General features: G+C 58.2%; 57 protein-coding genes, 1 tRNA gene and 1 pseudogene (2 of these 59 only partly in view). 34 read left to right on the plus strand and 25 right to left on the minus strand.

Annotation, left to right across the window (positions count from 1 at the left end; genetic code table 11):
• Nucleotides 1-422, plus strand: partial view of a type II secretion system F family protein gene (locus ASD54_RS13260; protein ID WP_062555075.1) — the 3' end only. It extends 559 nt beyond the left edge of the window; only the last 422 of its 981 coding nucleotides appear in the window; the start codon falls outside the window, past its left edge; the stop codon is at nt 420-422.
• 198 nt (nt 423-620) lie between these two features.
• Here the strand turns inward: ASD54_RS13260 and ASD54_RS13265 are convergent, their stop codons facing one another.
• Entirely contained in the window at nt 621-1,481 is an 861-nt protein-coding gene (locus ASD54_RS13265; RefSeq protein ID WP_156379220.1) for a tetratricopeptide repeat protein, read from the minus strand.
• A gap of 127 nt (nt 1,482-1,608) precedes the next feature.
• Here ASD54_RS13265 and ASD54_RS13270 point away from each other — a divergent pair, with 127 nt between their 5' ends.
• The 4 genes from ASD54_RS13270 (at nt 1,609) to ASD54_RS13285 (ending at nt 4,729) form a co-directional block, all read left to right on the plus strand.
• Entirely contained in the window at nt 1,609-2,997 is a 1,389-nt protein-coding gene (locus tag ASD54_RS13270) for a leucyl aminopeptidase family protein (protein ID WP_062555076.1), read from the plus strand.
• 99 nt (nt 2,998-3,096) lie between these two features.
• Complete coding sequence (locus ASD54_RS13275; RefSeq protein ID WP_062555077.1) at nt 3,097-3,447, plus strand: MarR family winged helix-turn-helix transcriptional regulator; 351 nt, start codon at nt 3,097-3,099, stop codon at nt 3,445-3,447.
• A gap of 8 nt (nt 3,448-3,455) precedes the next feature.
• The gene (locus tag ASD54_RS13280; protein WP_062555466.1) at nt 3,456-4,307 is read left to right on the plus strand and encodes an NlpC/P60 family protein; all 852 of its coding nucleotides are present in this window, start codon (nt 3,456-3,458) and stop codon (nt 4,305-4,307) included.
• 86 nt (nt 4,308-4,393) lie between these two features.
• Nucleotides 4,394-4,729 (plus strand): hypothetical protein, encoded by a 336-nt coding sequence (locus ASD54_RS13285; protein ID WP_062555078.1) that lies wholly within the window; start codon nt 4,394-4,396, stop codon nt 4,727-4,729.
• Nucleotides 4,730-4,861: 132 nt separating this feature from the next.
• On the opposite strand, the gene ASD54_RS13290 is transcribed toward ASD54_RS13285, so the two are convergent.
• Nucleotides 4,862-4,948: transfer RNA gene (locus tag ASD54_RS13290), tRNA-Leu, on the minus strand.
• A gap of 118 nt (nt 4,949-5,066) precedes the next feature.
• Nucleotides 5,067-5,384, minus strand: coding sequence for a SelT/SelW/SelH family protein (locus tag ASD54_RS13295; protein WP_062555079.1), 318 nt, complete (start codon nt 5,382-5,384; stop codon nt 5,067-5,069).
• Nucleotides 5,385-5,542: 158 nt separating this feature from the next.
• Here ASD54_RS13295 and ASD54_RS13300 point away from each other — a divergent pair, with 158 nt between their 5' ends.
• Nucleotides 5,543-5,731, plus strand: a complete 189-nt coding sequence (locus ASD54_RS13300) for a DUF1508 domain-containing protein (RefSeq protein ID WP_062555080.1) — start codon at nt 5,543-5,545, stop codon at nt 5,729-5,731.
• Nucleotides 5,732-5,839: 108 nt separating this feature from the next.
• Nucleotides 5,840-6,496 (plus strand): PRC-barrel domain-containing protein, encoded by a 657-nt coding sequence (locus ASD54_RS13305; RefSeq protein ID WP_062555081.1) that lies wholly within the window; start codon nt 5,840-5,842, stop codon nt 6,494-6,496.
• 59 nt (nt 6,497-6,555) lie between these two features.
• Here ASD54_RS13305 and ASD54_RS13310 read toward each other — a convergent pair whose 3' ends face one another.
• From ASD54_RS13310 to ASD54_RS13330, 5 genes and pseudogenes are all read right to left on the minus strand, one after another.
• Nucleotides 6,556-6,762, minus strand: a complete 207-nt coding sequence (locus ASD54_RS13310; protein ID WP_244484754.1) for a CcdB family protein — start codon at nt 6,760-6,762, stop codon at nt 6,556-6,558.
• A gap of 95 nt (nt 6,763-6,857) precedes the next feature.
• A pseudogene (locus ASD54_RS13315) lies at nt 6,858-7,085 on the minus strand (type II toxin-antitoxin system CcdA family antitoxin); the annotation flags it as partial.
• 78 nt (nt 7,086-7,163) lie between these two features.
• Entirely contained in the window at nt 7,164-8,984 is a 1,821-nt protein-coding gene (lepA, locus tag ASD54_RS13320; protein ID WP_062555083.1) for a translation elongation factor 4, read from the minus strand.
• Nucleotides 8,985-9,059: 75 nt separating this feature from the next.
• Complete coding sequence (locus ASD54_RS13325) at nt 9,060-9,941, minus strand: carbon-nitrogen hydrolase family protein (protein ID WP_062555084.1); 882 nt, start codon at nt 9,939-9,941, stop codon at nt 9,060-9,062.
• Entirely contained in the window at nt 9,938-10,531 is a 594-nt protein-coding gene (locus ASD54_RS13330; protein WP_062555085.1) for a GNAT family N-acetyltransferase, read from the minus strand. The genes ASD54_RS13325 and ASD54_RS13330 overlap by 4 nt, the downstream gene beginning before the upstream one ends.
• An 81-nt stretch (nt 10,532-10,612) precedes the next feature.
• Here ASD54_RS13330 and ASD54_RS13335 point away from each other — a divergent pair, with 81 nt between their 5' ends.
• From ASD54_RS13335 to ASD54_RS13345, 3 genes are read left to right on the plus strand one after another with little or no spacing between them, the layout of a single operon-like run.
• Complete coding sequence (locus ASD54_RS13335; RefSeq protein WP_062555086.1) at nt 10,613-11,014, plus strand: ketosteroid isomerase-related protein; 402 nt, start codon at nt 10,613-10,615, stop codon at nt 11,012-11,014.
• A 55-nt stretch (nt 11,015-11,069) separates the two neighbouring features.
• Nucleotides 11,070-11,648, plus strand: a complete 579-nt coding sequence (locus ASD54_RS13340) for a helix-turn-helix transcriptional regulator (protein ID WP_062555087.1) — start codon at nt 11,070-11,072, stop codon at nt 11,646-11,648.
• 14 nt (nt 11,649-11,662) lie between these two features.
• Nucleotides 11,663-12,181, plus strand: a complete 519-nt coding sequence (locus ASD54_RS13345; protein WP_062555088.1) for a GNAT family N-acetyltransferase — start codon at nt 11,663-11,665, stop codon at nt 12,179-12,181.
• Here ASD54_RS13345 and ASD54_RS13350 read toward each other — a convergent pair.
• Nucleotides 12,178-13,239, minus strand: coding sequence for an alpha/beta fold hydrolase (locus ASD54_RS13350; RefSeq protein WP_062555089.1), 1,062 nt, complete (start codon nt 13,237-13,239; stop codon nt 12,178-12,180). The two genes, ASD54_RS13345 and ASD54_RS13350, sit on opposite strands and share 4 nt — an antisense overlap.
• 177 nt (nt 13,240-13,416) lie before the next feature.
• Between ASD54_RS13350 and ASD54_RS26965 the strand changes: the two genes are divergently transcribed.
• The gene (locus tag ASD54_RS26965; RefSeq protein ID WP_165133378.1) at nt 13,417-13,590 is read left to right on the plus strand and encodes a hypothetical protein; all 174 of its coding nucleotides are present in this window, start codon (nt 13,417-13,419) and stop codon (nt 13,588-13,590) included.
• Between the two features lie 65 nt (nt 13,591-13,655).
• On the opposite strand, the gene ASD54_RS13355 is transcribed toward ASD54_RS26965, so the two are convergent.
• Nucleotides 13,656-14,762: a TRAP transporter substrate-binding protein gene (locus ASD54_RS13355; protein ID WP_062555090.1), complete on the minus strand. Its 1,107-nt coding sequence runs from the start codon at nt 14,760-14,762 to the stop codon at nt 13,656-13,658.
• 250 nt (nt 14,763-15,012) lie between these two features.
• Between ASD54_RS13355 and mbfA the strand changes: the two genes are divergently transcribed.
• The gene (gene mbfA, locus ASD54_RS13360) at nt 15,013-15,996 is read left to right on the plus strand and encodes an iron exporter MbfA (protein WP_062555091.1); all 984 of its coding nucleotides are present in this window, start codon (nt 15,013-15,015) and stop codon (nt 15,994-15,996) included.
• Nucleotides 15,997-16,071: 75 nt separating this feature from the next.
• On the opposite strand, the gene ASD54_RS13365 is transcribed toward mbfA, so the two are convergent.
• Both ASD54_RS13365 and ASD54_RS13370 read right to left on the minus strand, forming a co-directional pair.
• A complete protein-coding gene (locus ASD54_RS13365; RefSeq protein ID WP_062555092.1) occupies nt 16,072-16,689 on the minus strand; it encodes a transglutaminase-like cysteine peptidase in 618 nt (205 codons plus the stop codon).
• A 142-nt stretch (nt 16,690-16,831) separates the two neighbouring features.
• Complete coding sequence (locus ASD54_RS13370) at nt 16,832-17,623, minus strand: alpha/beta hydrolase (RefSeq protein ID WP_062555093.1); 792 nt, start codon at nt 17,621-17,623, stop codon at nt 16,832-16,834.
• 183 nt (nt 17,624-17,806) lie between these two features.
• On the opposite strand from ASD54_RS13370, the gene infC reads away from it, so the two are divergent.
• The 5 genes from infC to pheT all read left to right on the plus strand — a co-directional run bounded on the left by infC (nt 17,807) and on the right by pheT (nt 22,869).
• A complete protein-coding gene (gene infC / locus ASD54_RS13375; protein WP_082547206.1) occupies nt 17,807-18,343 on the plus strand; it encodes a translation initiation factor IF-3 in 537 nt (178 codons plus the stop codon).
• Nucleotides 18,344-18,536: 193 nt separating this feature from the next.
• Nucleotides 18,537-18,740, plus strand: a complete 204-nt coding sequence (gene rpmI, locus ASD54_RS13380; protein WP_062555095.1) for a 50S ribosomal protein L35 — start codon at nt 18,537-18,539, stop codon at nt 18,738-18,740.
• A 37-nt stretch (nt 18,741-18,777) separates the two neighbouring features.
• A complete protein-coding gene (rplT, locus tag ASD54_RS13385; RefSeq protein ID WP_062555096.1) occupies nt 18,778-19,182 on the plus strand; it encodes a 50S ribosomal protein L20 in 405 nt (134 codons plus the stop codon).
• 153 nt (nt 19,183-19,335) lie between these two features.
• Nucleotides 19,336-20,421 (plus strand): phenylalanine--tRNA ligase subunit alpha, encoded by a 1,086-nt coding sequence (pheS, locus tag ASD54_RS13390; protein WP_062555097.1) that lies wholly within the window; start codon nt 19,336-19,338, stop codon nt 20,419-20,421.
• A gap of 21 nt (nt 20,422-20,442) precedes the next feature.
• Nucleotides 20,443-22,869, plus strand: coding sequence for a phenylalanine--tRNA ligase subunit beta (pheT, locus tag ASD54_RS13395; protein ID WP_062555098.1), 2,427 nt, complete (start codon nt 20,443-20,445; stop codon nt 22,867-22,869).
• 39 nt (nt 22,870-22,908) lie between these two features.
• Here pheT and ASD54_RS13400 read toward each other — a convergent pair whose 3' ends face one another.
• On the minus strand, nt 22,909-23,676 hold the full coding sequence (locus tag ASD54_RS13400; RefSeq protein WP_062555467.1) for an AraC family transcriptional regulator: 768 nt from the start codon (nt 23,674-23,676) through the stop codon (nt 22,909-22,911).
• A 287-nt stretch (nt 23,677-23,963) separates the two neighbouring features.
• Between ASD54_RS13400 and ASD54_RS13405 the strand changes: the two genes are divergently transcribed.
• Both ASD54_RS13405 and ASD54_RS13410 read left to right on the plus strand, forming a co-directional pair.
• Nucleotides 23,964-24,869, plus strand: a complete 906-nt coding sequence (locus tag ASD54_RS13405; RefSeq protein WP_062555468.1) for a DMT family transporter — start codon at nt 23,964-23,966, stop codon at nt 24,867-24,869.
• Between the two features lie 89 nt (nt 24,870-24,958).
• Nucleotides 24,959-25,831: a hypothetical protein gene (locus ASD54_RS13410; protein ID WP_062555099.1), complete on the plus strand. Its 873-nt coding sequence runs from the start codon at nt 24,959-24,961 to the stop codon at nt 25,829-25,831.
• Between the two features lie 60 nt (nt 25,832-25,891).
• On the opposite strand, the gene ASD54_RS13415 is transcribed toward ASD54_RS13410, so the two are convergent.
• From ASD54_RS13415 to ASD54_RS13430, 4 genes are all read right to left on the minus strand, one after another.
• On the minus strand, nt 25,892-27,619 hold the full coding sequence (locus tag ASD54_RS13415; RefSeq protein ID WP_062555100.1) for a PAS domain-containing methyl-accepting chemotaxis protein: 1,728 nt from the start codon (nt 27,617-27,619) through the stop codon (nt 25,892-25,894).
• A gap of 194 nt (nt 27,620-27,813) precedes the next feature.
• The gene (locus ASD54_RS13420) at nt 27,814-28,809 is read right to left on the minus strand and encodes an aldo/keto reductase (RefSeq protein ID WP_062555101.1); all 996 of its coding nucleotides are present in this window, start codon (nt 28,807-28,809) and stop codon (nt 27,814-27,816) included.
• Between the two features lie 30 nt (nt 28,810-28,839).
• The gene (locus tag ASD54_RS13425; RefSeq protein ID WP_062555102.1) at nt 28,840-29,286 is read right to left on the minus strand and encodes a GNAT family N-acetyltransferase; all 447 of its coding nucleotides are present in this window, start codon (nt 29,284-29,286) and stop codon (nt 28,840-28,842) included.
• Nucleotides 29,286-30,236 carry an aldo/keto reductase gene (locus tag ASD54_RS13430; protein ID WP_062555103.1) on the minus strand — a complete coding sequence of 317 codons (951 nt, stop codon included), beginning with the start codon at nt 30,234-30,236 and terminating at the stop codon, nt 29,286-29,288. The genes ASD54_RS13425 and ASD54_RS13430 overlap by 1 nt, the downstream gene beginning before the upstream one ends.
• A gap of 191 nt (nt 30,237-30,427) precedes the next feature.
• On the opposite strand from ASD54_RS13430, the gene ASD54_RS13435 reads away from it, so the two are divergent.
• A complete protein-coding gene (locus tag ASD54_RS13435; RefSeq protein ID WP_062555104.1) occupies nt 30,428-31,414 on the plus strand; it encodes a Gfo/Idh/MocA family oxidoreductase in 987 nt (328 codons plus the stop codon).
• Here the strand turns inward: ASD54_RS13435 and ASD54_RS13440 are convergent.
• From ASD54_RS13440 to ASD54_RS13455, 4 genes are read right to left on the minus strand one after another with little or no spacing between them, the layout of a single operon-like run.
• Nucleotides 31,411-31,806, minus strand: a complete 396-nt coding sequence (locus ASD54_RS13440; RefSeq protein ID WP_156379221.1) for a hypothetical protein — start codon at nt 31,804-31,806, stop codon at nt 31,411-31,413. The genes ASD54_RS13435 and ASD54_RS13440 overlap by 4 nt on opposite strands.
• Entirely contained in the window at nt 31,799-32,164 is a 366-nt protein-coding gene (locus ASD54_RS13445) for a transporter (RefSeq protein ID WP_062555106.1), read from the minus strand. Before ASD54_RS13445 ends, ASD54_RS13440 begins: the two co-directional genes overlap by 8 nt.
• Before the next feature lie 5 nt (nt 32,165-32,169).
• Nucleotides 32,170-32,868, minus strand: coding sequence for a class I SAM-dependent methyltransferase (locus tag ASD54_RS13450; RefSeq protein WP_062555107.1), 699 nt, complete (start codon nt 32,866-32,868; stop codon nt 32,170-32,172).
• Nucleotides 32,865-33,857 carry a glycosyltransferase gene (locus ASD54_RS13455; RefSeq protein WP_062555108.1) on the minus strand — a complete coding sequence of 331 codons (993 nt, stop codon included), beginning with the start codon at nt 33,855-33,857 and terminating at the stop codon, nt 32,865-32,867. The genes ASD54_RS13450 and ASD54_RS13455 overlap by 4 nt, the downstream gene beginning before the upstream one ends.
• Before the next feature lie 143 nt (nt 33,858-34,000).
• Here ASD54_RS13455 and ASD54_RS13460 point away from each other — a divergent pair, with 143 nt between their 5' ends.
• A complete protein-coding gene (locus ASD54_RS13460; protein WP_062555109.1) occupies nt 34,001-35,851 on the plus strand; it encodes a hypothetical protein in 1,851 nt (616 codons plus the stop codon).
• Between the two features lie 65 nt (nt 35,852-35,916).
• Nucleotides 35,917-37,527 (plus strand): exodeoxyribonuclease VII large subunit, encoded by a 1,611-nt coding sequence (gene xseA / locus ASD54_RS13465; protein ID WP_062555110.1) that lies wholly within the window; start codon nt 35,917-35,919, stop codon nt 37,525-37,527.
• Between the two features lie 43 nt (nt 37,528-37,570).
• On the opposite strand, the gene ASD54_RS13470 is transcribed toward xseA, so the two are convergent.
• From ASD54_RS13470 to ASD54_RS13480, 3 genes are read right to left on the minus strand one after another with little or no spacing between them, the layout of a single operon-like run.
• Nucleotides 37,571-38,824 carry an aminopeptidase gene (locus tag ASD54_RS13470; protein ID WP_062555111.1) on the minus strand — a complete coding sequence of 418 codons (1,254 nt, stop codon included), beginning with the start codon at nt 38,822-38,824 and terminating at the stop codon, nt 37,571-37,573.
• 47 nt (nt 38,825-38,871) lie between these two features.
• Nucleotides 38,872-39,351: a Cys-tRNA(Pro) deacylase gene (gene ybaK, locus ASD54_RS13475; protein WP_062555112.1), complete on the minus strand. Its 480-nt coding sequence runs from the start codon at nt 39,349-39,351 to the stop codon at nt 38,872-38,874.
• A gap of 13 nt (nt 39,352-39,364) precedes the next feature.
• Nucleotides 39,365-39,718, minus strand: coding sequence for an ArsC family reductase (locus ASD54_RS13480; RefSeq protein ID WP_062555113.1), 354 nt, complete (start codon nt 39,716-39,718; stop codon nt 39,365-39,367).
• 167 nt (nt 39,719-39,885) lie between these two features.
• Here ASD54_RS13480 and ASD54_RS26970 point away from each other — a divergent pair, with 167 nt between their 5' ends.
• On the plus strand, nt 39,886-40,050 hold the full coding sequence (locus tag ASD54_RS26970; protein WP_165133345.1) for a hypothetical protein: 165 nt from the start codon (nt 39,886-39,888) through the stop codon (nt 40,048-40,050).
• Between the two features lie 156 nt (nt 40,051-40,206).
• Nucleotides 40,207-41,640: a methyl-accepting chemotaxis protein gene (locus tag ASD54_RS13485; RefSeq protein ID WP_062555114.1), complete on the plus strand. Its 1,434-nt coding sequence runs from the start codon at nt 40,207-40,209 to the stop codon at nt 41,638-41,640.
• A gap of 7 nt (nt 41,641-41,647) precedes the next feature.
• Here the strand turns inward: ASD54_RS13485 and ASD54_RS13490 are convergent, their stop codons facing one another.
• On the minus strand, nt 41,648-42,700 hold the full coding sequence (locus tag ASD54_RS13490; protein ID WP_062555115.1) for a LacI family transcriptional regulator: 1,053 nt from the start codon (nt 42,698-42,700) through the stop codon (nt 41,648-41,650).
• Between the two features lie 400 nt (nt 42,701-43,100).
• Here ASD54_RS13490 and ASD54_RS13495 point away from each other — a divergent pair, with 400 nt between their 5' ends.
• From ASD54_RS13495 to bioD, 10 genes are all read left to right on the plus strand, one after another.
• Nucleotides 43,101-44,336 (plus strand): ABC transporter substrate-binding protein, encoded by a 1,236-nt coding sequence (locus ASD54_RS13495; RefSeq protein ID WP_062555116.1) that lies wholly within the window; start codon nt 43,101-43,103, stop codon nt 44,334-44,336.
• 138 nt (nt 44,337-44,474) lie between these two features.
• Nucleotides 44,475-45,377, plus strand: coding sequence for a sugar ABC transporter permease (locus tag ASD54_RS13500; RefSeq protein WP_062555117.1), 903 nt, complete (start codon nt 44,475-44,477; stop codon nt 45,375-45,377).
• Nucleotides 45,370-46,311, plus strand: a complete 942-nt coding sequence (locus ASD54_RS13505; RefSeq protein WP_062555118.1) for a carbohydrate ABC transporter permease — start codon at nt 45,370-45,372, stop codon at nt 46,309-46,311. Before ASD54_RS13500 ends, ASD54_RS13505 begins: the two co-directional genes overlap by 8 nt.
• Before the next feature lie 5 nt (nt 46,312-46,316).
• On the plus strand, nt 46,317-47,405 hold the full coding sequence (locus tag ASD54_RS13510) for an ABC transporter ATP-binding protein (protein ID WP_062555119.1): 1,089 nt from the start codon (nt 46,317-46,319) through the stop codon (nt 47,403-47,405).
• Between the two features lie 7 nt (nt 47,406-47,412).
• A complete protein-coding gene (locus ASD54_RS13515; RefSeq protein ID WP_062555120.1) occupies nt 47,413-49,842 on the plus strand; it encodes a glycoside hydrolase family 2 protein in 2,430 nt (809 codons plus the stop codon).
• Between the two features lie 54 nt (nt 49,843-49,896).
• On the plus strand, nt 49,897-50,658 hold the full coding sequence (locus tag ASD54_RS13520; RefSeq protein ID WP_062555121.1) for a sugar phosphate isomerase/epimerase: 762 nt from the start codon (nt 49,897-49,899) through the stop codon (nt 50,656-50,658).
• Between the two features lie 24 nt (nt 50,659-50,682).
• The gene (locus ASD54_RS13525; RefSeq protein WP_062555122.1) at nt 50,683-51,816 is read left to right on the plus strand and encodes a Gfo/Idh/MocA family oxidoreductase; all 1,134 of its coding nucleotides are present in this window, start codon (nt 50,683-50,685) and stop codon (nt 51,814-51,816) included.
• Nucleotides 51,817-51,885: 69 nt separating this feature from the next.
• Nucleotides 51,886-53,493 (plus strand): glycoside hydrolase family 43 protein, encoded by a 1,608-nt coding sequence (locus ASD54_RS13530; RefSeq protein ID WP_062555123.1) that lies wholly within the window; start codon nt 51,886-51,888, stop codon nt 53,491-53,493.
• Between the two features lie 137 nt (nt 53,494-53,630).
• On the plus strand, nt 53,631-54,770 hold the full coding sequence (locus ASD54_RS13535; protein ID WP_062555124.1) for an 8-amino-7-oxononanoate synthase: 1,140 nt from the start codon (nt 53,631-53,633) through the stop codon (nt 54,768-54,770).
• Nucleotides 54,767-55,050: the 5' end (the start) of a dethiobiotin synthase gene (bioD, locus tag ASD54_RS13540; RefSeq protein WP_062555125.1), read on the plus strand. It continues 355 nt past the right edge of the window; 284 of the gene's 639 nt are visible here — the first part of the coding sequence; its start codon is at nt 54,767-54,769; its stop codon lies off the right edge, out of view. Before ASD54_RS13535 ends, bioD begins: the two co-directional genes overlap by 4 nt.

A 55,050-nucleotide genomic window follows, 5' to 3' on the forward strand; every position in this document is an offset into this window, starting at 1 on the left:
TCGATCTGATGTTGATATGCGTCGAGTCCGGCATATCCCTTGAAGCTGCCATGCGCCGCGTGGCGGAAGAAATTGCGCAGCAATCAGCACCTCTGGCCGAAGAAATGGTTCTGACCACGGCTGAGCTTTCCTTCCTTCCCGACAGGCGCATTGCACTCGAGAACCTTGCCATCCGCACCCAGCTCGACATCGTCAAGGCGGTAACGACGGCGCTCATCCAGGCCGACCGCTATGGAACGCCGGTGGCTCAGGCTCTTCGCGTTCTGGCGCAGGAAGGTCGCGACGAGCGGATGAACGAGGCTGAAAAGAAGGCTGCAGCACTACCACCGAAGCTCACGGTTCCCATGATCGTGTTCTTCCTGCCGGTTCTGATCGCCGTCATCCTCGGCCCCGCGGGTATTCAGGTGTCTGACCGCTTCTAGAGCAATTCCAGAAAAAGTGCATAGCGGTTTTGCGTCCGGAATTGCGTAAAAACAAATAGATAAATCCTTTTCGTGTTTCGAAGAAAAGCGGAAAGGATCTAAGTAGGCTTGATTGATCCTGGTACAAGTTGAAAGGGCCGCTCCAAAACCGGAGCGGCCCTTTTCATTGGATGCGATGTTCAAGGAAGTGCGGCTTGATCAATTGGTCGCGTTATCCGCTTTCGCGCTCCTGTTGTCCGAAAGCTTGGCCCAGGTATTCTGCTGGGAAAGCATGGAGCGCAGATAGGTGACGTTGGCATTTGCCTGTGTCTGGCTGAGTTCCTGCCGTGCAATCTGCTCCGCTTCGGAAAAGCGGCCCTGCAAGCCCACGACGAGCGAAAGGTTCTGGCGAACCCGGCTATCCGCTGTTGGAAGCTTGGATGCGGAGCGGAGATAGTTTTCCGCCGTCTTCAGATCGCCCGACAGGACATAGGACATGCCGAGATTCGACATGACGCTTGGTTCGCTTGGCTGGCTTTCGAGTGCGAGTTTGTATTTCTGGCGTGCCTCATCAGAGCGCCCCAACTGGTCAAGAACGGCACCCTCTGCGGAATAGAGGCGCCAGTCGGGACGATCGGGCGTCTGCGCACGGCTGATGGTTGCCAAGGCCTGCTCAAGCTGGCCGGCAGCCGCCTGCGCCTTCCCATAGGCGGCCAGAACGTCACGATCGCTTGGATGGGCAATCGCCACCTGCTGCATGACGGCCAGCGCCTGCGTGTTCTTTCCAGTCATGCGAAGAACGTTGGCATAAGCAAGCCCGATGGTCTTGTCCTTGGGAGAACGTTCATAGGCGTTGCCAGCTGTCTGTTCGGCCTGTGCAAGCTCTGCCGCGGTCATCTGTTCGAGCGGCTTGCCGAAGTTCAGGGACTGCGTCTGCGTCGGGATGGAGCCGGTGGTGATTCGATCATTCTTTGGTGTGGATGTCGCGCAGGATGCGAGCGAGATCGGCAGCACCACGCCGCAAAGGGCTTTGATCCAGAAATGGCGTTCGGCTGCAAACGTGAAGAAGGTGCGTGTCATGGCCTGAAATCCAGTCTCTGTGCACCATGAAGCAGCGGATTTTTCCGAACTGAAGATGGCGCTGTATGACCTCAAGCAATAATCTGTTAACCCTAACAGATCGTTAATCGCACTGTTGAAAGACGCCATGCTGCCGTATCAGTTCATCGAAAGACCGTCACCCTTCGTTGCCTCCGATCCAAAGGCGTTGACGGTCTATGCCGTTACGCCCGCCGAACTGGAAACAGGTGTCCTCTCAAAGGTCGACGAGACGTGGGCGCGCGCAGCCGGGTTCAAGGCTGAGGCGGGCAGTTTTCTTCTGCTCCAAGGAGATGGGGCGACACTGAAGGGAGCCGTCTTCGGTCTTGGCAAGAACCCTGAGGAGGCCCCGTTTGCCTGCGGCAAGCTGGCGCGCCTGCTTACCGCCGGTGTTTGGCGATTGGAAGCCCCCTCCCTTGATCCGCAGCAGGCGGCCCTGGGCTTCGGTCTCGGCGGCTACAGTTTCGATACCTACAAGACGGGAAAGACGCCGGAAGCCTTCCTTGCCCTTGCCGAGAGCGTTGATCGGGCGGCGCTTGAACGAACCCTCCAAGCGGTGTTTCTGGCCCGGGATCTCGTCAATACGCCCACCAACGACATGGGGCCAGAGCGGCTTGGCGAAGTCTTCCATGCCATCGGCACGCATTACGGTGCGACCGTGAAGGCCGTCGTCGGCGATGATCTTTTGGCCCAGAACTTTCCGCTCATTCACACGGTTGGTCGGGCGAGTGCCGAGGCGCCGCGACTTTTGGAGATGCGGTGGGGACGAAAAGGCGCAAAGAAGGTCACGCTTGTCGGCAAGGGCGTCTGTTTCGATACAGGCGGCCTCGACATCAAGCCCGCGGCTTCCATGCTGCTTATGAAGAAGGATATGGGGGGCGCGGCAAATGTCCAGGCACTCGCCTGCATGATCATGGGTGCTGAGCTGGATCTCGACCTGCGAGTTCTTGTTCCCGCCGTGGAGAACTCGATCTCTGCCAATGCCTTCCGACCAGGGGATATCTACCGCAGCCGCAAGGGTATTTCGGTCCAGATCGACAATACCGATGCGGAAGGGCGATTGATTCTGGCGGATGCACTCGCCTATGCCGATGAGGAAACTCCGGACCTGATGATCGACATGGCGACCCTGACCGGTGCCGCGCGCGTTGCGCTGGGGCCGGACCTGCCGCCATTCTTCACCGACGACGAGGCCCTTGCATCCGCACTTGGCTCAGCGTCGCTCGAGGAAGCCGATCCGATCTGGCGGCTGCCGTTGTTCAAAGGATACGAAAAGGACATCCGCTCCCGCGCGGCAGACATCACCAATGCGCCTTCGGGCGGCATGGCCGGTGCCATTACGGCGGCCCTGTTTCTCAAACGCTTCGTATCGAACGCTGAAAGCTGGGTGCATTTCGATATCTTTGCCTGGTCGCCGACCGAGAAGCCGCATGGCCCTGTGGGCGGTGAGGCGCAGGCCATTCGCGCCCTGTTCCGGCATATTTCCGCCCTTGGCTGATGGGGTGCATCCCAGTTGCATCCCCAGTTGCATCCCCCGTTGCATCACAGGCGGCATTGAGCGAGAGTGCCGCCTGCAAAAGGGGAATCGGGAGACGGAATGCCCGCGGAGTTAACGGCAACCGAGGCACTGGGCCTCTGGCACCGCGTCGTGCTGGAGCAGGTCCGGCAAGACGGTCAGGATCTTACGTTGCGGCAAATCTCCATTCTTCTCCACATCTATCTGGTTCCGCCGCCCCACACGGTGCGGGCCCTGGCTTCGACCCTTGGCGTCACGAAGCCCGTCATCACGCGCGCCCTGGATAGCCTGGGCGCTCTTCAACTGGTCGAGCGTGAGCGAGATCCGGCAGATCGCCGCAACGTCATCATCAAGCGTACCTTGGCCGGTGCGCTCTATCTTGAAAAACTCGGCGACCTGATCCGCAAGGAAGCGCGCCGCAATGCTCCATGAGGTTCATCATGTCGTCACCCCTCGATCGTCGTCTTTTCGCCTTCCGGCCGGATCTTGCCGATCAACGTCTCGAAGGGCAGGTGACGGCAGACCGCTATGTGGAAGGGGAGGCAGCAACTATCGGCATTCCTGTGACCGACCTGCGCCCAGCGCCTGATCTGTCTCGCGGCATCGATACGCAGCTTTTGTTTGGCGAGCCCGTTCGCGTGTTCGACCGGAGGGACGGCTGGGCCTGGGTTCAGGCTGAGGAGGACGGTTATGTGGGATACCTGCCGGAAAGCGACGTCACGCCGCGGGCAGTTCCCACCCACTGGATCAGCGTTCCCCGAACCTTCGTCTATCCGGAAGCGGAACTGCGCAAAGTACCGCTTCATGCCCTTTCTCTTGGCAGCCGCGTAACCGTGACCGGCGAGGCGGAAACGCGCGGTACCCGCTATTTCCTGCTCGCGACCGGTGGTGCGATCATCGCGAAACATTGCGTTCCGATCGGCGAAGAGGTGCATGCCGATTACGTAGCGATTGCCGCAGAGTTTCTGAACACGCCCTATCTCTGGGGTGGACGCTCAGGTTTCGGGATCGATTGTTCCGGTCTCGTGCAACTCGCCATGATGATGGCCGGGATGAAAGCTCCGCGCGATTCTGACATGTTGGCCGCCTTCGGACGCGAGATCACTCAGGACGCGCTGAAGCGGGGCGATCTCGTGTTCTGGAAGGGGCATGTCGGCATCATGGAAGATGAGGAAACGCTTCTTCATGCCAACGGCCATACGATGACGGTTGCGCGTGAGAACCTGAAGGCTGCCATAGAGCGGATCGGGTGGCTCTACGATCGGCCGACCGGCTTCCGGACACCTTTCTGAAACCTTCACGTGAAGGTCATCAATCGCGCTGTTGGTGTTTGTCCGGAGTCTTTCCTATATAAAGGACGACGACCGGAGTATCGACGATGACGCCGCGTAAACTTGCGATGACACTGCTGGCATTGATGACCATTCTTCCTGCCGCTGCGGGGGCGGAACAGGGCAAGCCGCAACTTCGAAATCCGGTTCCGACATTCAAGGATCTCCCCGGCGTCAAACCGCAGAAAAGCCTTGTGGAGACTTCGGACAGCGGTGATTGCCAGCCTGCGACGCTCTATCGTCGTTTTGATCGCCGCGATGTCTTTCCGGATTTTCCTGTTGCTGCCTGGAGATGCGAGAAGGACGGGGTCACCTATACCGGCACGCAACTGCCCAATCGGCCCTGGGTGCCCGGATTGAACCCTTACGATCTGCCGCATTGACATCGGAAACGACGGGATGATGTCCCGTGCCAAACCGCTGGTTTGGTGAAAAAAAGGCAACAAAAAAAGCCCGGCAAGCCGGGCTTTTTGTTTGATATTCAAGGATCCGAGAGGATCAACCTGAACCGAAATTGGTGCCCAGAAGAGGACTCGAACCTCCACACCCTTGCGAGTACCAGCACCTGAAGCTGGCGCGTCTACCAATTCCGCCATCTGGGCGACGAGGAGCGATGTACTGGTCTGAGCCGCCCCTGTCAACGGCGTTTTTGAACTTTCTGTGTCAGATGCGAAATTAATTTGTGCGACGCATGGCGGCTGTCAAAAATGGCGGCAAAGGTCAACTGGCGGAACCGCTATCCCCATTGTTTTTATTCGTGGTTCGGTCAACGTGACCGAGATCCCGTCCCGGTTCTATGATGTCCCGAACGCGCTGTTTAAGATCCTTCGGACCTGGAAATCCACCATCTCTGACGCGTTCCCAGATGAGCTCGTCATTGACGCGGATGTCGAACACGCCGCCGGTTCCGGGGATCAGCGCCACCTCTGCGATGCTATCACTGAAGGTTTGAAGGAGTTCCTGCGCCATCCAGGCAGATCTGAGCAGCCAGTTGCATTGCGTGCAGTAGCGGATGGCGATTCGGGGCTTCTCGTTCATTGTCTCGGCACAGCCTCCCTGATGATGGTGAATACCTTATGCATCATAGACACGTTCGGCCATAGGCGGGGAAATCGCGCGCGCTCAAGAAGAAGCTTGAAGACCGTCAGGCCAGTTAATACAGTTCGGATGTACTTATAAAACCTGGAGGACGTGGCATGGCAAAGTTCGAACTGTACAAGGACAAGGCTGGCGAATTCCGTTTTCGCTACAAGGCAACCAATGGTGAGACCATGTTCGCCTCGGAAGGCTACAAGGCCAAGGCTTCCGCGATGAAGGCGATCGAGTCGATCCAGAAGAATGCAGCCGAGGCTTCAATCGACGACACGACCGTCGCAACGGCCTGAGACGCTTTCCTCTCGGATTCGTAGGCTCTCCTGTCGGCTTGTCATTCTGTGATGGAACAAGCCGGCATCCCTTCTGTTGTGCTTTCTTGAAGCATACAGGAGGCACCCATGACCAATCACACGAAAACCTGTTTCGCAGCCCTCGCAGTCGCGGTTGCATTGCCACTGTCCGCGATGGCGCAAGCGCAGACGACCGCGCCAATCACCCCTGAGCAAGGGCAGGCAACGAACCAGAACAATGCGCATGGCGGCATGGCCGATGCGCCCCGCAGCACTCAAGCAACCACGGAAGGCCCCTTCATCACAGTTCCTGGACAGGGCGCCTGGCGGGTCAGCGATCTTGAAGGTAAGTCGGTTTACACCACAGGTGGCGAAAGCATTGGCGAGATCGGCGATGTGCTCGTTAGCCAGGATGGAAGCATTAACGCGGTAATCGTCGGTGTTGGCGGCTTTCTTGGCATCAACCAGAAGGACGTTGCAGTCGATATGAGCGCATTACAGCTTGGCCCTGGCATGACGCAGGATCAGGCCAATAAGGCTGCTGACCAGACACCGGCCGTGTCGGGTGAAACAACCGCCTCTACCAACACCCCTGCAGCGCCTGCGACTGGCAACAGCCAGATGGCGGCCGGCGCGAACACCAAGGCTGCACCCGATACAGCCAAGATTGGCGAAGATGGTCTTCCACAGAGGATAGTCTTGAACGTCACGCGCGAGCAGCTTGAACAGGCTCCCGCCTTTCAGGGTATGACACCGGCGCGGTAATCAAACCATAATGGCTGGGATTGTGACCCCGTGGCTTCGGCCATGGGGTCATTTGATGTTTAAAAGCCCTGAAATAGAGAATCGGTCGCCGCAGTAATATCGTCTGATCGGTGAGACAAATCGATGAGGCGCTCACCCAGATCCTTCAGCGGAACGGCACCAATGAACTGGGTCATCAGGACGTAAACGTCTCCGCCAATCTCAAAGCGCGGGTTAAGCCTTGGTATCAGTCGAGCAACATCTGCATGGTGGACGAGCGGTGCCATAACGCGGGTGTTTAAACCGTCGAAGATGTTCGCCTGAAGATCAAGCGCCAGAGCACCGTCAGTTCCCAACCGATGAACCCAGAACCGAGCCCCCAAAACAGCCGATATTTGGCCAGCGGCAGTCCATGCCTTTCAAGGTAATCGTTCGATGCGGCAATGGCCTCGGCATTTTCAATGCGCCAAAGCCGCTCCTTCTCAGCGCGAATTGCGCGCGTGATGCCGTCTTCGGCGGCGCGGGTCACATCAAGCTTAAGATCGTTCGCTTCTGCTAAAAGGCGACGATCGATCGGAACATCATCCCGTCTTCCCGACGTCTGAACCATGACACCCTACCCCTTGATGCGCAGACCACGCAGATCCGCACGCCTGAGTATGACGAAGATCAGAAGCCGTGAAAAGCCTCACTCGTCATTCATCTTCAAGGCTGCGATGAAGGCTTCCTGCGGAATCTCCACCTTGCCGAACTGACGCATGCGCTTCTTGCCTTCCTTCTGCTTTTCCAGAAGTTTGCGCTTACGGGTGGCGTCGCCGCCGTAGCACTTGGCCGTTACGTCCTTGCGTAGTGCGCGAACCGTTTCGCGGGCAATAACCTTGCCGCCCAATGCGGCCTGGATCGGGATCTGGAACATGTGCGGCGGAATGAGTTCCTTCAGCTTCTCGCACATGCCGCGACCGCGCCGATCCGCTGCCGAGCGGTGAACCAGCATGGAGAGCGCATCAACCGGATCGCCGTTGACGAGGATCGACATCTTGACGAGATCGCCCGCACGATAATCAGTGATCTGGTAGTCGAACGAAGCATAGCCCTTCGAGATCGACTTCAGGCGATCGTAGAAATCGAACACGACTTCGTTCAAAGGCAGCTCATAGGTCACCATGGCGCGCGTGCCGACATAGGTCAGTTCGGTCTGGATGCCGCGGCGATCCTGGCAGAGCTTCAGAACGGAACCGAGATATTCGTCCGGCGTCAGAATGGTCGCCTTGATCCAGGGCTCGCGGATCTCGTCGATCTTGACCACATCCGGCATATCCGCCGGATTGTGCAGTTCCTTCTCGGAGCCGTCCGTCAGCGTCATCTGGTAGACGACCGAAGGCGCGGTCGCGACGAGATCGAGGTTGAACTCGCGCTCCAGGCGCTCCTGAATGATTTCGAGGTGAAGCAGACCCAGGAAGCCGCAACGGAAGCCGAAGCCAAGAGCGGCAGAGCTTTCCATTTCAAAGGAGAAGGATGCGTCGTTCAGGCGCAGCTTGCCCATGGCAGCGCGCAGGTCTTCGAAGTCCGCGGCATCGACCGGGAAGAGACCGCAGAACACGACCGGCTGGGCAGGCTTGAAGCCCGGCAGCGCCTTTTCGGTCGGGCGCTTGTCGTCGGTAATCGTATCGCCAACACGCGTATCGGCCACTTCCTTGATGGAGGCGGTGATGAAACCGATCTCGCCGGGGCCGAGGCTATCCACATTGACCATCTTCGGGGTCAGAACGCCCACGCGCTCGACGCCGTATTTTGCGCCGGTGCCCATCATGCGGATCTGCTGGCCCTTGGTCAGCACACCATCGATGATGCGCACGAGGACCATGACGCCGAGATAGGTATCGTACCAGCTATCGACCAGCAGCGCCTTCAGGGGAGCCTTCTCGCCGCCTTCGCTCTTTGGCGCTGGCAGCTTGTTGACGATGGCCTCCAGGACATCGGGAATACCAAGGCCGGTCTTGGCGGAAATCAGCACTGCATCGGATGCGTCGATGCCGATGACTTCCTCGATCTGATCCTTGATGCGATCCGGCTCGGCGGCTGGCAGGTCGATCTTGTTGAGAACGGTCACCAGTTCATGATTGTTGTCAATCGCCTGATAGACGTTGGCGAGAGTCTGGGCTTCCACGCCCTGGGAGGCGTCGACGACCAGAAGCGAACCTTCGCAGGCCGATAGCGAACGCGAGACTTCGTAGGCGAAGTCCACGTGGCCGGGCGTGTCGATCAGGTTGAGAACATAGGTCTCGCCGTTGTTCGCCTTGTAGTGAAGGCGGACAGTCTGCGCCTTGATCGTAATGCCGCGCTCGCGCTCGATATCCATGGAATCAAGCACCTGTTCCGACATCTCACGTTCGGCAAGGCCGCCCGTGGATTGGATCAGGCGGTCGGCCAGCGTCGATTTGCCATGGTCGATATGGGCGACAATGGAAAAATTGCGGATGTGGTCAAGGGGCGTGCGATCGGTGCTCATGGCTGGCGCATATAGCAGCGAGCCGTATCATCGCAAAGCGGGAATTTGACTCAAAAGCCAGAAAACAAGGCGTTTTTACTGGCCATGCTCTGAGAATTGCTCGGCCCAGTCGCGCCGCGTCGCCACCTGACCTTCCGTCCTGAGCCGCGCAACCTGCGTCAGATCGATCTGCGTGATGAGCCAGTGGCTTTCCTCAACATCGTCGCTTTGGCTTTCGGCAAAGATTCCAGAGGGCGGCATGCCATAATCTGACGGAACATAGAGCGCGGCTCGCCCCTTGTTTTCATCGAGTGCCGGAGACCATGGTGCATCACCCGCCGTAGGGGCTGAGAGCACGGCATACTGATTTTCCAGCGCACGCGCCTGCGCACCGATTCGAACACGAAAGCTTCCAGCCAGCGTATCCGTGCAGGAGGGGGCAAGTACAAGCTCAACGCCAAGTTCCGCCAGCTTGCGGCCCAACATAGGGAATTCGTTATCGTAGCAGATCAGGATGCCGAGGCGACCAAGAGACGTATCGAAAGCTCTCAGACCTTCAACGCTCCTTGCAATATTCCATTTCTCGCGCTCGAAGCGTGTCATGATCTGCTTGTCCTGATGGCCGAGCAAGCCTTCAGGGCCGAAGAGCGGGGCGCGATTGCGATAGTGTCCATCCGCATCACGAACCGGCATGGTTCCCGGTTGGAAGACAATTCGATGCTTGCGGGCCAGATCTTCACATAGCTGCATCCAGCCGGGAGCGAGGGTCTGGATGCCCGCAATCGACCGATGCAGATCGCTGCGTTTGGTCTCCGGCAATAGCCCGGTCAGCACGAGGCCTGCATATTCCGGCAGAAGAAGCAGTTGCGCGCCTTGCGAGACAGCTTCTTCGACAAGCGCAGTGAGATGGGCGACGTAGGCATCCCAGCTTTCGATGAGATCGATTTTATACTGGCAGGCGGCAAGCGTGATGGTCATGCGGGCAAACTCTTGATCCAGAAGGAAAGGTGCTTCAGGCTTTCTCGGTCTTCGTCCAGATCGCGCCATGAGAATGTCGTGCGAAGCTCCGGGTGATGCGTATAGCCGCGCTTTTGCCAGAAGCGGTTGAGGGGAACATAATCCTTCGGGCGGCGCGGGTGATCTGCCGGTCGTTCCACGGCGCAGAAGGTGCAATGCGGAAGCCCGAGCGTTCTGGCCTGTCTTTCCCGTCCTTCGAAGAAGGCAAGGCCGATGCCCTGTCCACGATAGGCGGGCAGCAATACGCTTTCGCCGAAGTACAGGAAATCCCGCGGATCACGACCGCTCGCGAGAAATGGAGCCTTCACCTCATCCGTCTCTGTAGCCATCGGTGTTGCGGTTGCCGCGCCAACGACGACGTCATCATCGAAAGCAAGCACGAAAACGGATCCTTCAGAGCGGGCATAGGTCGCAAGATAGGCCTGCTCATAAGTCGCGTCCCCGTCATAGAGATAGGGAAATTCCCGGAAGACAGTGATGCGCAACCGGGCGAGGTCGTCAAAGAAGGGGGTGGCGTCGCTGCCGGAAAAGGATTTGACGATGGGAGCCATAGACTATGTTCTGTTCCTGATCGGCGCGTTATAGCCTTGCGCCAAGATCATTTGAAGCTGCCAGAAAAAGGGAATTTCCGCATGAGCGCCAGCGACATCATCCGCGCCTATTACGATGCCTTCAACGCGCAGGATATGGACGCCTTCCTGAGCCTTCTGACAGATGACGTAGTGCACGACATTAACCAGGGTGAGCGGCAGGAAGGGAAGGCGGCCTTTGCGACTTTCATGGAGCACATGAACCGCTGCTACAAGGAAACGCTCACGGACATGGTGATCATGGCGAGCGAGACAGGAATCCGTGCGGCAGCAGAATTCATTGTGAATGGGCAGTACCTTGCAACCGATGAAGGGCTGCCGGAGGCCAAGGGTCAGACCTACAAATTGCCAGCAGGTGCCTTTTTTGAACTGCGCGACGGTAAAGTGTCCCGCGTCACCAACTACTACAATCTCAACGACTGGATCGCGCAGGTCGCAAAATAAAAATTCGCATATAAGACCTCTTGATTCTATTATAGTGGAATTGTAGCGTTGCTCCATGAGTGACGCACAGCAACAATTCGAAGAAGCCACGGGAAGCCGACTGAAAATCCTGCGGCAACGTGAAGGCCTGACGCTGGACGAACTGGCAAAAGCTTCCGGCGTCAGCCGAGCCATGATCTCACGCATCGAGCGAGGGGAGGTCAGCCCCACCGCCTCGCTTCTGGCGCGGCTATGCGAATCGCTTGGTTTGAGCCTGTCTCATTTCTTTGCGCCGGATAGTCCGGCGTCTGACCCCTTTGTCCGCCACGAAAATCAAAGACTGTGGCGCGACCCTGTCACCGGCTACCTGCGGCGTTCGGTTTCTCCACCGGGAACCGCATCGGCTGTCGATATCGTCGAGGTCGAGTTTCCGGCCGGCGCACGGGTGTCGTTTCCGCCACGCGAGGAAAGCCGTGAGATGACCCAACATGTGTGGCTGTTCGAGGGGCGTCTGAACATGGTGCTGCCGGACCAGACCTATGAGATGCAGTCCGGCGATTGCCTCTACATGCATATCGGCGACGCCTTCGAATTTCACAACCCTTCCGATAAACCCGTCCGTTACGCTGTCATTCTGGACCGCGGAAGGCGCTGACAAAGGTATTCGACATGACGACAATCCATGTACTGGCGGCCGAGAACATGACGCCTTATATCGACGATCTCTGTGAGGTGCTTGCCGATTGCGTTAACGGTGGGGCGTCGCTCGGCTTCATGCAGCCTTTTGCGCCTGAAGATGCGCGTTCCTATTGGCTGGATGTGCATAAGTCTGTCGCGGCTGGCCATACCGTGATCGCGGTGGCGGAGCATGAGGGCAGGGTCGTCGGGTCGGTTCAGGTGGGGCTTGCTCAGAAGCCCAACCAGCCGCATCGCGGCGATCTCATGAAGCTTCTCGTCCATCGGTCGGCCCGCGGGCTTGGTCTTTCCCGCAAGCTGATGGAGACGGTCGAGAAGGAGGCTGCGCGCCTCGGCCGCACGATCCTGGTACTGGATACGGCGACTGGCAGCGAAGCGGAGGCAATCTACCCCCGCTTCGGCTGGGAGCGTGTCGGCGTCATTCCAGATTACGCGCTCTGGCCGCAAGGCGGTTTTTGCGATTCGACCTTCTTCTACAAGCGCATCGGTTAGTTCATTGCTTTTCCGAACGCGTCGACAATCAGTTTCGCTGCATCCATGTGGACCTCGGCGCGCTCGCGCAAGCCTTTGCCAGCGCAAATCGGATCAACGTCACCGGCCTCGGAGAGGAAATCCTGCGCCCCCGCCTTGCACACCGGCAGGAAGCTGAAGTGGTTGGAGCCGGCAATCTGATGATAGGCCGCGCGCGCAATCTGGGCGACGAGTTTCGCCGCATCCACCGCTGCGGGTAACGTATCACTGCTGCCCAGATTGATGATTGTTGTGTTGGTCGTGATCTGCTTCAGGCTCTCCGGCTTGAAGGCCTGCGCTAGACCGGGATCGACAATGACGGCGGAGGTTACGCGCGGATCGATGTTCGATTGCTCGAACCGCTTGTCGAACTCCCGCAGTTTGACGACCGGTGAGGCAACGCGCTTGCCATCGACGAAACCGAAGCCGCCCGCAAACCACTGGCAATCCATCATCATGCTATAGCGATCGCAGTAGTCGGCATAGGCATTGAGATCGGCCCGCGCGCCAATGATTTCCAGCGCCGTGCTGCCGCCAAGGGAGAAGCCAAGCACGCCGATTTTCGACGCCTGGACGGACGGCGCCCATTTCGCATCGCCGGCCATCCAGGTGATGATGTTGGAGAGATCCTGGGTTCGCTCCCAGATCCGTGGTGTGGCGATGGGCGTGGAATCACCGCTGGTCGTGCCGGGGTGATCCGGTCCGGCTACGATAAAGCCTTTCTCAGCCAGACGTGCGGCAATCCATGTCATGCCTTGGGCGCGGGAGCCGGAACCGTGTGACAGCAGGATGAGCGGGTATTTGCCGGGGTTGATGGCAGCATCCGGCTTTGCGGGCGCGCCGGTGAAGATGCGGTTGTCGCCGACCAGGATCTCCGGCGCCTTGGCATCCGATGGATACCAGACATCGACGGACAAAGGTTTGCCACGCTGGGGTGAGGGTATGGAGATGGTGGTCCAGCCAATGCTGGTTTCGGCTGAGGCTGCGAACGGGATGACGCTGCTGGCAATAAGTGCGGCAAGCGAGAGAAGATGTTTCATGGGGGGGGGTGCCTTTCGGTTTCGAGACGAACCGAAATTCCCGAACTGCCTGATCAAATGCGACCTTGAACCTGTTCAAGGTCGCCCAAGATCACGTTCTTGTCCGGGCGGGAAGGTGGAACATCTCGCAACGGCGATCGTTTTTCTCTCGCAACCCATCGAACAATGGAGACGAAAATGTCGAAAAGCGATGTGAAAGCAATGCAGGAACGCGCAAAAGCGCAGGTCGCCAATACAAGTGCCGGTGGGCATTTGGGCGGAACCTACTACGGACAGGAGCCGGACGGTAAAACTGTCACGACCAAGCTCCACTCGGGCGGCAAGGCCCGTTCGAATGATGGATCCAACTGATCCTTGATCGAATTCCTCTCTGAAGAACGCGGCGACGCCTCGCCGCGTTCTTTTTCATGTGAAGATTACAGCGTGCCTTTGCGCTGCTGCATCATCATGAAGGTATCAAAGCTGTAGTCTGCGATCTGCATCCAGAGATAGCCATCCTTTTTGAAGGCCTGCTGGCTGTCGTAGATCTTCTTGAAATTCTCATTCTTGGCCGAGATTTCGGCATAGGTTTCCTGTGCGGCCTTGTAGCATACATCCATGATGTCCTGGCTGAAGGGCTTCAGGACGGCGCCCTGAGCCACCAGTTCGCGCAGTGCCTTGGCATTCAGCGCGTCGTAACGCTCCAGCATCAGCGCGTTCACGCGTGCGCAAGCATCCGTCAGAATACGCTGATAGCTCTTCGGCAGCGCATTGAACTTCTCGCGGTTGAAGAATGCATGAACCGTCGGGCCGCCTTCCCAGAAGGCCGGGTAGTAGTAGTACTTCGCAACCTTGTAGAAGCCGAGCTTGTGATCGTCATAAGGACCGACGAATTCCGTCGCGTCGATTGTGCCCTTTTCCAGAGCGGCATAGACATCGCCACCAGCGATTTGCTGCGGGGTGACGCCGACCTTTGTCAGAACCTGACCGGCCAGACCTGCGATGCGCATCTTCAGACCTTTCAGGTCGTCGACGGTCTTGATTTCCTTGCGGAACCAGCCGCCCATCTGCGCGCCCGTATTGCCAGCAGGCAGGGCATAAAGATTATGACCGGCTAGAAACTGGTTGAGCAGATCGTTACCGCCGCCCACTGTGAACCATGAATTCGTCAGCCGCGCATTGAGGCCGAAGGGAATGGCCGTGCCCAGTGCGAATGTCGGGTCCTTGCCGACGTAATAATAGGCGCAGGTATGCGCCATCTCGACCGTTCCGGAAGAAACTGCATCGGCTGCCTGAAGCGGTGGAACGATTTCACCCGCCGCATAGGTCTGGATCTTGAACTTGCCGCCCGTTGCTTCGGATACGCTCTTGGCGATTTCCGTCGCGCTTTCAAACAGAACGTCCAGGCTCTTCGGGAAGGAGGACGTCAGGCGCCAAGTGATTTCCGGATTTTCCTGGGCGATTGCCGGGGCTGCCAGGGCGGTTGCGGCGGCGGCGCCAATGCCGGCAGTACCAGCTTGGCGAAAGAATGCTCTGCGGTTCATGAAATCAATGCCTTCACATCAGTAATGCAGGTGAGTCTCGCTCACATCGAGCTCTGCTAAAACATTTTGTTGCTGATGTCGCAAGTTGGAAATGACAGAAGTTACGCGTGTACCGTGCGTTCGCGACAGTTCCTTTCGCTCTCTCTGCAGGCACTGGTCGCAATGCCGCAGACCATACGTCGCACCGCAGCATCTTGCTTTCTTCTCACAGAAGACTAAGATTAGAATAATTCTAAAGAGGGTGGCTACCATGTTTGACTTGTTCCGGGGCTCGGGCCGGCGTCCGTTCGAAAGCCTGAGCGAAGACGAGATTCTTGCCCTGGCAATTTCGTCCGAAGAAGAGGACTCTCGCATCTATCTGTCCTACGCGCGGGCTCTGCAGGAACAGGCGCCGGCTTCGGCAAAAGTCTTCCGGGATATGGCCGAGGTCGAGCAAACCCACCGCAACATGTTGATCAACCAGTTCCGACAGAGGTTCGGCGAAGAGATCCCGCTGATCCGGCGTGAGCACGTGCGGGGTTTCTATCAGCGCAAGCCTGATTGGCTGGTCAAGAATCTTTCGCTGGAGACGATCCGCGCGCAGGCCGAACTCATGGAGCAGCAGGCCTATAGTTTTTACGTGGAAGCGCAGAAGCGTGTGACCGATGCCTCCACCCGGCAATTGCTGGGCGATCTCGCTCTTGCGGAACAGGGGCACAGCGATATTGCGCACATGCTGGGCGAGAAACATACGCCTGATGAAGTGCGCGATGAGGAAGCCGCGGGCGAACGCCGGCAGTTCATTCTGACCTATGTCCAGCCTGGTCTCGCGGGGCTGATGGACGGCTCCGTCTCGACGCTGGCGCCGATTTTTGCTGCAGCCTTTGCCACGCAGGATACCTGGCAAACCTTCCTTGTTGGTCTTTCGGCCTCGGTCGGTGCCGGTATCTCCATGGGTTTCACGGAAGCCTCGCATGATGATGGAAAGCTTTCCGGCAGAGGCTCACCGCTCAAGCGCGGCCTTGCCTGCGGCATCATGACCACCATTGGTGGCCTGGGTCATGCGCTTCCCTACCTGATCCCGCATTTCTGGACGGCCACCATCGTCGCCGCCATCGTGGTGTTCATCGAACTTTGGGCCATTGCCTTCATCCAGAACAAATATATGGAAACGCCGTTCATGCGTGCCGTCTTCCAGGTTGTCTTTGGCGGTTCGCTGGTTCTCGCTGCCGGTATCCTTATCGGTAATTCGTAAGGACAGACGGGTCGGACGCTTCAACGAAAAAGGCCGAGCAAACGCCCGGCCTTTAAACGCTCAATGCGTGAATTCTCAGCGCAATGCGCCGACGACCACTTCGCGGCCATCCTCGATCGATACCCAGCGTCCCGTGTTGAAGGACGCCTGGCGCTTGAGGAACGTGTAGGGCGTGTCGCTCCAGAGCTTGACCTCGTCGGAAAGATTGTCGAGCACGAAGTCACCTTCTGAAGTGCGGACGGTCAGGACCGCATGACCTTCGCCATCAGGCTTGCGGACGACGGTGATCAGGAGGTCCGCGAGCGAGAAGCCCTTGTCCTTCAGTTCCTTGCGCTTCTGGAGCGCGTAATCTTCACAATCGCCAGCCGTCACCGGATAGGCCCAATATTCTTCGCGGCCATAGACTTCCATGTCCGTGCGGGCTTCAATGCGATGGTTCACTGAGAAATTGATCTGCTGGATCATTTCCCAGCCATACTCCGTAACCTTTGGCGCGGGAGTCGATGCAAAACGCTGATCGCACTCGGCAGGCAGGCGCTGGCAGAATTCATAATGGCCGATCGGCTGGGAGGTAATACCACCCACGATCATTTGTGCCGAAGATGTGCGTGGTGCCGGAACAGCCGCTGAAGCCGACACAAGCACAGTCGCGAGGATCACGGCCAATTGCCGTGCCTTCTGGGCATACATCATGAACCCGTCCCTTCAAATCCTAACGAAACGTTAAGATCGTCTGGGGGCCGGTGTCAATTATGAACGAAAGATTAACAAGCTTGCTCGTAATTTATGGTTAAGATCGATTCATTTCAGCAACATCTAATGTTGCGGCTGGAAATCAGATCAATCCGATGATTGCTGCCCGCATACGCTCGATATCCTGCGGTCGGGACAGGCGGTGATCACCGTCGCGGATCAGTGTCAGAACGACGTCATCAGCAGGCAGGAATTCCACGAGCTTCAGAGCATGCTGGAATGGGACATCCGCATCCTTCATGCCTTGCAGAATGTGAACCGGGCAGCCGGTTTCGATGATGCCGGTCAGAACGCGATTGCTGAAGCCGTCCTCCATCAGATCACGCGTAAAGATATTCGGCTCGGGACTATATTCAGAGTGCTCTTCGAAAAAGCCGCGCTCTTGGAGCGACTGGCGTTCGGTCTCGCTGAGCGCAGGCTCGATAAGGTCATGCGTGAAGTCGGGCGCCGGAGCGATGAGGACGAGGCCCTTTATCCCGATCTCGCTTTGCTTGCGAAGTTCCTGAAGCGCTCGCAGGGCAATCCACCCGCCCATCGAGGATCCGATAAGGATGACGTCTCTGGCCGGATAAGCCTTGATGACGGCGAGTGCTTCCTCCAGCCAGCGCGAGATCGTGCCGTCGCGAAACGCGCCTCCAGAAACGCCATGGCCGGAATAGTCGAAACGCAAGGACGGCAGGCCGAGCTCTCCCGCCAGCCGCTCCATTTCCAGAGCCTTCGTGCCGCTCATGTCTGACCGGTACCCGCCGAGCCAGACGAGCATGGGGGAATCGGCTGCTCGCCCCTGTCGGTGAACCAGCGCGATCTGCCGGGCTTCTCCGCCCTCACCGACGGTGATGTGGGTGCTTTTTCCGGGCGCGACCGGCAGATTCATGGCTCATTCTCCTTCAAACAGATGCACCTATAAAACAGATTCGTAAAAACGCGGCACTAGGTGATTTATTGGCGACACTATGCTATTGACTTCGGAGCAGCGTTGACGAAATTGCCCTTTCATTGCGCCACGAGCGCAAGGGCCGCCGCTGCGACCCTTTAATTATTCGAGGAGAATACGACCATTCGCAGACCATTCAAGACCGACGCTCCTGTCAAAGACGGACCGCGCTCTAACCGGGAAATCCGCATTCCTCGCGTCCAGCTGATCGACGCAGAGGGTCAAAACCTCGGCATCGTGCCGACAGACCAGGCGCTGAGAATGGCCGAGGAGGCAGGTCTCGATCTCGTCGAGATCTCTCCGAACACCGAGCCGCCGGTCTGCAAGATTCTCGATCTCGGCAAGCTGAAGTATGCCAACCAGAAAAAGGCTGCCGAAGCACGCAAGAAGCAGAAGATCGTCGAAATCAAAGAAATCAAGATGCGTCCGAACATCGACACTCATGACTATGAGGTGAAGATGAAGGCCATCCTTCGGTTCTTCGAAGATGGCGACAAGGTCCGCGTCACGCTTCGTTTCCGTGGTCGCGAAATGGCGCACCAGGAACTCGGTATGAAGCTTCTTCTTCAGGTCAAGGAAGATACCGCGGCAATCGCCAAGGTTGAAGCCGAGCCGAAGCTGGAAGGCCGCCAGATGATGATGGTTCTGGCACCGCGCTGATCGGTGCCTTTCCATCCTGTGCCGGTCCATTTGCAGCCGCGCACGCAATTCTGTTCACCCCCATTGCGCTTTTACCGGTCTGTCGGTATAAGCGCGCGTCCGAACGGTCCGGCAGGGCATGCCGTGGCCGTTTTTGAATAGCTTGAAGCCAGCCTCATCAGCCAGCTTCGATACAAGAATACGGAGTAGCAAAATGCCCAAGATGAAGACGAAATCGTCCGCCAAGAAGCGGTTCAAGGTCACTGCGACGGGCAAGGTTCTCGCCGCTGCTGCTGGCAAGCGCCACGGCATGATCAAGCGTTCCAACAAGTTCATCCGCGATGCTCGCGGTACGATGGTTCTGGCCGAAGCTGACGGCAAGAAGGTCATCAAGAACTACCTGCCAAACGGTCTCTGAGACCATTTCGCTTTCGGAACATTAAGGAGATCATGACATGGCACGCGTAAAACGTGGCGTAACCTCACGCGCAAAGCACACCAAGACCCTGAAGGCCGCAAAGGGCTTCTACGGTCGTCGTAAGAACACCATCCGCGCCGCAAAGGCAGCTGTCGATCGTTCGCGTCAGTTCGCAACGCGCGACCGTCGCGTCAAGAAGCGCAACTTCCGCGCTCTGTGGATCCAGCGTATCAACGCTGCTGTCCGCGAATTCGGCCTGACCTATGGTCGTTTCATCGACGGCTTGAACAAGGCTGGCATCGAAGTGGACCGCAAGGTTCTGTCTGACATGGCAATCCATGAGCCGGCAGCATTCGGCGCTCTCGTCGAAGCTTCCAAGAAGGCGCTCGTCTACCTCAAGGATGCCGGTACGGCAAACGAGTTTGAAAGCGCGGTTCGTTAACCAGCGCTTCCCAAGCTTCACGAGCTTCATTGATTTGGGAAACCCGCGCTGGTTTGGGCTGGCGCGGGTTTTTCATTTGACCGTTACGACCACATGTCGCAAGCAGCGATCCAAACCTGTCTGCTCACTGCCCGGCATCAAACGGAAATCATCATGTCCGATCTGGAAAACCTGAAATCCTCGCTTCTGGCTGAAATCAACGATGCGTCCGACGAGGCGACCCTGGAAGGCGTTCGCGTTTCGGCGCTGGGCAAGAAAGGCTCCGTCTCCGAACTGCTGAAGACGCTGGGGTCGATGAGCCCGGAAGAGCGCCAGACTCGCGGTGCTGCCATCAATGCCTTGAAGACCGAGGTGACGGAGGCGTTGAACGCGCGCAAGACTGTGCTGCGCGACGCCGCCATCAACGCCCGGCTTGCAGCGGAGACGCTGGATGTAACCCTGCCGGTGCGCTCTTCGCCCGCCGAGCGTGGACGCATTCACCCGATCAGCCAGATCGTCGATGAAATCACCGCCATCTTTGCAGATATGGGTTTTTCGATCGCGGAAGGTCCGGATATCGAGACCGACTATTACAATTTCACGGCGCTGAACTTCCCGGAGGGTCACCCGGCCCGCGAGATGCACGACACCTTCTTTCTCCCGACGGACGAGAAGGGTGAGCGCAAGGTTCTGCGCACGCACACCTCGCCTGTGCAGGTGCGCACCATGGAAGCCCAGAAGCCGCCGATCCGCATCATCATTCCTGGCAAGACCTACCGTCAGGACAGCGATGCCACCCATTCGCCCATGTTCCACCAGGTGGAAGGCCTGGTCGTCGACAAGAAGAGCCATGTCGGTAACATGCGCTGGATCCTCGAAGAGTTCTGCAAGGCCTTCTTTGAGGTGGACAGCGTCACCATGCGCTTTCGCCCCTCCTTCTTCCCGTTCACCGAACCCAGCTTCGAGGTGGATATCCAGTGTGACCGTTCTTCCGGCCCGATCGTCAAGTTCGGCGAGGGAACTGACTGGATGGAAATCCTCGGCTGCGGCATGGTTCACCCGAATGTCCTGCGTGCCGGCGGTCTAGATCCCGATGAGTATCAGGGCTTTGCCTGGGGCATGGGGCTCGACCGCATCGCCATGCTGAAATACGGCATGCCGGACCTGCGTGACTTCTTCAACGCGGACGTGCGCTGGATGAGCCACTACGGGTTCCGTCCGCTCGACATGCCGACACTGTTCGGCGGTTTGAGCCAGTAATTCAGCACGGAGGATAAACATATGAAATTCACGCTCTCCTGGCTGAAGGAACATCTGGACACCAATGCCTCGTTGGAAGAGGTCTGCGAGCGCTTGACGGCGATCGGCCTCGAAGTCGAGGATGTTGATGATCGCGCAGCTTACAAGCCTTTCGTCATTGCCAAGGTTGTTTCCGCTGAAAAGCACCCCTCCGCTGACCGGCTGAAGGTACTGATGGTCGATACGGGCGATGGCAAGCCGGTTCAGGTCGTCTGCGGCGCGCCGAATGCCCGCGCTGGCCTTGTCGGCGCTCTGGCACGCCCGGGCACCTATGTGCCGGGTATCGATGTGACGCTCGCTGTCGGCAATATTCGCGGCGTCGAAAGCCATGGCATGATGTGCTCCGAAAAGGAGCTGAACATCTCCGATAATCATGACGGCATCATCGATCTGCCGGAAGATGCTCCGGTCGGTCAGACCTTTGCATCCTTTGCGGGGCTCGATGATCCGGTCATCGAGATCAACCTCACGCCTAATCGCCCGGATTGCACGAGCGTTTTCGGTATCGCCCGCGATCTGGCCGCCTCGGGCCTGGGCACGCTGAAGCAGCCGAAGACGCCTGCCTTCAAGGTGGACGGGGAAACTCCGGTCGAAGTCTCCATTGATCTCGACGACGAGAGCCTGTGCCCCGGTTTCGCGCTGCGCCTTGTCCGCGGCGTGAAGAATGGCCCGAGCCCTGCCTGGATGCAGCAGCGTCTGAAGGCGATCGGTCTTCGTCCAATCAATGCGCTGGTCGACATCACCAACTATATGACCTTCGACCAGGGTCGCCCCATGCACGTTTTCGATGCGGCCAAGGTAAAGGGCAATCTCACCGTTCGCCGTGCGACGGAAGGAGAGGAAATCCTTGCGCTCGATGCGCGTACCTACAAGCTCTCGTCGAACAATGTGATTATCGCCGATGATAACGGCGTCGAATCCATCGGCGGCATCATGGGCGGCGAGCATTCCGGCTGCGATGAAAACACGGTGGATGTGCTGATTGAGTCCGCCTTGTGGGATCCGATCAACATCGCCAAGTCCGGCCGTGCGTTGGGCATCATCACCGATGCCCGCTATCGTTTCGAACGCGGCGTTGATCCCGAATACATGATGCCGGGCCTTGAGCGCACAACCGAACTGGTGCTGGAACTGTGCGGGGGCACCGCTGCAAAGGCACGTGTTTCCGGCTACAAGGGACATGATCGCAAGCTTGTGGACTTCCCCTTCTCGGAAGTGAAGCGCCTGACCGGCCTCAACGTTTCCGTTGAGGAGAGCCGCCAGATCCTGACCGGGCTGGGCTTCGAGATCCTCTCCGGCGATGAAGAGCGCGTGCAGGTCGCTGTGCCTTCCTGGCGTCCCGATGTCGATGGCAAGGCGGATCTCGTGGAAGAGGTCATGCGCGTCCACGGTGTCGACAACATCAAGCCGGAACCGCTTGCTGCGAAGGACACGGTCAATGCGCGTATCCTGACCACGCTGCAGATCCGTACCCGTGTTGCCAAGCGCGCGCTTGCCTCGCGCGGCATGCTGGAAGCTGTCACCTGGTCCTTCATCCCGGAAGATCAGGCGAAGCTGTTCGGTGGTGGAAGCCCGGCATTGAAGCTGGTCAATCCGATTGCAGCCGATATGTCGGACATGCGTCCATCGCTACTGCCCGGTTTGCTGACTGCCGCTCAGCGCAACGCCGACAAGGGTTATGGCGACGTGGCGATCTTCGAGGTATCGGGCACCTATGAGGGCGATACACCCGAAAAGCAGCGTCGCGTTGCCGGTGGCATTCGCCGCGGCACGGCCTCGCTTTCCGGTTCAGGCCGTTTATGGTCCAACGCAGCCAAGGGTGGCGGAAAGCCGGTCGATGTGTTCGATGCGAAGGCAGATGCATTGGCTGTTCTCGAAGCTTGCGGCATGCCGATGGCGAATGTGCAGGTCGAGCAGGGCGGTCCATCCTGGTATCATCCGGGTCGTTCCGGCACGATAAAGATGGGCCCGAAAGTCGTGCTTGGGCACTTCGGTGAGTTCCATCCGAACACGCTGTCGGCTCTGGATGTCTCCGGCGCACTGGCCGGCTTCGAGGTCTATCTGGATGTCATGCCGGAACCGAAGAAGAAGGCAACCCGCACCAAGGCTGCTCTCGAACTGTCACCCTTCCAGATGGTGAAGCGCGACTTCGCCTTCGTGGTCGAGAAAGCCGTGGATGCTGGCTCCATCATCAAGGCTGCCACGAGTGCCGACCGCAAGCTCATCACCGGTGTCAATGTTTTCGACGTGTTCGAAGGTGCATCCCTTGGCGAAGGCAAGAAGTCCATCGCGATCGAGGTTCTGATCCAGCCGACGGACAAGACCCTGACGGATGAGGATTTCGACGCGCTGACGAAGAAGATTGTCGGCAATGTCGAGAAGACAACAGGCGGCGTTCTTCGCGCTTGATCAAATTAGGCGGGTCGGCAGTCAGTGAGGCTGCCGACTTCAGCTGCCTGGTAGCTCGCAAGCTATGCCATTGGCCATCAGGCGGTAGGCCAATGGCGTCATTCCCGTCATTGTCTTGAAGGCGCGTGTGAGGTGGCTCTGGCTGCTGAAACCGCAGGCAGTGGCGATCTGGGCAATGGGCTCAGCCCCGGCCAGCATCAGCCGTGCCCTTTCCATCCGGCGATTGAGCAAATAGCCGTAGGGGCTGATACCACAACTCTGCTTGAACATCCGTTGCAGATGGAATTCGCTGAGGTCCGCAACCGCGGCGAGATCGCGCAGCGAAATCTGGCTCTGCAGATGCGCCTCGATGTAGTCGAGCAGGCGACGGCGGATATGTGCTGCAAGACCACCGCGCAACTGTCGCAGGTTGTGATCGCCGTATCGATGATCGCTGAAGAGATGCTGCACCGTCGATACGATGGCCTGTTCTGCCAGGATCCGGTTGTCGCTCTGGAGCGCCGTTGCAAGCCTGCCCAGACCATCGGCAATACGAGGCGCGTCCTCGAAGGTCGCTTCCGGGAGAAGCATCAGCCGTGCGTCCCGATCGAAGATCTCCGAGAACAATCGTTTCAGTTCGTCGTCGGCAAGATAGAGATGGACGAAGTCGAAGCGGTCCGTGATTTCCCATTCCGAAGATGCGCCCTGCGGCATGATGCACACCGCGCCAGGCCGCCCGGATAATCTTTTGCCGTCGACCCGCCGGGTTCCGTCGCCGCCACGCAGATAACAGCTGAAGGTATGGCCGTCAGGCCGTTCATAGCGCATCCGGTCATGACTGTTGCTCCACAGCGCTGCTGCCCTGCCGCTACCCATATCGAGAGCGCCCAGGCTCACAGCCCGGGAGGAAGCAGACAGGGAACCAAAAACGGATGCAGTGTTCAGCATGGCAAGCTCAGTGGTGGCAGGCCTTATTCCTACAATTGAAAGCGGCTGCCTGACCATGGAAAATGTGCTGCAATCTGGACGCAAAGAGAGATCGCCGCAAGATCCTGCAAGAGCGAGCCTATTTCGGTGCGTTAGGGTTTGCCCTGAAGTCTCATTCAGGTGCCATCATGACCAATCTGCTGCTTTTCTCCTCCACCGTGCTCATCTGGGGAACGACCTGGATTGCGATTGCGCTGCAGATCGGGCCTGTTCCGGTGCTGGTGTCCGTTTTCTACCGTTTCGCCCTCGCTGCCCTCATTCTTGTTGGGGCGCTCGTGCTCTCTGGCCGGTTGAAGGTTCCGACACTCCAGCAGCAGCCTTTCGTGGTCGTTCAGGCGCTATCACTCTTCTGCTGCAACTTTCTTTGCTTTTATCATGCGGCTGCCTATGTGCCGTCAGGACTGATCTCCGTCGTCTTCTCTCTGGCCACCGTCTATAATGCCGTGAATGCCAGGATCTTTTTCGGCGATCCCATCCAATCACGGACGCTCGTTGCAGCTGCTTTGGGTGTGGCAGGCCTTTGCCTGCTTTTTGGACCGGATGTGTTTCTGGCGGTCAAGCCGGACAGCTGGAAGGGTATAGCGCTCTCGGCTCTTGGAACGCTCTTCTTTTCCTTTGGCAACATGGCGTCGCGCCGCAATAGTGCCGCTGGTCTCTCGCCCATCACGGCCAATGCCTGGGGCATGACATACGGATCTCTGGCCTTGCTGTTTCTGGTTGCTGTCACGCAAACACCTGTCGTCGCGCCGCCGGACAGAACCTACATGGCTGCACTGATCTATCTCTCGGCGATCGGCTCAGTCGTAGGTTTCACAACCTATCTCATGCTGGTCTCGCGTCTCGGCTCACAGAAGGCGGCCTATGCAACGGTTCTCTTTCCCGTCGTGGCACTGACATTGTCGAGCATCTTCGAGGATTATCACTGGACATGGCCGGGGGTTTTCGGCCTCTGCCTGACGCTCGCCGGCAATGCCGTGATGTTCGCCAAGGTCCCGCTTACCCTTCGCACGCGAGAGAAGGAAAGAATAGCGTAGAAGATTCTGCGTTATGTGGCGGGAACCAACAGTCTAATTCGTCGTTCCTGAGCGCCGTGACAGTCACGGTGGTTCCAGGAGTGTCGAATATGACAGATTTCACTTCAACCCATCCCGTCTCATCCACCCATCGCGAAGGTCTTCTGTTAAACTCTGCCAGAAGTTGTTCCTGGGGCGCAATATTCGCTGGCGTTGCAATTGCAATCTCCTCGCAATTTGTGCTGAACCTACTCGGAGCAGGCATCGGGACAGCCATTATCAACCCCGTCGGCCAGAGCGCGCCTGATGCCTCAACGGTCTCGACAACATCCGCCATCTGGTTTGTCGTCTCTGCCGTCATTTCCGTATTTTTGGGCGCTTATGTTGCCGGTCGGCTGTCACATCGCATTCCCCGGAGCGGTGGTCTGCATGGCCTGACCGTCTGGGCAGCGACGACTATACTGTTGCTCTATCTCGTAACGACGTCGATTGGCGCACTCGTTTCCGGTGCCTTCGGAGGAGTCTCCACCATTCTCAGCGGAACGGGCTCGACGATTGCGACAGCTGCAACCGCCGCCGCACCATCCGTCGCCAATGCCACCAATCCCCTGCAAAGCATCGAACAGCAGGTTCGCAACGTCAGCGGCGGAAATGACCCCGCAGCGCTGCGTGATGCGGCCGTTGCTTCCATGCAGGCTCTGCTCACGGGTGATGCCGCGAAGCAGGAAGAGGCCCGCAACCGTGCTGCCGATGCCTTGGCCAAGGCGCAGAACATCTCTGTCGATGATGCCCGCCAACAGGTCACGCAGTACGAGCAGCAGTACCGTCAGTCCGTTGAACAGGCGAAGCAGGCCGCAGCCAAGGCCGCAACAGAAGCATCCGCTGCATTTTCCAAGGGTGCACTGATGTCTGCCCTGGCGCTGGTCATTGGTGCCCTTGCCGGTTTCCTCGGCGGTTCGCTTGGTGGCCGCGTGCGCGCCTGATCAAAATCATTTCCTCCCAAGGGAAGGGGCTGGGCGACACGCGTCGCCCGGCCTTTTTTGTCAGGATGCCTGACGCAGCTGACCAATCCGGCGGGCGCGTTCTTCCGGTGTCCAGATCTCGCGCTTGTCTTCGCGTTGAGTGCCGCGCCTGTTCAGCTTGAACCGCGAAACCAGCTCGGTCAGGACGGCGGTGCCGTCCGACAGCGATTGGCTGATTTGGGTCGAATGCGCGACCATTTCGGCATTCGCCTTGGCCATACGATCGACATCCATAACCGAATGATTGATCTCGTCCAGTGCTAGCGCTTCCTCGGCAGAGGAGGTGGCGACGCCATCGACGTTGCGGTCGATCGCTTCCACGAAGCTTTCGATCTCCTGCAATGCCCTGCCTGTCTCACCGACCAGCCGGACGCCATCTTTCACTTCGTCCGCTGACGTGCTGACCAGCGTCTTGATTTCCTTTGCAGCGCTTGCGGAACGTTGCGCAAGCTCCCGTACCTCCTGCGCCACGACGGCAAAGCCCTTGCCGGCGTCACCGGCCCGGGCAGCTTCTACCCCGGCATTGAGAGCCAGCAGGTTTGTCTGGAAGGCGATTTCGTCGATCACCCCGATGATCTTGCCGATCTCGTTCGAGGCCGCCTCGATGCGCTCCATGGCGCTCACCGTGTTGCGAACCACCTCGACGGATGAAGCCGCAGCCAGACGCGCATCGCTTGCAAGCTTTCGTGTTTCGCGCGTGCGTTCGGTGGCGGAGCGAACATTCGATGTCGCCTGGGCAAGCGCGGTGGCCGTGTTTTCCAGAGCGGCAACCTGCTGGCGCGTGCGGGCAGACAGTTCTTCGGCAGACTTGCTCATGGCCTGGCCGTTTTCCATCAGGAATTCCGTCTGGTTGAGCACGCCGGAAAGGGTTTGCTGGAAGGCACCGATTGAACTGTTGAAGTCCTGTCGCAGGGGCTCGAATTCGGCACTGAAGGCGTTGTCGAGTGTCATGCGAATATTGCATTCGGCAAGGCGGTGCAGGCCGGCGCCGAGTTCTTCAATGACGCGAACCCGTTCCGAAACATCCGTTGCAAACTTGACCACTTTTAGCACTTTGCCATCGCGATCGACGATCGGGTTGTAGGACGCCTGAATGTTGACGCGCTTTCCGCCTTTGCCAAAACGGGTGAACTGGTCCGCGATGAAAGCACCAGTGCCCAGCGTTTCCCAGAACTCGCGATAATCGCGGGAAGCGGCGTAATCGCGGTCGCAGAACATCGAGTGGTGTCGACCAATGATCTCTTCGCGCGAATAGCCCATGGCGTGCAGGAAGTTTGAATTCGCCTCGATGATCTCGCCGGTCGGCGTAAATTCGATGATGGCCTGGGCACGATCCAGTGCTGCCAGCTTTCCCTCCGCATCCAGCGTCCGGAGCTTTTGTGTCGTGATATCCGTCGCGAACTTCACGACCTTGAACGGCTTTCCGCCGCGATAGACCGGGTTGTAGGAGGCTTCGATCCAGATTTCCCGGCCACCTTTCGCCACGCGCTTGTATTGACGCTGGTCGAAACGACCCTCTGCAAGACCCGACCAAAACTGTTTGTATTCGCGGGATCCAGCCTCGGCAGGCAGCACGAACATTCGATGATGCTGCCCAACGATGTCCGACAGCTGATATCCCATGGCTTTGAGGAAGTTCTCGTTCGCGTGCAGGATCCGACCGCTGAGGTCGAACTCGATGATTGCCTGCGAGCGGTTGAGCGCTGCGAGGACAGACCGCGCATCGCCGCCAAGATCAAAAATGGACATGAAAGCCTCATAGGCTGAAAGGAAACTAACTGTCAGAAAATAAAGAGTAAGATTTTACTAATCTCTTAAAATCGAGAGACTCATGTCAGAAATCATCGATGAATTTCAACATTTTGGCGCCTCGCCCATCGCCTGAATGAAGGACAGTACTCCGGAAGATTTATACCCTCCCGGAGTACGATGCAGCGGTTGTGCTACTTGTTGGCCATCTTCGCCATGCTCTCCGGATAGCGTTCGCCCTTGACCTTGGAGGGAGCCAGCAGGTCACCCAGTTCGGCCAGTTCCTGCGCAGACAAATCGATATCTGCTGCGGCGATATTCTTCTCAAGATTGGCAATTTTCGTGGTGCCGGGAATTGGCACGATGAAATCGCCCTGCGCCAGCACCCAGGCTAAAGCCAGTTGACCTGCGGAAACATCTTTCTTCGCGGCCATCTCTTCAAGCAGATGAACCAGCGCAAGGTTCGCATCGAAATTCTCGCCCTGGAAACGAGGAAGACCACGGCGGAAATCATTTTCAGCAAGGCCATCAAGGTTCTTGAGCGCGCCGGTCAATGCCCCCCGACCGAGTGGCGAGAACGGAACGAAGCCGATACCGAGTTCCCTGCAGGTATCCAGAACACCGTTTTCCTCGGGGTCACGAGTCCACAGGGAATACTCGCTCTGGATGGCGGCGATGGGATGGACGGCATGTGCCCGCTTGAGCGTTGCGGCGCTCGCCTCGGAAAGTCCGAGTGCCCGCACCTTGCCTTCCTTCACCAGTTCCGCCATGGCGCCGACGGTTTCCTCGATCGGGACATCCGGGTCAACGCGGTGCTGATAAAGCAGGTCGATCGCCTCGACGCCGAGCCGCTTGAGGGAAGCTTCCGCCACTTGCCGCACATGGTCCGGGCGGCTGTCGACGCCTGAAGGGCGTGCGGCCTTTGCTTCATCGCCGATGGTGAAGCCGAACTTGGTCGCGATCAGCACCTTGTCTCGGTAGGGCTTGAGACCCTTGCCCACCAGTTCCTCATTGGTGAACGGTCCATAGACTTCCGCCGTGTCGAACAGCGTCACGCCCAGTTCCACGGCGCGTGCCAGCGTCTTGATAGAAGCCTGCTCGTCGATCACGGGTGTATAGGCATGGGTCATGCCCATGCAGCCCAGCCCGAGAGCGGAGGTTTCCAGGGATCCAAGTTTTCTCTTTTGCATGGTCTAACCCTTCCGGTTGGCGGATCGGCCTTAGCCGATCGTGATGCGATATCTGATATGCCCGTCCGACTGGACGAAGCTGTCATAAAGTTTCCGCGCCGTGACGTTCGTCTCGGCCGTGTGCCAATAGAGCCGGGACCAGCCATTGGCTTTCGACAGATCGACCAGATCCTGCAACAGCGCGCGCCCCACGCCTTTGCCGCGCTGGCTTGCATCGACAAACAGGTCTTCGAGATAGAGATCCTTGCCGAGAATCCATGTGCCTTCATGGGTCAGGCAAAGCGCGAAGCCTTCGACGCGTCCATCGACCTCTGCAACTTGCATGAAGATGCTGCTATCGGGACTGAGCGCCTTGGAAAATGTCGAGGCCGTGATCTCATCCGAGACCGTGACCTGATAGAAATCCAGATAGCTGGCCCAGAGTTCGCGAAAGCGCGCCTCATCGCCAGCCGTGGCATTGCGGATCAAGATGCCCATCAGAGACCGGCCTCGTTCAAGCGCGCCATCTGGTCGGCAGACAATTGAAGCGAGCCCGCGGCCACGATCGATTCCAGCTGTCGCAGGGATGTTGCAGAGGCAATCGGTGCGGTGATTCCGGGCCGTGCCGCCACCCAGGCGATCGCGATGCTGGCCGCAGACGCATTGGTTTCGACCGAGATCTCATCCAGCGCCGCCAGGATACGCATTCCCTTGTCGTTGAGGTAATCGGCGACGCGGTAGGAGCGCGCCACACCCTCGGTATCCTTCTTTTCACGATACTTGCCGGTCAAAAATCCCGCAGCCAGCGCGTAGTAGCTGATGACGCCGATCTCCTCACGCTGGCAGAGGTCCGCAAGCTCTCCCTCGAATTTCTCGCGAGTGTAAAGATTGTATTCCGGCTGAAGCACGTCGTAGCGCGGCAGGCCCTTGCTGGCAGCAGCGTCGAGCGAGGCCTGCAACTGCGTCGCATCATAGTTCGAGCACCCGATGGCGCGCACCTTCCCGGCCTGTTTCAGCTTTGCGAAGGCCTCCAGGCTCTCCTCGACAGGAACTTCGGCATCCGGCTTATGGGCCAGATAGAGATCGACATAGTCGGTTCCGAGCCGCTTCAGGGAAGCGTCGATCGCCTGCTCGATCCACCCCTGGGAAAGCCCTGTCTTCTGGCCGCGATTATCGAAGCCGACCTTGGTGACGATGATGGCCTTGTCACGGCTGACGCTTCCCCGCTTCAGCCATCTGCCAATGACCTCTTCGCTCTCGCCGCCCTTGTGACCATCGACCCAAGCCGAATAGACATCGGCGGTATCGATGGTGTTGAAGCCCGCGTCGAAGAAGCGATCGAGCAGGTCGAAGGATGTCTTCTCGTCGGCGGTCCAGCCAAAGACATTACCGCCGAAAACGACAGGGGCGATCGAAAGGCCTGTACGGCCAAGGGCGCGGTGTTGCATGAAATCTGCTCCTGGGATTCAATGGATAGGTGGGGGATATGGAGCAACGCTATCCTGATGGAAGGTCATGCACCAATCAAAAGGCGTTATGGAGGATCACGGAAATAAATCGATTGGATTGAGGTCCGAACAGCAATTGCATCCGTCTCATGCGGTTCGTAAGGTAGACCGAAAATAGTGAGGAGATCCCCATGTTCCGTTTCGGAATCCTGTCCACCGCCCGTATCGGTCAGAATGCTGTCATTCCCTCCATTCAGGATGCGGAGAATGCGGTCGTCAGCGCGATTGCCAGCCGCGACATAACCCGCGCCCGTGCCATGGCGGACCGATTTTCAGTGCCGCATGCCTTTGGTTCCTATGAGGAAATGCTGGCATCCGATTTAATCGATGCCGTCTATATACCGCTGCCCACCAGTCAGCATGTGGAATGGACCATCAAGGCGGCAGAAGCGGGCAAGCATGTGCTGTGCGAAAAGCCGATTTCCTTGAAGGCCAGTGAAATCGACAGGCTTATCGAGGCAAGAGATCGCAACAAGGTGCTGATCTCGGAAGCCTTCATGATCACCTATGCCCCCGTGTGGCACAAGGTGCGGGACCTTCTGCGCAATGAGGCCATCGGGCGTCTGCGCCACGTGCAAGGTGCGTTCAGCTATTTCAACCGCGATCCCTCCAACATGCGAAACATTCCGGAGTTGGGCGGCGGTGGCTTGCCGGATATCGGCGTCTATCCGACCATGGCAACCCGTTTCGCCACCGGCAAGGAGCCATTGCGGGTTCAGGCCACGACGGAGCGTGATCCGGAGTTCGGAACCGACATTTATTCCAGCGTGAAAGCCGATTTCGGAGATTTCGATCTGACCTTCTATACCGCGACCCAGATGGCCGCCCGTCAGATCATGGTGTTCCACGGCACCAAGGGCTTCATCGAGGTCAAGTCGCCGTTCAATGCGGATCGTTACGGGGCCGAAGAGGTCGAACTGACCGACCAGGGTCACGGACGCTCAGAGGTCTTTCGCTTCCAGGATAGCAGGCAGTACAAGCGTCAGGCAGAGGCCTTCGCTCGCGCCGCAACCGGCAACCAGGCCGAGGTGGTTACGCTGGAGAGCTCGCGTGCCAACCAGCAATTCATCGATGCCATCTATCGCGCAAGCGAACACGACGGCTGGGAAAAGGTCTAGTTTTGTCCGTCTGGTCGCTGGAAACGGCGTATTCGCTTCAGGCCGAAGGCAAGAAACGCCAGAGAGCCGAGCCACGACAAGACGAGATGGACGACCGGCTGAACAATCGGTGCTCTTTCGCTCAAGACAACGAATAGCCCCGTATTGACGACAACGGTGATGACAACGAGCGGCCAGAGACCGGGCCGCTCGACAAAGGCGCGTGGTGGCTTGCCGAAACCGGTGAGCAGGCGAATGGCCTGGGCAATCCCGTAAGCCAGGACGAGCGACATGAGCCGCGAGAGGACTAGGCCTTGCATGCTTGTATCGAGGACCATGAAGAGCATCAGGTCGGCAAGCACCGTAACACCGGCCATGACCAGCCAGTCTGTTCTCTCGCGCCTTTCAGACATTGATGGTCAGCAATCCCGCAATGATCAGCAAAGCTCCCACAGCGTATCGTAGGCTCAAGGGCTCGCCGAAGAAGATTTGCGCCAGCACGGGCACAAAGCAGAAGGTGAGGCCCATGAATGAATAGGCGATCGTCAGCGGTACGGACTTCAGCACATAGATCCAGATGATTGTACCGAGCCCGTAAAGAACAAGGGCTGCGATAAGGATAGGGTTCAGCGCCAGTGACAGGAGGCCGTTGACCGAAAAGGAACCCGCGGTCTGGCTCGTCATCTTGAAGAGCACCTGGCCCATGGCGATCATCAGCGGGGTGCCGATAAGCCCGAGCCAGAGTACCGGTGTGAGGCTGGAAAAATCCATCACGCTCAGCCTTCTCTGTCTTCCAGGTAGAAGATGTCGCGCCCGATATCTTCGCACAGATAGCGTAACGGGACCGGGTGGACAGCGCGCAGGAAGGAGTGCGTATAGGGGAAGAAGTTGAAGTGCGGATTGAAGGTGTAGCGATATTCCCGTTCGCGCGGCACGACGATGATCAGCCGCTTGCGCGCAATCCGGCGAAGCTCTGCAATGGCTTGCCGATACTCCAGCACATGCTCGATAACATGCGTACACACTACCGTATCGAACTCACCATCGGCAAAGGGCAGCGCTTCAATCTTGGCGGCCACATACTCGACACCCGGCAAGGCCGCCGCATCATCTATGACGAAGTCGACACCCGTCATGCGGGCAAGATCCGGGTTGCCTGCCTTTATATGCGTCAACAGCGCGCCCGTACCGCAACCGACATCGCAGACACTCGATCCGGCAATTTCGCTGACAATGCGTCGGATGCAGGCATCGGAATTATCCGTGCCAGCATGCACACGCGGATGATTGCGGTAAAGCTCGGCATATTCATCCGCTGTCAGGAAAGGCGCGCGTTCGCGAAATCTGGCAAGGTGCGAGATGTGTGAGCCCCATGCACTCTGCGCAAGCCAGAGAAACAATCTGGAATCCCGCAAGATAGGCGGCAGGATGTCTTCGATGACGAAGCGGATCTTGTTGGTCGTTTCGCGCTTCATGCGGCGTCCCGCTTCACATCAGTGGCGGCAACCGAGGAGCGTTGTCGTTCGGAAAACAGGGAAGGCAGATTGATGTAGTTCAGCCGAAGCACTTCGTTCCGGCCTCGTGCAACCGAATCCAGGATCACGCCCGCTGCGAAGGAGACGAAGCCCAGACCATAAAGGCTGAGGGAGAAAACCCAGGTCGGCATGCGCGGAACGAGGCCCGTCTTGAAATATTCGATGAGGACCGGCGCCGAGAACAGCAGGCCCGCGCAGCAGAAGAGGGCCGCAATCACGGCGAAGAAGGCAAACGGACGCGTTTCCTTCATCAGCATGGCGAACATTCGAAGAATGCGAAAGCCATCCCGAAATGTGGAGAGCTTCGAAAACGACCCCTCCGGCCGCCGCCCGTAATCCAGTTCAAGCTCCGTCACCGGCAGCTTCAGGCGGGAGGCGTGAACGGACATTTCCGTTTCGATCTCGAAGCCGCCGGAAACTGCCGGAAAGCTTTTGACGAAACGCCGCGTGAAGATCCTGTAGCCCGAAAAGATATCGGTGAAATCCGAGCCGAACATCTGCCGGTAGAGAAGATTGAACAGCCGGTTGCCCGCTGCATGCCCCTGGCGGCCTGCGTCGGCATGCACCCCGCGACGGGTTCCAACAACCATGTCGACACGCTCGGTCAGAAGCGTTCGAACCAGTTCGTCGGCATCCTCCGGTGCGTAGGTGCCGTCGCCATCTGCCATGATGTAGAGATCAGCTTCGATGTCGGCGAACATGCGGCGCACCACATGCCCCTTGCCCTGACGCCGCTCACGGCGAACCTCGGCGCCTGCCAGCATGGCCGCGAGTGCCGTGCCATCGGTAGAATTGTTGTCGTAGACGTAGATCCGGGCGGAGGGGAGAGCAGATTTGAAACCCTGGACGACGGATGCGATGGTGGAAGCCTCGTTGAAGCAAGGCAGAAGGACGGCGATCTTCAGTTCGCCCGATGCGGCATCATCCATGATCTGTTCTACTCGGTACACTGCAAATGGAGGCGACGCCGGAAGAAGGGCCGGGTACTCGCGCTTTACTATTTCTTGAGAAGGTTAAGGCTAGGTTTCGACCGCGCATCACGTGGCATGCCTTTGCCGGAGATTGACCGATTATGACCATCTGGACGAGCGAAAGCGGCCTTCATGGCGATGAACGTCAAAGATCGAAAGGCATGTTCAGTCGGCTTCTGCCAAGCGTCCTCGTCTATGCGGTCGTTCTGATTGGCCTGATCCTGTTCTTTCATCTACCGACCGCCAGTGATTATGTCGGCGGTGACAATGATGATGTGGTGCGGCTCGTTCAGGTTCGTGATCTGTTGAACGGTCAGGGATGGTTCGACTTGCATCAGTATCGTCTCGGTCTGGAGGGCGGCACGCTGATGCACTGGTCGCGCTTTGTCGATCTGCCGATCGCAGCCCTGATCCGTTTCTTTTCCCTCTTCACTGTATCATCCGTCGAGGCTGAGACACTCGCCCTCATTGTCTGGCCACTGTCCACCGCTGTGGTTCTTCTGGCGGCTGCCGGTCTGGCCGGTCGGCGGCTTGGCGGCATCCCCACCATGCATATTTCGCTGGGTTTGGCCTGCCTCTACATCTTCACGATGAAGCGCTTCTATCCCGGCAACATCGATCATCATAACGTGCAACTGGCGACGCTCATGGTGATGACGGCAATGTTGCTGGACAGGCGATGGAGTGGTTCAAGCCATCTGTGTGCGGGTATTGCGGCAGCTTTTGCCATTGCCATTGGGGCCGAAACCGTACCGGTGGTCGCCGTCGGCTGTATGGTCGTCACGTTGCAATGGTGCTGGCATGGCAAGGAATTCGCTCCGGCGGCGCGCAGCTTCGGTCTTGCCTTTGCTCTTTCCATCTCGGCCTTCTTCTTTGCGACGGTGCCGCCCAGTGCCTATGGCGCGGTAACCTGTGATAACCTGTCGCTTGGCTTCTATTCGCTTTCAGCCGTTGGCGGGGCCGGGCTTTTGCTGGCCGGACGCCTGACCGGTCTGGTGACGTTCAGGCAGCGCATCCTTGCTGTGGCGCTCATCGGGGCCGCCGTTTTGGCAACCGGGCTGTTGATCGCCCCTCAATGCCTTGGAAATCCGCTTGCCAATCTCGACCCTATGCTGGTGGAGCTGTGGCTCGATAACACGACGGAAGCGCAGTCGGCCCGCACATTGCTGGCGACCTCGCCGGATACTTTTGGAGCCTTTTATCTCGTCGGCCTGTTTGCTGTGGCCGTTTGCTTGTTCAGGATCATCCAGAAGGACAGAGCAGAGGCGCATCTGCTGCTTCTGGCACTTGTTGGAACCGCATGGCTGATTTCTCTCGTGCAGGTCCGTGGCGCCGCCATCACCAATGCCTTGACCATCCTTCCGCTTTCGTTGTTGATCAGCGATCTGAAGCGCCATTCCAATGCCGAGCCGGAAAACATGAATGCAGGTCTGGCCTACATTCTCGCCGCTCTGTTTTCCGTCCCGGTTGTCTGGGCCTTGTTCGGTGCGGTTGCGACGAACGGAGTACGGGATGCCCTCAGTCTCAAGACGCTGCTCGGGCAGGACAAGTCTGTTGCGGAGGAGGAAGCCGACTGCCGATCGAGCGCCGATGGTCTTGCGCTTGCGGGTTATCCCACGGGGGTCGTCGCTGCCCCCTCCGATAGTGGCGCTACCATTCTTCGCTATACGCCGCACCGGGTTTTGAGTGCGCCCTACCATCGCAATCAGGCAGGCATGCTGACCGAGCTTCACATAGGACTTTCGAAGCCGAGCGAGGCGGAGGCTTTCCTGAAGGGCGCGAAGGTAACAGTTCTTGCTTTCTGTGCTGGCGACCCGCAGACCCGAAACCTTATGAAGGTGAACCCGCAAGGCCTCTATGCGCAGCTTGCCAAGGGAAATGTTCCCGATTTCCTTCAGCCTCAACCCGCGAAGGAAGGGTCACATTTCCGCATTTACACCGTTCGCCCTTAAGAAAAGTGCAGGACAATCCATCGCGGTCGGATGAAAATCACATCCAGATACGATAGATAGGGCCTATGAGCAGATCCCTTTTCTCTGATCAGCCGACGAACCTGGCCGAAATTTCGGTGTCGGAACTCTCCGGCTCGATCAAGCGTACCGTTGAAACCGCGTTCGATCATGTGCGCGTGCGCGGCGAGATTTCCGGCTATCGTGGTCCCCATTCGTCCGGCCATGCCTATTTCGCCCTGAAGGACGACAAGGCGCGCATTGATGCTGTGATCTGGAAAGGGTCCTTCACCAAGCTGAAATTTCGCCCGGAAGAGGGCATGGAAGTGATCGCGACCGGTAAGGTCACGACCTTCCCCGGCTCGTCAAAATATCAGATCGTCATCGAGACACTGGAGCCCGCAGGGGCCGGTGCGCTGATGGCGCTGCTGGAAGAGCGCAAGCGCAAACTTGGTGCCGAAGGGCTTTTTGATCCGGCGCGCAAGCGGCGGCTCCCCTTCATGCCCAAGGTGATCGGCGTCGTCACGTCACCAACCGGCGCCGTCATTCGCGATATTCTTCACCGCATCACCGACCGCTTTCCGGTGCATGTCGTGGTCTGGCCCGTCAAAGTGCAGGGGGAGGGATCGGGCGACGAGGTTGCGAACGCGATCCGCGGCTTCAATGCCCTTGATCCCTTGGGTGCGGTTCGCAGGCCCGATGTCCTGATCGTTGCCCGCGGTGGCGGCAGCCTCGAGGATCTCTGGAGTTTCAACGACGAGGTTGTCGTACGCGCCGCGGCGGACAGCGAGATTCCGCTCATTTCTGCTGTGGGTCACGAAACCGACTGGACGCTGATCGATTACGCCGCCGACGTGCGAGCGCCCACGCCGACCGGGGCTGCCGAAATGGCGGTTCCGGTAAAGGCCGATCTCGATGCGCAGATTTCCAATCTTGCGGCACGGCTTCGCGGCAGTTCTTCGCGTCAGATGGATAGCCGTCGGCAGAACCTGCGAGCGCTGGTGCGGGCGCTTCCCTCTCTTGATCAACTGCTGGCCTTGCCGCGCCGCCGTTTCGATGAGGCGTCTGCCGGGCTTGGTCGAGGTTTGGAGAGAACCACCCTTGCCAAGCGCCGGATAATGGAGCGGGCGACGGCGGGCTTGCGACTGGAACTTCTTTCCGGTCGCATTGCGGATGGTCGCCGGCGTATTGCAGAGCAGGTCTTGCGCAAGGATCGCTGCCTGGAGCGGCATCTGCTACGCGAACGCAGCCGTCTGGCCAAAGCGGAGGTTAGCTTGCTTTCGCTGCCACAGCGGCTAAGCGGGCAGATCGAACGCGACCGTCTGAAGCTTCAATCCTTGGTCCGGCATGCAGACACGGCCTTGGTCCATGCGCTGTCGAGGCGGACTGCTGCTGTGCTGGCCCATGACCGGATGCTGCAATCTCTGTCCTACAAGAATGTTCTGAAGCGCGGCTATGCTGTCATTCGCGGCGAGGATGATCGACCATTGACGCGGGCCGCCAATATCGCTGCCGGACAAATGCTGTCCGTCGAATTTGCGGATGGACGGATTAGCGCAAGTGCGGTGGAGGGAAGTGAGCCCCCCACATCTACGTCGTTGTCTGAAGCGCCGGTCGCACGCAAGCGAGTAGCCAAATCGGCTTCCGCTAAAGGACCGGAACAGGGTTCCTTGTTTTAGCGCGAGCAGGCCGAGCCGCTCGCGCATCGTGTGCCGGATTGCTCTACGCCCATTCACCCTTGCGCATGACGGGTACGCAACTGCCGTCTTCGCGCAGGCCATCAATGTCGACCTGATCGGAGCCAATCATCCAGTCGATATGGATGAGCGAGGAATTGCCCCCCTGAGCCTTGATTTGCTCCGGGGTCAGCGAAGCGCCATCCAGGAAGCATTTCGAGTAGCATTGGCCAAGTGCGATATGGCAGGAGGCGTTTTCGTCGAACAGCGTGTTGTAGAACAGCACACCCGATGCCGAGATCGGCGACGAATGCGGTACCAGCGCCACTTCGCCCAGGCGGCGCGCACCTTCATCCGTATCCAGCACCTTGTTCAGAACACCTTCGCCCTTTGAAGCCTTGGCTTCAATGATGCGACCAGCCTCGAAGCGAACCTGGATATTGTCGATCAGCGTACCCTGATGCGACAGAGGCTTGGTGGAGGAGACGGTGCCTTCAACCTTCAGGGCATGTGGCGTTGTGAACACTTCTTCGGTCGGTATGTTCGGGTTGCAGATGACCCCGTTCTTGGCCTTCGATGCACCGCCATGCCATTCGTGACCATCTGCGAGACCGACCGTCAGGTCAGTGCCCGGCCCGGAGAAGTGTAGCGCCGAGAATCGTTCGGTGTTCAACCAGCTGGAGCGCTTCTTCAGATTGGCGTTGTGCTCTGCCCAGGCAGCGATCGGATCAGGCGTATTGATGCGCGAAGCCGCGAAAATCGCTTCAGCCAGTTTGTGGACGGCTTCTTCTTCAGGAAGATCCGGGAAGACCTGTCGTGCCCAGGCCGGGTTCGGATAGGAGCAGATGTGCCAGTTGATGTCGAAGTTGGAAATCTTCTCCAAAGCTGGTTTGTAGGCAATGGATGTTGCCTTGTTGGCGCGGGCAACCTTCTCCGGATCCTCGTTGGCCAGCATCATGGGGTTATCGCCGGAGATGGCGAGACGTGCAGCGCCTCCGGCATAGGCTTTGGCCATACCTTCGTAGAGCCAGTCGGCGGCCTTGTCGAAGCTCGCATCCTGTCCGTAACGGAAGCGCGCAAGCGTCGTTTCTTCATCCGAATAGAACGTGGAAACAATACCGGCGCCCGCGCTGTAGGCATGCTTGGTGATGAGGCGGACAAGGGGAAGGGCCGCCAGCGGCGCCGTGATAACCAGATCCTGCCCCTGCTGCAATTGAAGGCCCACCTTGACGGCGACCTCTGCCAGCTTTTCCAGTTTGTTTGGGTCGACGGGGCTCTTGATCTCGGTGTGAAGGGTCATGGTCTGCCTGCTTTTGTAATTGCGAAAAACGGAAGATAGGCCGGGCCTCAACGCTCTGCAATGACAGATACGATGATCGCGTTGAGTGTGCGCTGTGCATCTGTTGGCGCAAGGCGCACCTGGAGCCCGCGCTGGCCACCATTCATGTAAACCAGCGTTTCGTTCATCGCGGCCTCCTCGATTGCGGTCGGAACCTGCTTCTTCTGTCCGAAGGGGCTTATGCCGCCAACCACGTAGCCGGTCGCCTTTTCTGCCATGGCGGGTTTCATCATGGCTGCGGATTTGCCGCCAAACGCAGCCGCCAGTTTTTTCATCGATACCTCGCTGTCTGACGGCACGACCACGCAGACCGGCTTCCCATCGACCTCCGCCATCAGCGTCTTGAGCACCCGGTGCGGCTCTTCACCAATGGCTTCCGCAGCCTGAAGCCCGACCCGCTCCGCATTGGGGTCGTAAGCATAGGTGTGGACGGTAAAAGCGATGCCCGCCTTCTCAAGGGTCTGCGTCGCGCGTGTAGTCTTGGACATCGCAACCTCGGGATCAACGAGAGGACGAGAAAAGAGCCTCGTAGAGCTCTGGCTTGAAGCCGATGGTGATGGCGCCGTTGGCCTCCAGAACAGGACGCTTGATCAGGGAGGGCTGCGCAATCATCAATGCGATTGCCTTGTCTTCGCTTAAGTTGGCTTTGTCTTCGTCGGTCAACTTCCGGAACGTTGTGCCCGCGCGGTTCAAGACAACGTCAATCCCCTCGGATGCAATCCATTTGGCAAGATGCGCCTCGTCGATCCCTTCAGACTTGTAATCATGGAATCGATAGCCAATGCCGTGGCTGTCCAGCCAGTTGCGCGCCTTCTTCATGGTGTCGCAGTTCCTGATGCCGAAGATGGTGATCATGGCTGCTCTTCTCCTGTGCGATTCTGGTGCGCAGAATGCCGCAGGAATGATCAGATCGTAAAGCTTATTTACCGGTCATGCGACAATCGCATGGCTCCCATCCTTTCTTGTGCATTGCAAAAAGACGCGCCAGTATCGATATTCTCTTCAGACAAAAGGAGAGAAAAATGTCTACGAACACAAACAGAATGCGCGGTGGTTTCATTGGTCGTGCGATTGCTGTTTTTGGCGCCGCCGCTTCCGCTTCCGCCGCCGTCGAGGCTGGTCGCAAGCCGCTGAAGCGCGATCTGGTAACGCTGGGGATCGACCCCAAGGCTTTTGATCGCGGCTGATATCTGGCCGTTCCAGTGTTGCTCATGAATGCAAGCCGCGCCCGTCGCGGCTTTTCTGTTTTTCGAGATATTTGCATTATTTATGATATTATGATGATCGGTATACTGAGCCTTAACCATCGCAACTGATACTTCCAATAGCTTTGGGAGAAACGCGTGGTCGCATCTGCACAGCATGCTTCGAACTCTGAAGATAATGTTACGGTGGACAATCCGCTCCGCCATGCTGTGTCACGGCTTGCCGCCGAAGCCTCAGATCTCGGCGTTCATCTCGTCGATATAGCAGGCGCGATCCAGGATACCGCTACCCAATCCGGCGAGCACGCCGCGCTGCTGAGGCGGATGACGGACGCGGCTCAGGCCATGGCGCAGACAAATCGTCAGATCGCTTCATCGTTAGGTGAAACAGACAGTCTTGCCACGAGTGCCCGACAAGTGCTGGGCGTGCAGGCGAGGCAGTTGGACGGTTCCATCCATGCCATTGACGACATGGTCACAGCCTCGCAGGAAATCGGGACCGAAATCCGGTCCTTTTCGTCGGCTCTCAGCGAGGTTGGACGATTGGCCGAAGACATTGGGACCATCGCCCGCCAGACCAATCTTCTTGCGCTGAATGCAGCCATCGAGGCGGCCCGCGCAGGAGACGCTGGAAAGGGCTTTGCCGTTGTTGCGGCGGAAGTTCGGGCACTCTCATTGCAGACCTCACAAACAACCTCTTCGATCCAGCAGACCCTGCAGAAGCTTGGCGAGCGCATCGAGATGCTGATAAAAGCGGGCGAAGGCGCGCGAACCTCTGCCGAAGGGGTACGATCCACCTCCAAGGAGGTGCAGGGTTCGTTCCATGAGGTTGAAACGGTCATGGCGCGTATTCTGGATAGCGCATCGTCTCTTGCTCACACCACAGATGCCGTCGACCGTCAGTGCGGCGAGTTCGCAACGACAATTGCCGTGGCTGCAAATGCAATCCTGAAATCCAACGATCAACTCCAGACCACGTCGGCGCGGGTCAACGATGTGGTGAACATATCGGAGCGTATGATCCAGGCCGTTGCCAGCACCGGCATTGAGACACCCGACATGCCTTACATCCGCACCGTCATGTCCGTGGCGCAGGAGGTAAGCCGCGCTTTCGAGGATGCGGTGCGTTCTGGTCGAATTGACATGGGAGCGTTGTTCGACCGCAATTATCAGCCGATCCGTGGCACCGATCCGGTCCAGTACATGACGCGATTTACCGAATTCACCGATGCCGTTCTCCCCAATATTCAGGAACGCGTTGCTTCCAGCGATGAGCGTATCGCATTCTGCGCAGCCGTCGATGAGAACGGATACTTGCCGACCCATAACCGCAAGTTCGCCCAGCCGCAGCGGCCGGGAGATGTGACGTGGAACACGGCGAACTGCCGCAATCGCCGTATCTTCAATGATCGCGTCGGTCTGGCTGCCGGACGAGGCAAGGAACCCTTCCTGATGCAGACCTATCGACGTGACATGGGCGGCGGCGTCTTTGTCCTCATGAAGGACATATCTGCACCAATCACCGTCAATGGCAGGCATTGGGGTGGCGTTCGCCTCGCAATCAAGGCCTGATCGAGCTTTAGTCTCTTGGCGCCATGGAGGACCACACGGGGCTGCTGACGCTTTGAAGCAATTCTGGCGCTACGCCATCGATACGGGCAATCACGGCCTTAGCCAGTTCGCGCCCGGCCAGGCGCACGCTCTCGTTGACCGTATGAATCTCGGGCCGGATCCAGTTCAGGAACTCCGCCGACTGTTTCGAGACCATGTCTACATCATGGCCGAGACGCTTGCCTGCCGCCTCGATCCCCGCAACGAGCGCGATGCTTGAACTGCCGCTGATGGAGATAATGCCATCGGGTGGATCGGCAGACCGCATGAGATCGGAGGAATAGCTGCGCAGGTCTGACAAGGGCGCTTCGCTCGTCATGCGCCCCATGGATACTTCCGTCGCTCCGAAGGCGGCAAGGCCGCGCTCGAACCCGATGCGCGTGTGAATATAATAGGATAGCTTCGCCGGTGGAGCGAGCAGTGCGATACGCCGTCGGCCACTCGCCACAAGCCGCTTCACTGCTTCGAAAGCATAGGCCTCATTGTCGAAATCATGGAACGGGTGGCAGACGCCCATATCCGTCCGCCCATGCGTTGCGAACGGAAAATTTCGTTCCGTCATCAAGGCCACGCGCGGGTCGTCCGGCAGTGTGCGCGAGATGATCATGCCGTCGGCGGAAGCCGTGTCGAGAATGTAGCGCACAGGCACCATTGGGTCCTTCTGGTGCACATGCGGGGTCAGGACGAGATGATATTGGGTTCCGGCCAGCACTTCCGAAATGCCGAACATCATCTGGCTTGTGAAGCCCATCAGTTCCTCGTCGATACTGAGGACAAGCGCGATGACATTGGTCTTGCCGGTCCTGAGACGAACGCCTGCACGGTTTGGCTGATAGCCGAGTTGCGCTGCTACCAGTCGCACCCTTTCCTTCGTCTCCATGCCGATGTCCGGCGCATCCTTGAGCGCGCGAGACACAGTGGTGATGCCGAGACCGGTCATAAAGGCGATCGTTTTCAAGGTAGGACGCGCACCAGGCTCGAGAGCCTTCCCGGAAGATTTAAGCTGATGATTGTCGTCCATGCGTTCCCACCATTTCGAGGGGGCTGATTATAGACATCTGTCGGATGCCTGAAAACGGCAGCGGCCCTTTCCCTGAAAAGAATTTCAGGTCATCAAACTGAAACGTTACAGTCGGTTTGTCGAGCGCCATTTTCGCTGACTGGGCCTTGCTTTCCGCTCTCAGTTGTACAACGCAGGCGCATAAATTTTCTGTGCGTTTGCGAATGCAAAGACGTAGAAATCCCACATATATGCGCATTTAATGAGATTTTTGTGATCAAAGGGATCGATGGGAATTCTCTTAATACAATCAAAAATAGAAATTCAGAATTTGATAATTTTTTGATCGCTAGGCCGTTGCGCTCGCCCCGAAACTCGCATAGCTTTTTTTACGGCAACGTTTCAGTGAGGGAGGAGACTCATGAATTTGCGTGCATTGAAAGCTATTCTCGTGGCGGGCGTCATGCTGCCGGCAGCTCAGGCTGCTGCAACGGACCTCGAAGTCACACATTGGTGGACGTCCGGCGGCGAAGCAGCCGCGGTCAAGGAACTTGCGAAAGGGTTCGACGCAACGGGCAACAAATGGGTGGATGGTGCTATCGCCGGTTCTGGCGGTACGGCCCGTCCGATCATGATCAGCCGGATCACCGGCGGCGATCCCATGGGTGCGACCCAGTTCAACCACGGTCGTCAAGCGCAGGAACTGGTGGAGGCCGGTTTGATGCGCGATCTCACGGCGGTTGCGGAAAAGGGCAAGTGGAAGGACATCATCAAGCCCGCCAGCCTGCTGGAAAGCTGCACGATCAAGGGCAAGATCTATTGCGCCCCGGTCAACATTCATTCCTGGCAGTGGCTCTGGCTCTCCAATGAGGCCTTCAAGAAGGCTGGCGTGGAGGTTCCGAAGAACTGGAACGAGTTTGTAGCGGCAGGTCCGGCGCTCCAGAAGGCCGGTATCCAGCCGCTGGCGCTTGGCGGTCAGCCCTGGCAGGCAACCGGCGCCTTCGATACGCTCATCATTTCGTTGGGCGGCAAGGACCTTTACATGAAGGTCTTCAAGGACAAGGACGCCAAGGCTGCCGCAGGCCCGGAAATGGCAGCCATCTTCAAGGCGGCCAATGAAGCGCGCAAGCTCGCCAAGGGCACCAATGTGCAGGATTGGAACCAGGCCACCAATATGGTCGTCACCGGCAAGGCCGGTGGCCAGATCATGGGTGACTGGGCGCAGGGCGAGTTCCAGCTGGCAGGCAAGAAGGCCGGTACGGATTATACCTGCTTGCCCGGCCTGGGTCTGAACCAGTACCTGACAGCCGGTGGCGATGCCTTCTATTTCCCTGTCCTGAAGGACAAGGCAAAATCTGAGGCGCAGGACAAACTGGCGGAAACGATCGTTGATCCCAAGGTTCAGGTCGCGTTCAACCTGAAGAAGGGTTCGCTACCGGTGCGCGGCGACGTGGATCTTTCGGCGGCCAACGACTGCATGAAGAAGGGTCTCGAGGTCTTGGCAAAGGGCAATATTCTGTCCAGTACTGACCAGCTTCTCTCGCCTGACACGCAGAAGCAGAAGGAAGACCTGTTCTCGCAGTTCTTCGCAAACGAATCGATCACGCCGGAAGCGGCGCAGAAGCGTTTCGCCGACATCATCGCATCGGCGAACTGATCACCCCAGGGAGGGCCGGTCGTTTCTTTCCATCGGAAGCGGTCGGCTCTCTGCCCCACACAGGACGAGAATGAAGAGACGGCGGGTCCGGCCCCGATCCGCCTGCTCTGCCCGTTTTCGATGCGGAGGTCTTGCTTCATGACGCCACACTCTTCGGCTGGCCGCCCCAGCCAGTTGTTCAAAAATCTGAATTCGAAAATTGCCCTGATCCCGATGATGCTTGTTGCGCTCGTCGTATTCCTGGGCGGGACGGTTTGGACCGTTGTCTACTCATTCACGCGTTCGGGCCTTTTGCCACGCCTCAGCTTCGTCGGGCTTGATCAATACGAGCGCCTCTGGGCTGCTCCCCGCTGGATCATCTCGATCCAGAATCTGGCCATCTACGGCATTCTGTCCCTGATCTTCAGCCTTGTGATCGGCTTTGTTCTCGCCGCGCTGATGGACCAGAAAATCCGTTTCGAGAACACGTTCAGAACCATTTTTCTCTATCCCTTCGCGCTGTCTTTCATCGTGACGGGGCTGGTCTGGCAATGGATCCTCAACCCGGAATTCGGCGTCCAGTCCATTATACGCAGCCTCGGCTGGTCCACGTTCGAGTTTGATCCGCTCTACAATTCCGATATCGTCATCTACGGCATCCTGATCGCCGGTCTCTGGCAGGGAACCGGGCTTGTCATGTGCCTCATGCTGGCCGGTCTTCGCGGCATAGACGAGGATATCTGGAAGGCTTCTCGAGTCGACGGCATTCCGATGTGGAAGACTTACGTTCTGATCATCATTCCGATGATGCGCCCCGTCTTTATCACCACGCTGGTGCTGATCGCATCCGGTATCGTTAAGGTCTACGATCTCGTGGTGGCGCAGACCAGCGGTGGCCCCGGTATCGCCTCCGAAGTTCCTGCGAAATACGTCTACGACTACATGTTCCAGGCGCAGAACCTCGGTCAGGGATTTGCAGCCTCCACTATGATGCTGGTCACGGTCGCCATCATCATCATCCCCTGGGCCTATCTCGAATTCGGAGGGAAGAAGCGTGGCTAACATCTCCACCCTCAACAGCACGGCGGCCGGTTTCGATGCGGTCTCACCCCAGGTGGCTGGCCCCAACGGACGCAAACCGCGCAAGGTGCTCTCAAGGCGCAACATCATTCTCTACGGCCTGCTGATCGTCGCAGCACTTTATTATCTGCTGCCGCTTTACGTGATGTTCGTCACCTCCATGAAGGGCATGCCCGAAATCCGCATGGGCAATATCTTCTCGCCACCGATGGAAATTACGTTCGAGCCCTGGGCGAAGGCCTGGGCCAGCGCCTGCACCGGTCTGAACTGCGATGGCCTTTCACGCGGCTTCTGGAATTCAGTCCGCATTCTGGTGCCTTCTGTTCTGGTGTCCATCGCTGTCGCGTCCGTCAGTGGATATGCATTGGCGAACTGGCGCTTCAAGGGTTCGGAACTGTTCTTCTCGATCCTGATCGTCGGCGCCTTCATTCCCTATCAGGTGATGATCTACCCCATTGTCATCATTCTGCGTGAACTGGGCATCTACGGCACGCTGACCGGCCTTGTGATTGTTCACACAATCTTCGGTATGCCGATCCTGACACTTCTCTTCCGAAACTACTTCACGTCTTTGCCGGAAGAACTGTTCAAGGCCGCTCGTATCGATGGCGCAGGGTTCTGGCAGATCTATTTCCGCATCATGCTGCCCATGGCGCTACCCATCTTTGTCGTAGCAATGATTTTGCAGGTGACCGGCATCTGGAACGACTTCCTGTTCGGTGTCGTCTTCACCCGCCCGGATAGCTATCCGATGACCGTGCAGCTCAACAATATCGTCAACTCCGTCCAGGGCGTGAAGGAGTACAACGTCAACATGGCAGCCACTCTGCTGACTGGTGCCGTACCGTTGATCGTTTACTTCGTCTCCGGGCGCTTGTTTGTCCGCGGCATTGCCGCCGGCGCAGTAAAGGGCTGATCTTCATGGCGAATAGCGTTTCAATTCGTAATCTTTCGCTTTCCTTCGGAGCCGTGACCGTTCTCAAGGATCTGAACCTTGATATTCGCGATGGCGAGTTCATCGTTCTTCTGGGCTCATCCGGTTGCGGGAAATCTACCCTTCTGAACTGTATTGCCGGATTGCTGGAGCCAACCGAAGGCCAGATCTTCATCAAGGATCGGAACGTCACCTGGGAAGAACCGAAGGATCGCGGCATCGGCATGGTGTTCCAGTCCTATGCGCTCTATCCGCAGATGACGGTCGAGAAAAATCTGTCCTTCGGGCTTCAGGTTGCGAAAGTACCAAAGCCCGAGATCGACAAACGCGTTGCCCGTGCTGCGGAGATCCTGCAAATCGGGCCGCTTCTGAAGCGTCGCCCTGCCGCTCTCTCCGGCGGTCAGCGTCAACGCGTTGCCATCGGTCGCGCATTGGTACGTGATGTGGATGTCTTCCTCTTCGATGAGCCGCTGTCGAACCTCGACGCCAAGCTCCGCTCGGAACTACGCGTCGAGATCAAGCGTCTGCATCAGAGCCTGAAGAACACGATGATCTACGTGACTCACGACCAGATCGAGGCGCTGACGCTGGCAGACCGAATTGCCATCATGAAGAATGGTGTCATCCAGCAGCTTGATGATCCGATCGCCATCTACAACAAGCCGAGGAATCTCTTCGTGGCAGGCTTCATCGGGTCGCCGTCGATGAACTTTCTGCGGGGAGAACTGATAGAGACGGGCGGCAAGACTGTCTTTCGCACCAACGGTGTCGATTTTCTGCTCGATGGCTATGAGGCAAACGGTCCGCTGGCCGCTGGTCGCCAAGTCGTGCTTGGTCTGCGTCCGGAGCATATCGGCATCGACCAGCCGGAAGCCGATCGGGAACTTCATCAGGCAGTCGTTGATATCGAAGAGCCGATGGGAGCGGACAATCTCCTTTGGCTCAAGCATGCAGGTCATACCATGTCTGTCCGCATTGCCGGTGCGCGACGATATGCGCCCGGTTCGCAGGTTCGTATGAGCTTCGATATGCGACTTGCATCCTTGTTTGACGCGCAAACCGAAGACCGCATCTGAGGATCCCATGTCGCAGTCGATCATCGATCTGTCAGGAAACTGGCGGCTTTCGTCTCTGGACGATGCAACGCAGGCGCTGATGCCCATTCCGGGTGATGTGCATACGGCCCTGAAAAATGCGGGGCTCATTCCTGATCCCTATTTCGGGCGCAATGAACTCGACCTTCGATGGGTTGCGGAACAGGACTGGCAGATCGAGCAGGACTTCGTTCTCGAGGATGCCGGGGGCGACTGGTATCTCGACATCACTGATCTCGATACGGTCGCGACTGTCGAAATCAATGGCGAGGTTGTGCTGGAAGCTGACAATTGCTTCCGGCGCTGGCGTCCAGATGTCTCCCGCAGCTTGCGCACCGGCGAGAACAGAATTCGCATTCTGTTTCATTCCAGTATTCGCGAGGGGGCGGATCGGCAGGCAAAGCAGCCCTTCTTCGTGCCCTATCACGAAGGCAACTCCCCCATTCCCAACGGCAATATGCTGCGCAAACCGCAATGCCATTTTGGTTGGGACTGGAATATCGCGATTGCGCCACTGGGCCTCTACGGCACCATTGCGCTGAAAAAGCTGGAAGAATCCCGCATCGAAAGCGTGGCGGCGCGTCAAACCCACACGGCGGACGGCGTAGATGTCAGCGTCACCGTTACGCTGTTTGCGAAATTTCCCGGTACGACGCCCATCTTCTTCTCGTTTGGCGAAGACCGGGTGCGCCTCGATATGGGATTAAGACCCGGCGAAAATACAGTAAGCCATGTCTTTCATATCGATGCGCCAAAACTCTGGTGGCCGTCTGGCAGTGGTGAACAGGCGCTCTACGAACTGGCCGTCGAAATTCCGTCCGAAACCGTTATCCGGCAGATCGGCTTGCGCCAGGTGGAACTGCTGACGGACAAGGATGAGGCCGGCAGCCGCTTTGCATTTCGCATCAACGGTCGTGAGATCTTCTGCCGGGGAGCGAACTGGATCCCTGCCGACGCATTGTATTCGTTGACCAGTTACGAAAAGACGCGCGACCTGCTGCAGTCTGCTGTCGATGCCAATATGAACATGATCCGTGTCTGGGGCGGCGGCTTTTACGAAGCGGACTGGTTCTACGACCTCTGCGACCAGATGGGGCTGATGGTCTGGCAGGATTTCCAGTTCTCCTGCAATCTCTACCCCTCCACGCCCGATTTTCTGGAGAATGTCGCGGCGGAAGTCGATTATCAGGTGCGACGCCTCATCACGCATCCGTCCATCGTTCTCTGGTGCGGCGATAACGAGCTGGTCGGGGCGCTTACCTGGTTCAAGCAATCCATCGAGAACCGCGATCGATATCTGGTCTCCTATGATCGGCTGAACAGAACCATAGAGCAGGCGCTTCTGAAAGCTGCACCCGATGCGCTCTGGTGGCCGTCCAGTCCTGCCACGGGCTATATGGACTATGGCGATGCCTGGCATGCCGATGGCTCCGGCGATATGCATTACTGGTCTGTCTGGCACGAAAACAAGCCGTTCGAGGATTATCGCAAGGTCAGGCCGCGCTTCTGTTCGGAGTTCGGCTTCCAGTCCTACACCTCGCTGCCCGTCATTCGCACCTATGCGAGGGAGGGGGATATGAATATCGCCTCTCCGGTCATCGAGCTGCATCAGAAAAACGTGGGCGGCAATGAGCGGATCGCCGCGACAATGTTCCGTTACTTCCGCTTTCCGGAAGGCTTTGCCAATTTCGTCTACCTCAGTCAGATCCAGCAGGCGCTCGCCATCAGGACGGCCGTCGATTACTGGCGCTCTCTGAAACCCCATTGCATGGGCACGCTTTATTGGCAGCTGAACGATACATGGCCTGTCGCCTCCTGGTCGAGCCTCGACTATGGCGGCGGCTGGAAAGCACTTCACTATGTCGCCCGCCGCTTCTTCCAGCCCGTGAATGTTGCAGCCATTCCCTCCGAAGATGGTTCCGAGATCCGGCTCTCGCTGGTCAATGACACAATGGACGATGTGACGGTGTCGCTCAGTCTGTCGCTGCTTTCGCTGAATGGGGAGCGCACTGAATTGAAGCGCCTGGATGCCGTCTGCACACCGGACGCGGCGGTCATTGCGACAACTGTTGCCGCTTCTGAAATTCCCGCTGGCAGTCTTCTGGCTTGGAGCTTCACGGCGAGCAATGGCATGGGAGGCGAAGGCCACCATGTACACGGCACCTACAAGTCGCTGGATTTGCAACCGGCAGGGCTTGGCCTTGATGTTCAGCCTGCGCCGACAGGTGGTTATGACCTCACCGTGCAATCGGCAGGCCTTGCGCTTTACGTGATGATCGAGAGCGAAACGCCAGGACGCTTCTCCGACAACGTATTCGACCTTGCCGCGGGAGAAACCCGCCGCATCACCTTCACCCCTTCCGATCCCGCAGCGGCGGAGCCGAGTTTCCGCCTCTACGACCTGCAATCCTGCTCCTGAGCGAGCAGACCAACCTTTGATGAACATGGGCTGCTCTCAGCCCGGGAGGATGACATGACTGACCTTGGCTTTCAGCTCTACAGTGCCCGCAACTTTCCGCCCCTGTCCGAAACTCTCAAGAAGCTCGCGGCAGCTGGTTATAAGACGGTTGAAGGCTATGGCGGCATCTATGCCACGATGGACGATGCCGCACTTCAGGCTCTTCGCGCCGATCTGGATGCAAACGGCCTGACGATGCCGACAGGCCATTTTGGCCTCGATCTTCTGGAAAAGGATCCGGAACAGGCGCTCAAGATCGCAAAAGCCCTTGGTATCGAAGCGATCTACTGCCCTTATCTGATGCCCGATCAGCGGCCTGCGGACGCCAAGGGCTGGCACGCCTTTGGCCAAAGACTGGGAGAAGCTGGCAAGCGCTATCAGGATGCCGGTTTTGTCTTCGGCTGGCACAACCATGATTTCGAATTTCAGGCGCTGGAAGACGGCTCCACCCCGCAGGAACAGATTTTTGCCGGTGGACCGGATCTCGCCTGGGAGGCGGACATCGCGTGGGTGGTGCGCGGCAAGGCAGATCCTTTCAGCTGGATCGAAAAGGAAGCCAAGCGCATTCATGCCGTCCATGTGAAGGACATCGCGCCTGCCGGTGAAAACACCGATGAGGATGGCTGGACAGACGTAGGGCACGGCATCGTTCCCTGGCGGGACCTGATGGCGAAACTGCGCCTGACCTCTGCCCGGCATTTCGTGCTCGAGCACGACAACCCGAAGGATCTCGACCGCCTGATCACGCGCTCGATGACCTCTTTCAAGACCTACTAACAAAGATCGGGCACGGAGACCTCCATGACCAAGGAACTCGGCGTCGGCATCATTGGATGCGGCAATATCTCGACCACCTATCTGTCGCTTGCCCCGCTCTTCAAGGGATTGAAGATGCTGGCCTGTGCAGACATCAACCCCAATGCGGCGCAACTGCGCGCCGAGGAATACGGCGTGACGGCGCAGACCGTGGACGAGTTGCTGGCGAATGACGAACTGGACGTCATCGTCAACCTCACGATCCCGGCGACGCATTTTTCCGTTTCCAAGGCCATTCTGGAGGCGGGCAAGCACGTCTATTCCGAGAAGCCGCTCGTGCTCTCGCTGGAAGAAGGCGAGGAATTGCGGGCGCTTGCCAGGGCGAAGAACCTTGCGATCGGTTGCGCGCCGGACACATTCCTGGGCGGGTCGCACCAGCTTGCGCGCAAGACGATAGACGATGGCGCGGTCGGGCGCATCACGTCCGGCACCTGCCATGTCATGAGCCCCGGCATGGAAATGTGGCATCCAAACCCCGGCTTCTTCTTCCTGGCCGGCGGTGGTCCCATTCTTGATCTCGGCCCGTACTACATTGCAAACCTCATCAACCTCATTGGACCGGTCAAACGCGTTGGTGCGCTGACATCTATGGCGAACCCGACCCGCACCGTTACCAGCCAGCCGCTGGCCGGAACCCAGATCCCCGTGGAAACGCCAACCAATATCCATGCGCTTCTGGAATTCCAGAATGGGGCGACCATCACCCTGTCGGCAAGCTGGGATGTGTGGTCTCACCGCCATGCCAATATGGAGCTCTATGGCACCGAGGGCTCCATCTATGTGCCGGACCCGAACTTCTTCGGCGGCAAGGTGGAAACATCCGGCCGCAACATGGATATCCAGCCGCTGGACATGTGGGATCACCCCTTCGCCAAGGACAATCAGGAAAGCCCGCGTGGCCCGCGCGCCAACTACCGGACCGCAGGTCTTGCCGACATGGCCATGGCATTGATCGAAGGCCGCGACGCGCGCTGCTCTCTGGACCGTGCCCTGCACGGCATCGATGTCATGACCTCGATCCTGAAATCGGGCGAGGAAGGGCGCTTCATCGATATGACGACCACCTGCACCCAGCCAGCAGCGCTCGGTATCGACGGGGCCTTGGCGCTTTTGCGGTAGGATGCAAGACAAGCCGGTCCCGCTTGAGGAGGTGAGACCGGCTTGCAGGCACTTTGAGGAGGAGACGACATGATCCGCAATCCCATCCTGCCCGGTTTCAACCCGGACCCCTCCATCTGCCGGGTGGGTGAGGACTATTACATCGCGACCTCGACCTTCGAATGGTATCCGGGCGTTCAGATCCACCATTCCCGCGATCTGGTGAACTGGACGCTGGTGCGCCGCCCGCTGGAGCGCAAAAGCCAGCTGGATATGCGTGGCAACCCGGATAGCTGTGGCATCTGGGCGCCGTGCCTTTCCCATGCCGATGGTCTGTTCTGGCTGGTCTATACCGACGTGAAGCGGCTGGATGGTAATTTCAAGGATGCCCACAATTACATCGTGACCTCACCGACGATCGAAGGCGACTGGTCGGATCCTGTCTATGTGAACTCCTCCGGTTTCGATCCGTCGCTCTTTCACGATGATGACGGGCGCAAGTGGTTCCTGAACATGCAATGGAACCACCGCACCGAAAGCTATGGCGGTGCGCCCAAACATCCGGCCTTCGATGGCATCCTCCTGCAGGAATGGGATGCGCAGACGCAAAGCCTCAAAGGGCCGATCAAGAACATCTTTGCCGGCAGCCTGCTGGGGCTGGTGGAAGGGCCGCACCTCTTCAAGCGCAATGGGTGGTACTATCTCACCACCGCGGAAGGCGGCACCGGCTATGACCATGCGGTGACCATGGCGCGCTCCAGGCAGATCGATGGCCTCTATGAGATGCATCCGGATGTGCATCTCATCACCTCCAAGGATGCGCCGGACGCCGTGCTTCAGCGAGCCGGGCATGGCCAATATGTCGAGACACCGGATGGTGAGGCCTATCACACGCATCTCTGCGGACGCCCGATGGCCCCTAAACGCCGCTGCACGCTGGGGCGTGAAACGGCACTTCAAAAATGCGTCTGGCGTGACGATTGGCTGTATTTGGCCCATGGCAGCGCCGTGCCAGCAGTGCATGTGCCCGCGCCCAAGGATGTGGAGCCGTTGAAACAGCCGATTCGGATTGATTATTCCTTCGATCAGCCCGAGCTTCCGAAAGATTTCCAGTGGTTGCGCACGCCTGAGCCGGCACGCATCTTCTCGCTGACGGAGCGGCCGGGTGCTTTGCGGCTGATCGGGCGCGAAAGCATCGGTTCCTGGTTCGAACAGGCGCTTGTGGCGCGCAGGCAGGAACATCATAGTTTCCGCGCGGAGACGGTTCTGGAGTTTGAGCCTGAAACCTATCAGCAGGCGGCAGGACTCACTCACTATTATAACCGTCACAAGTTTCACGCTCTCGTCGTGACATGGCATGAAAAGCTTGGACGCGTGGTGACGATCTTCTCCTGCCCCGGTGATTTCCCGCACGCCCGCATGCAGTTTCCCATCGAAAGCGGCGTTGCCGTACCCGACGGACCTGTGCATCTCGCGATGGAAATTCGCGAGAACGACTTGCAATTCTTTTATCGTTCTTCGCAGGAGGCGGACTGGACGCCGATTGGTCCGCTTCTGGACGCGGGTGTCGTTTCCGATGAAGGCGGTCGAGGGGAGCACGGTTCCTTCACCGGAGCCTTTGCCGGCATGTTCGCGTTCGATGTGACAGGGCGCGCAAAGACCGCCGATTTCCTGAGTTTTTCCTACGAGTGCATCTAATTCCCAGCGCAGTCACCTCAACAAAGGCGGGCCTCGGTCCGCCTTCTTTTTTGCCACCAAATTTTTATCTATAAAAAATTCTGCGACTGGGCTAGATACTCCTGATTGGACAGGGCTTTCGAAGAATTATCTATAATATGGTGACGATCACTAACGCTTTTGAGGATAAACTGGATGCTTTGGCATCAAGGGGGCGTCTGCGCCGACTGAACCTTCCCGCAGGGGCAGATTTCAGTTCCAACGACTATCTCGGCCTTGCCCGCTCCCCTGAGCTAGCTGCCCGACTGATCGACGCTTTGCATAGGGGCGTCGCAACAGGCTCCGGTGGTTCGCGCCTCTTGCGCGGACATCATGAAGAACACCAGGCGCTGGAAGAAGCGGCGGCCCGGTTTTTCGGTTCAGAGCGGATGCTGTACTTTGGTGGTGGCTTCAGTGCCAATGTCGCCATCCTGTCCACGCTTCCGCAGCCTGGCGATCTGATCCTTCATGACATGCTGGTCCACGCCAGTGCGCACGACGGCATGCGGGCAAGTCGCGCCGATGTTCGAGGTGTTGCACATAATGAAGCTGCGGCGTTCGAAGACGCAATCCGGCTTTGGAGAAAGGAAGGCGGCAAGGGGCATCCCTGGATTGTCGTTGAAAGTCTCTATTCCATGGATGGCGATATCGCTCCGCTGGCCGATCTCGCGGAGATCGCGGATCGCCACGATGCCTTTCTGGTGATCGATGAAGCCCATGCGACGGGTGTGCACGGGCCGGATGGTCGTGGGCTTGCAGCGGAGCTGGAGGGAAGAGAGAACGTCATCACACTGCACACCTGCGGCAAGGCACTGGGTGCGTTCGGCGGTCTGGTCGGTGCCAGCCGCACACTTTGCGACTTCCTGATCAACCGCGCCCGTCCATTCATCTACGCCACGGCCCCTCCGCCATTGCAGGCACTTGCAGTGCTGGAGGCGCTGACGCTCGTCCAGTCGCGGCCGGAGCGCCGGACGGCACTTCAGGATCTTGCAAGCTTTGCGAACCGGCGGATTGGCGAGCGCCTCGGTATTTCGACCAGTAGAACCCAGATCATTCCCATTCACCTTGGGGAGGATGCCAAGGCTGTTCGAGTGGCGGAGCGGCTTCAATCGGCGGGATTTGATATTCGCGCCATTCGCCCGCCAACGGTGCCAGCGCGCACGGCGCGGCTGCGCATCACCATTACCCTCAACGTCGACCAGGGGACGATTGAACGAATGGTCGATCAACTGGCACACATTCTGGAAGACGAGAGATGAGCAAAACCTTCGTCGTAACCGGCACCGATACCGGCATTGGGAAAACCGTATTCTCAGCAGCGCTCGTACAGGCGCTGGATGCCCATTACTGGAAGCCGGTGCAGAGCGGGCTGGAGGAGGAAACCGATAGCGAACTGGTCGCGCGTCTTGCCGGGGCCGAACCGGTTCGAATCCTACCGGAGGCGTGGAAGCTGAAGACGCCTGCCTCTCCCCATCTGGCCGCGCAGATCGATGGCGTCGAGATCGATCCGCTCGCGCTTGTTCCGCCGCAGCTTGAAAG

It is taken from the genome of Rhizobium sp. Root149, assembly GCF_001427345.1.
Taxonomy (GTDB): Bacteria; Pseudomonadota; Alphaproteobacteria; order Rhizobiales; family Rhizobiaceae; genus Neorhizobium; species Neorhizobium rhizoryzae.

Bases quoted from the DNA above. Each gene is read 5' to 3' on its own strand.
- ASD54_RS13265 (WP_156379220.1), bottom strand. From the start codon at position 1,481: ATGACACGCACCTTCTTCACGTTTGCAGCCGAACGCCATTTCTGGATC.
- ASD54_RS13270 (WP_062555076.1), top strand. From the start codon at position 1,609: ATGCTGCCGTATCAGTTCATCGAAAGACCGTCACCCTTCGTTGCCTCC.
- ASD54_RS13275 (WP_062555077.1), top strand. From the start codon at position 3,097: ATGCCCGCGGAGTTAACGGCAACCGAGGCACTGGGCCTCTGGCACCGC.
- ASD54_RS13280 (WP_062555466.1), top strand. From the start codon at position 3,456: ATGTCGTCACCCCTCGATCGTCGTCTTTTCGCCTTCCGGCCGGATCTT.
- ASD54_RS13285 (WP_062555078.1), top strand. From the start codon at position 4,394: ATGACGCCGCGTAAACTTGCGATGACACTGCTGGCATTGATGACCATT.
- ASD54_RS13295 (WP_062555079.1), bottom strand. From the start codon at position 5,384: ATGAACGAGAAGCCCCGAATCGCCATCCGCTACTGCACGCAATGCAAC.
- ASD54_RS13300 (WP_062555080.1), top strand. From the start codon at position 5,543: ATGGCAAAGTTCGAACTGTACAAGGACAAGGCTGGCGAATTCCGTTTT.
- ASD54_RS13305 (WP_062555081.1), top strand. From the start codon at position 5,840: ATGACCAATCACACGAAAACCTGTTTCGCAGCCCTCGCAGTCGCGGTT.
- ASD54_RS13310 (WP_244484754.1), bottom strand. From the start codon at position 6,762: ATGGCACCGCTCGTCCACCATGCAGATGTTGCTCGACTGATACCAAGG.
- lepA (WP_062555083.1), bottom strand. From the start codon at position 8,984: ATGAGCACCGATCGCACGCCCCTTGACCACATCCGCAATTTTTCCATT.
- ASD54_RS13325 (WP_062555084.1), bottom strand. From the start codon at position 9,941: ATGACCATCACGCTTGCCGCCTGCCAGTATAAAATCGATCTCATCGAA.
- ASD54_RS13330 (WP_062555085.1), bottom strand. From the start codon at position 10,531: ATGGCTCCCATCGTCAAATCCTTTTCCGGCAGCGACGCCACCCCCTTC.
- ASD54_RS13335 (WP_062555086.1), top strand. From the start codon at position 10,613: ATGAGCGCCAGCGACATCATCCGCGCCTATTACGATGCCTTCAACGCG.
- ASD54_RS13340 (WP_062555087.1), top strand. From the start codon at position 11,070: ATGAGTGACGCACAGCAACAATTCGAAGAAGCCACGGGAAGCCGACTG.
- ASD54_RS13345 (WP_062555088.1), top strand. From the start codon at position 11,663: ATGACGACAATCCATGTACTGGCGGCCGAGAACATGACGCCTTATATC.
- ASD54_RS13350 (WP_062555089.1), bottom strand. From the start codon at position 13,239: ATGAAACATCTTCTCTCGCTTGCCGCACTTATTGCCAGCAGCGTCATC.
- ASD54_RS26965 (WP_165133378.1), top strand. From the start codon at position 13,417: ATGTCGAAAAGCGATGTGAAAGCAATGCAGGAACGCGCAAAAGCGCAG.
- ASD54_RS13355 (WP_062555090.1), bottom strand. From the start codon at position 14,762: ATGAACCGCAGAGCATTCTTTCGCCAAGCTGGTACTGCCGGCATTGGC.
- mbfA (WP_062555091.1), top strand. From the start codon at position 15,013: ATGTTTGACTTGTTCCGGGGCTCGGGCCGGCGTCCGTTCGAAAGCCTG.
- ASD54_RS13365 (WP_062555092.1), bottom strand. From the start codon at position 16,689: ATGATGTATGCCCAGAAGGCACGGCAATTGGCCGTGATCCTCGCGACT.
- ASD54_RS13370 (WP_062555093.1), bottom strand. From the start codon at position 17,623: ATGAATCTGCCGGTCGCGCCCGGAAAAAGCACCCACATCACCGTCGGT.
- rpmI (WP_062555095.1), top strand. From the start codon at position 18,537: ATGCCCAAGATGAAGACGAAATCGTCCGCCAAGAAGCGGTTCAAGGTC.
- rplT (WP_062555096.1), top strand. From the start codon at position 18,778: ATGGCACGCGTAAAACGTGGCGTAACCTCACGCGCAAAGCACACCAAG.
- pheS (WP_062555097.1), top strand. From the start codon at position 19,336: ATGTCCGATCTGGAAAACCTGAAATCCTCGCTTCTGGCTGAAATCAAC.
- pheT (WP_062555098.1), top strand. From the start codon at position 20,443: ATGAAATTCACGCTCTCCTGGCTGAAGGAACATCTGGACACCAATGCC.
- ASD54_RS13400 (WP_062555467.1), bottom strand. From the start codon at position 23,676: ATGCGCTATGAACGGCCTGACGGCCATACCTTCAGCTGTTATCTGCGT.
- ASD54_RS13405 (WP_062555468.1), top strand. From the start codon at position 23,964: ATGACCAATCTGCTGCTTTTCTCCTCCACCGTGCTCATCTGGGGAACG.
- ASD54_RS13410 (WP_062555099.1), top strand. From the start codon at position 24,959: ATGACAGATTTCACTTCAACCCATCCCGTCTCATCCACCCATCGCGAA.
- ASD54_RS13415 (WP_062555100.1), bottom strand. From the start codon at position 27,619: ATGTCCATTTTTGATCTTGGCGGCGATGCGCGGTCTGTCCTCGCAGCG.
- ASD54_RS13420 (WP_062555101.1), bottom strand. From the start codon at position 28,809: ATGCAAAAGAGAAAACTTGGATCCCTGGAAACCTCCGCTCTCGGGCTG.
- ASD54_RS13425 (WP_062555102.1), bottom strand. From the start codon at position 29,286: ATGGGCATCTTGATCCGCAATGCCACGGCTGGCGATGAGGCGCGCTTT.
- ASD54_RS13430 (WP_062555103.1), bottom strand. From the start codon at position 30,236: ATGCAACACCGCGCCCTTGGCCGTACAGGCCTTTCGATCGCCCCTGTC.
- ASD54_RS13435 (WP_062555104.1), top strand. From the start codon at position 30,428: ATGTTCCGTTTCGGAATCCTGTCCACCGCCCGTATCGGTCAGAATGCT.
- ASD54_RS13440 (WP_156379221.1), bottom strand. From the start codon at position 31,806: ATGTCTGAAAGGCGCGAGAGAACAGACTGGCTGGTCATGGCCGGTGTT.
- ASD54_RS13445 (WP_062555106.1), bottom strand. From the start codon at position 32,164: ATGGATTTTTCCAGCCTCACACCGGTACTCTGGCTCGGGCTTATCGGC.
- ASD54_RS13450 (WP_062555107.1), bottom strand. From the start codon at position 32,868: ATGAAGCGCGAAACGACCAACAAGATCCGCTTCGTCATCGAAGACATC.
- ASD54_RS13455 (WP_062555108.1), bottom strand. From the start codon at position 33,857: ATGGATGATGCCGCATCGGGCGAACTGAAGATCGCCGTCCTTCTGCCT.
- ASD54_RS13460 (WP_062555109.1), top strand. From the start codon at position 34,001: ATGACCATCTGGACGAGCGAAAGCGGCCTTCATGGCGATGAACGTCAA.
- xseA (WP_062555110.1), top strand. From the start codon at position 35,917: ATGAGCAGATCCCTTTTCTCTGATCAGCCGACGAACCTGGCCGAAATT.
- ASD54_RS13470 (WP_062555111.1), bottom strand. From the start codon at position 38,824: ATGACCCTTCACACCGAGATCAAGAGCCCCGTCGACCCAAACAAACTG.
- ybaK (WP_062555112.1), bottom strand. From the start codon at position 39,351: ATGTCCAAGACTACACGCGCGACGCAGACCCTTGAGAAGGCGGGCATC.
- ASD54_RS13480 (WP_062555113.1), bottom strand. From the start codon at position 39,718: ATGATCACCATCTTCGGCATCAGGAACTGCGACACCATGAAGAAGGCG.
- ASD54_RS26970 (WP_165133345.1), top strand. From the start codon at position 39,886: ATGTCTACGAACACAAACAGAATGCGCGGTGGTTTCATTGGTCGTGCG.
- ASD54_RS13490 (WP_062555115.1), bottom strand. From the start codon at position 42,700: ATGGACGACAATCATCAGCTTAAATCTTCCGGGAAGGCTCTCGAGCCT.
- ASD54_RS13495 (WP_062555116.1), top strand. From the start codon at position 43,101: ATGAATTTGCGTGCATTGAAAGCTATTCTCGTGGCGGGCGTCATGCTG.
- ASD54_RS13500 (WP_062555117.1), top strand. From the start codon at position 44,475: ATGACGCCACACTCTTCGGCTGGCCGCCCCAGCCAGTTGTTCAAAAAT.
- ASD54_RS13510 (WP_062555119.1), top strand. From the start codon at position 46,317: ATGGCGAATAGCGTTTCAATTCGTAATCTTTCGCTTTCCTTCGGAGCC.
- ASD54_RS13515 (WP_062555120.1), top strand. From the start codon at position 47,413: ATGTCGCAGTCGATCATCGATCTGTCAGGAAACTGGCGGCTTTCGTCT.
- ASD54_RS13520 (WP_062555121.1), top strand. From the start codon at position 49,897: ATGACTGACCTTGGCTTTCAGCTCTACAGTGCCCGCAACTTTCCGCCC.
- ASD54_RS13525 (WP_062555122.1), top strand. From the start codon at position 50,683: ATGACCAAGGAACTCGGCGTCGGCATCATTGGATGCGGCAATATCTCG.
- ASD54_RS13530 (WP_062555123.1), top strand. From the start codon at position 51,886: ATGATCCGCAATCCCATCCTGCCCGGTTTCAACCCGGACCCCTCCATC.
- ASD54_RS13535 (WP_062555124.1), top strand. From the start codon at position 53,631: ATGGTGACGATCACTAACGCTTTTGAGGATAAACTGGATGCTTTGGCA.